Genomic DNA, 57,671 nt, shown 5'->3' on the forward strand with positions numbered 1-57,671 from the left:
TATAATAGTTGCATTGTTTTTGATTCCTCCGTTTGCCGCTTTTCTATTCAAAAAAAGAAGTCTTAGATCATTTGTAAAGTATAGTATTAATTTGGTGTTTATTGTATTAGGTGTTGTAATTACTTTTTATGGTATCTGGTTAGGTTTTATTCTAATATTATTTGGAGTTATTAAAATACTTAATTTGAGAAATATATTTTCTAAAACGTATTCTAATCGTATAAACATACTTATTTCTGCTATTACTATAATGATCTTATTAGCAGAGTATTGGAGGCCACTTGGTGTTGATAAGAGTATTTTTTGGAATTTGATTTTTGTATCTATTATCTGTTTGGGAGTTCTAGCGATTTTTGTGCTTTTCAGGCGATATTATACCAAAATTCTGGGATGGGCATTACAAAACAAATTGTTATTTATGTCGTTGCCATGTGTTCTTGTCATTGTTGGGTTTCTAATCATGAAAAATACGGGGAAAGAATTTATGCCCTCATTAGATGAAGGTGCTTTCCTATTAATGCCTACCTCTATGCCTCATTCAGGTATTGAAGAAAATAAAAGAGTTTTGCGGCAATTGGATATGGCTGTGGCAATGATTCCAGAGATTAAAACAGTGGTTGGAAAAGCTGGAAAGACCGAATCAGCCCTTGATCCAGCTCCTTTATCAATGTACGAAAATATAATTCTCTATAAACCAGAATTTATACTAAATGAAAACGGAAAAAGGCAACGCTTTAAAGTAAATGAAGAAGGTGTATTTATCTTAAAAGATGGTCGTTTAATTTCTAACCCGAATAACAATGCTGCTGAGGATAATTCTAGTAATACCGCTTTTCAAGTTGAATATAAAGAATTAATACCAGATTCTAAAGGTGAGTTTTATCGTAATTGGAGACCCGAAATTAGAACCCCTGACGATATCTGGAAAGAAATTGTTCGTGCAACAAAACTGCCTGGTGTCACTTCAGCTCCCAAATTACAGCCAATCGAAACCCGTTTAATAATGTTGCAAACCGGCATGCGGGCACCAATGGGAATAAAAGTAAAAGGACAAGACTTAGCACAAATAGAAGCTTTTGGAATAGCGTTAGAAAATGTTCTGAAGCAAGTAGAAGGTGTAAAGAAAGATGCAGTCTTTGCAGAACGTACCGTAGGTAAGCCATATTTGTTAATTGATATAGATCGTGATAAACTTGTGCGTTATGGTGTATCGGTTCAAGATGTTCAGGATGTTTTACAAGTAGCGGTAGGAGGGATGCCACTTACACAAACTGTAGAAGGAAGAGAACGTTATACCGTACGCGTACGATATCCTAGAGAATTACGTTCTACCCCTGCAGATCTGAAGAAGATTTATGTTCCTGTTGGAAATGGAAATTCTATCCCTTTAGGAGAATTAGTTAAAATTAGATATGAAAAAGGCCCCCAAGCTATTAAAAGCGAAGATACTTTTCTTATAGGGTATGTTTTGTTTGATAAATTAGAAGAGTTTGCAGAGATTGATGTAGTGGAAAATGCTCAAAAATTAATCAAACAATATATCAAAAACGGTCAATTGATTATGCCAGAGGGAATGACGTATCAATTTACAGGAACGTATGAAAACCAGCTTAGAGCAGAAAAAACATTAAGCATTATTATTCCATTAGTATTGATTATTATTTTCTTGATATTGTATTTTCAATTTCGCTCAACTGTAATTTCATTGATTATTTTCTTTGGTATTGCCGTGGCTTTTGCAGGCGGTTTTTTGATGATCTGGTTCTATGGACAACATTGGTTCTTAAATATTAATTTCTTTGGTGAAAATTTAAGAGATATTTTTCAACTACACCCAATTAATTTGAGTGTTGCTCTGTGGGTCGGTTTTATAGCATTGTTTGGTATAGCCACAGATGATGGAGTTGTAATTGCTACTTATCTTACCCAGGTTTTTGAGGTAAATAAACCCAAATCTGTTAATGATATAAGAGCTTCGGTGATTGAAGCTGGAGAAAAACGCATACGTGCTTGTTTAATGACTACAGCAACTACTATATTGGCGCTTTTGCCTGTGTTGACATCTACAGGACGGGGTAGTGATATTATGATTCCTATGGCTATACCAAGCTTTGGAGGCATGGGTATTGCATTAATAACTTTATTTGTGGTACCAATATTATTTAGCTGGAAAGAAGAAGTATTATTAAGAAAAAAATTGAATGAAAAATAATAGGATTAAGAATACTATGGGTATGATCAAGCATAAACAGTATAGGTCGAACAATTTTAGTAATAAAAAATTGAATATTTTTCTTTTGTGCTCTGTATTTTGTTTTCTACAAAGTTATGGTCAAACGCTTCGGGACTATGTTAATGAGGCTGCACAAAATAACCCTAAATTAAAAGCAATTCAATATAACTATGAGGCAAATTTGGAGAAAGTTAATGAAGTCGGAAGTTTGCCCAATACCAAAATTGGTGCAGGGTATTTTGTTAGTGAACCAGAAACTAGAACCGGAGCTCAAAAAATAAAGCTTAGTGCCTCACAATCACTTCCGTGGTTTGGTACCTTAAAAGCAAAAAAAGATAAAGAAGTATTAAGCAGTCAGGTGCTTAAGAATGATATGGAAATTCTTCGCGCTAAACTATCTTTGGATGTGAAAAAACGGTATTATGAGTTATATGCACTAAAATCGAAAAGAAAGATTCTCGAAAAACAAAAGCAGTTATTAGAGAATTATAAAGAGATTTCTATTTCCAAAGTTTCGAATAATAAAGCTTCTGCTGTTGATGTGTTGAAAATTAACATTGCTCAAAACCAATTAGACAATCACATCGAAATACTTAAAGGCGATATTTTAAATACTGAAACTAGCTTTAATAAAATTCTGGATCGTGATGGATTTGATGACCTTGTTATTCCTCATAATTTATTCATTCCAGATGAAGAACCTACATTATCTGTAGATGATGTAACCTACCATCCTGAATTATTGAAATATGATGTACTAAGCGAAATACTCCAAGCACAACAAAAAATAAATGATAAAGAAAGATTACCGGGATTAAGTTTAGGGCTGGATTATGTAGTAGTAGAAGAACGACCTAATCTGGATTTTAGTGATAATGGTAAAGATATTGTAATGCCAATGGTTTCTTTTTCGATACCACTGCTCTCTAAGAAATTTAAATCTAGAAATAGACAATTCGAACTACAACAAGAAAACTATACACAGCAAAGAGATGCTGAACAAAATAAACTAGAGGAGATATTAGAGAAGGCTATTAACAATAGGATTACATCAAGAATTAATTATACAACTCAAATTAAAAATATTGAACAGTCGAAGCAGGCAGAGGATGTTGCACTGTCTGTATATCAAACAGGAAGATTAGATTTTAATGAATTGTTAGAAATTCAAGATATGATACTTGAATTTGAAATTAAAAAGATAGAATCTATCAAAGACTATTTCATACAAACGGCTATTATCAATTATTTAAGCAATTAAAATGCTACAAAGAATGAGACATATATATAAAATTACCGGAATGACTTGTAATGGTTGTCGTAATAGTGTTGAAAAAACACTAAGTACGGTGCAAGGGATCACCAGTGTATCGGTTGATTTAGAAGCAGAAGAAGCCATAATAGACATGAATACTTATATATCAACAGAACAATTACAAATTGTTTTACCAAATAAATACTCTATTTCAGAAAAGGGCAATACTATTATTTTAGGGACATCTAATTATGGTAAAACATCTACCAATAAAGAGAAAACAAAACTAAAAGAGCTTCAGCCACTATTCATTATACTAGGGTATATATCGATTGCTAGTGTTCTATTACATTATAAAAATTGGGATGGTAACGATATTATGCTGGATTTCATGGGTCTCTTTTACATTGTATTTAGTTTTTTTAAAATGCTAGACCTAAAAGGGTTTCCTGATTCTTTTAAAATGTATGATCCGCTGGCAAAAGCAATCCCCATATATGGTTGGATATACCCCTTTATTGAAACAATTTTAGGCTTAATGTTTTTAATGAGATTTCAAATACCTATCGCATTAGTAGTTACACTAATTGTTTTAGGAATAACCACTATTGGAGTGACGAGAACCTTACTTGATAAAAAATCAATTCAATGTGCTTGTTTAGGTACAGCACTGAAACTACCAATGACAGAGGCCACATTTATTGAAAATGCAATTATGATTATCATGGCTATAATCATGCTAACAAAAATATTTTAGAGATGAAAAAAAACATATTATATATAAGTATCGCCGCAATAATAGGTTTGTTTGTGGGATACTTGATCTTTGCCAATAAAACTAATAGTATAGAGACGCATAATCATTTAGAGGAAGATTCTGATCAAAAATGGACCTGCTCCATGCATCCACAGATTATGCAATCAGAACCTGGTGATTGTCCTATCTGCGGAATGGATTTAATACCAGCCGAAATTGAAGATGATCATATTGTATCCGATCAATTCAAAATGACAAAAAATGCAATTACTTTGGCAAATATTCAAACTATGATTGTAGGTCAAGACGAATTTGAAAATGATGTACTTACCATATCAGGAAAAATTAAAGAAAACGAAACAACAAGTGCTGTACAATCAGGCTATTTTTCTGGTCGTATAGAAAGACTTTATATTAATGCTGTAGGGGAAACCGTTAATCAAGGTCAACTTTTAGGAACTATATACTCACCAGAATTAGTAGCTGCTCAACAAGAACTATTAACAGCAGTTTCTTTAAAAGCATCGCAACCCGAATTATATGAAGCTGTGCGTACTAAATTGAAGTTATGGAAACTTTCAGAAAAACAGATCAATCAAATAGAAGTTTCAGGAAAAATTAAAGAGAATTTTCCAATTTATGCTTCAGTATCTGGTATCGTTTCTAAAAAAATTGTAGAACAAGGTGATTATGTTAAACAAGGGCAACCCTTATTTAATGTTACAAACTTAAATACGGTATGGGCAGTATTTGATATATACGAAAACCAAGTGGCTTCTATTAAAAAAGGTCAGAAAATAAATGTTGTAATTAAGGCTTATCCAAATAAAAAATATGAGTCTAGCATCTCATTTATAAACCCTGTTTTAGATGTTAATACAAGAACGGTTGAAGCTAGGGTAGAGTTAAATAACAAAGAAAAATTGTTAAAACCCGGAATGTTTGTTTCAGGAACTGTCATCAACCCAAATAGTCAAAAGAATCAAGAAAGTATAGTTATCCCGGCAAGTGCTGTACTCTGGACAGGTAAGCGTTCTTTAGTATATGTGAAAACTCATGCTAATGAACCAATTTTTGAAATGCGCGAAGTAGTTATTGGCGATCAAAATGAAAAAATGTATACTATATATAGTGGCCTTCAAAAAGGGGAACAAATAGTTACTCAAGGTACCTTTACCGTTGATGCAGCAGCGCAACTACAAGGTAAAAAATCTATGATGAATAGATAATCTCTGCTGTAAAAATTGATTATTATGTATACTGTTTGAGCTTTTTATGCGTTTTTTATGATTAATAATTAAGCGTAAACCGTTTTAGAACAGTATCTTTGCGGATCTTAAGTAATTGGAATTGTGATACAAGACATTATTATTGCTATTTTATGGAGTATTTCTCCTTTTGGAGAGGCTAAAGTAGGAATTCCCTATGGCATGCTCAGTGGACTAAATATTTATTTAGTGTTTGTAGCGTGTTTTTTGGCTAACGTACTAGTTTTTCCGATAATGATCTTTTTCTTAGAAAAAGTAAATGATTATTTATTAAGATGGAATCTGTATAAAAAAGCTGCCATTTTTGTTGCGCGTAGAGCAAAAGTTGGATCAGGTGACAAAATTCAAAAATATGGATTTTGGGGACTGTTATTTTTTGTAATGATCCCACTTCCAGGTACAGGTGTATATGCAGGGAGTATAGCTACATATCTTTTTAAAATAAAAAAGAGAAAGGCCTTTGTTGCCAATACAGTTGGTATTTTCTTATCATCGGTTATTGTTTGGGCAACAACACTACTCACAATGCAAGGAATTGCATAAATTACAGAATATAAATATCTTTTTCTGATATTACTTTGACCACCAATGTTCTTGTTTAGGGTTATGGTCAGTTGTAAAAATTTCGCCTAGTTTGGGGAGAATATATTTTTTCTTTTGTTTTTTCGCTTCAGAGATAAATCGTTCTATGGGATCTGTCCAGTGATGTTGAGCCAAAGCAAATCCGGCCCAATGCACGGCAGTTATTAAATGCGCATGAATATCTATAGCGGCTTGTACACTTTCTTCAGGATACATATGTATTTGATGCCAGTTTTCATTGTATTGACCACATTCCATAATGGCAAAATCAAAAGGGCCTAATGTTTTTCCTATAGTTTTAAAATGATTTCCATAACCACTATCTCCACTAAAAAGTATGTTTTCCGAAGATGTTTTTAATGCCCAACCACCCCAAAGAGATTTTGCCCTATCGGTAAGCCCTCTGCCAGAAAAATGCCGGGTAGGAGTAAACGTTATTTTAATATCGTTGTAATCTACGTTATCCCACCAATCAAATTCTTGAATTTTACTAGGTGCCACACCCCATTTTTCAAGATGTCTTGCAGTTCCTAATGCTACATAATATTGACTTACCTTAGATTCTAACCGTTTGATACTTTCGTAATCCAAATGATCATAATGATCATGACTAAGTAGTAATAGGTCAATATTTGGTAGGTTATCAATTATCTCAATTGTGTTTTCTGAAAAACGTTTTACTGGCATAGGCGATATTGGTGCTGCATTAGGACCAAGCATCGGATCTATAAGAATCGTTTTGTTATTCATACGTATTAAAACTACAGAATGGCCATACCATATAAATTTGGTTTTCTCTGATGTAGCTAAGAATTTTTCTTTGTCAAATGGAAGTATATCTAATGGTTTATCCGGCTCTCTACCTTTTCGTTCACAAAATTGTTTGTATAACAATTTCGGAATAGTTTGAAAACTGATATCCATTTTAGTCTCTTCAAGGTTTTCAAATTTTTTACCATCCCAGTGGGTAGATTTTGCATAACGATTTTCATGCTCAGCAGTAACCTTACTTCCAAATTGTTTTCTTAAACTCATAAGGTAAATATAGTTATCTCATTTAATATGGATTCAGAATTACTTTAATACATGTTTTATCAGTATTAATGATTTCATAAAATGAGATATTACGATACAAATTTCTTCATTGATCTTTGATAGAATATTCTGTATTATATTATTTTCTAAAAAAATATCCGAAACCTATTAGGTTTCGGATATTAAAAATCAAGTGGTATGTAAATAATACTTTGCTAAATTATTCCTTAACAAAATGTATTGATCTATCAATGCCATTTCCATTAATTTTTAAAATATAGTTGCCTGTTTCCAATCCTCTTACTGGCAATAGATATACGTTTTGACCTTTTATTTCTTTATTTAAAACTCTACGTCCAATCAGATTGAATATTTGTATTGATACGTTTTGGTTTTTCAGCCCTCCAATTGACAAAACATCACTTTTAACTGGGTTGGGATGCAGCAAAATATTTTGAGAATTCTTTATTGAAATAGAGACTTTACTTAATCGATTAGAACATGATGGCACTTGGTTGGTATTACTGAAATACAATGTAAATCCGCGACCTTTAGAAACCATCACGAAGTTATCCCCATCTTTTGTTATCCAGTATGAGCCGTCTAACCCATTAAAGCCAGTATTCGATAATGTCACTTCAGGTTGAGCATTTTTTAGTTGATAACTCATCGTTTCAGAGAAATCAACATACCAACTTGGGGTTCCGTTATTGGTATTAAAAGCAAATTTGTATAGTCCATTATATGTAGGATCCCAATTGATTGAAAACTCTCTAAAATTACTAAGGTTTGGACCGCCCTGACCTAAAATATGAACATTGGTATATGACACATTATCCATTGTGGTTAGACCATTTGCAATCGGCGTTCCAAAAGAACAATTTTGATTGTTACCCCCTCCATCTGAATTTTGTACTGTTAATACAAACGTATCTTCGCCTGTATTACCATCATTATCTGTTGCCACCACTTTAAAAGTATGAGTACCCACAGTAAGTCCGTTTATCTCGTCGGGATTTGGCGATGTGGCGTGTCCCCATGTGTATGGAACTTTATTTTCTTGTCGTACTAGCGCATTATTAATATATAGTTTTACATTATTGATTGCTCCGTCTTCATCGGTTGCATTGGCTTCAATTTCAATATCGTATCCTTCTTGTACCGTTAAGTTTCCTGAAGGCTTTATAAAAGAAACTATTGGGTTTATAGTAGAAACTTCGCCTTCAACTTTTAGTATAAATGTTGCTTCGGCTTTTGCTCCATCATTATCAGTAGCTTCAGCTTTTATGGTATGATTTCCTATCGACAACCCTAATAATTCATTAGTGTTATTACCATTACCCCAAGTATAAGGAGCGTTAACCTCCTGGCGTACAAAATTTCCGTCTACATACAATTTTACATTACTAACAGATCCATCGCTATCGGAAGCATTTACAGTCACTTTAAAACTAGAGTATCCTTCTTGAACAGTCATATTACCTGATGGGGATGCAAATGATATTGATGGTTTTTGGTTCTGAGGAGGGTTAGTTGTATTTCCTAATCGATCTTTTAATTGTTTTTCATATAAACTTCTGGGATTTAATTGGATTCCTTTTGATTCTACATATGCCAGAGGTTCCGTGGCAAAAGATCCCTTGTTAGTGATACTACCTTTACAGCCAATAGCCCAATTTCTATGATCTCCAGGTGGATCGTGCATTACGAATCTTGTCGTAGTGGTACAGTTCCAAAACATAGTCTGCGCACCTGCCCAACCATGCCCTGATCCCGAATTTCTACGATTTTCGGCTGCAAAAGCTTTAGTCCCTTTAACTTGATCAAATAAAATTCCTGTTGCCCATCGATGATGGGGTCCTGTGGTGCTTTTTTGGTTCTGAGAAGTACAATTAACAAATACGTTGGGTCCGGCAACTCTTGCCCCTGTTACAAAATCATGGCGACCGCCTCTCGCCAAACAATTCTTAAAAAGCACCTGTTGACCATCACAATTAAAAGAATATTTTCTTCCACCACTAGTTTTGGATTTTGGATCCAACATTTTACTATCTAAAACAGAAATTTTACTGCTTGAACGATCCACATTAACACAAGAATAACCAAAATAGTATGAATTGATGTTTCTTGCCCATGCATTTTCGGTATTTCTGAATGTAATAGCATCCCATGCATGTTTTTCATCCTCATTGGAAGAAAAAACTGACTCTAGACGCATTTTTTCAATACCCACATTTTCAATTCTTCCATTCCAAGAATATTTATAAAGAAAACCCTCAGCATGTCTAGGATCGATAGGATCAACAACCGGTGCATCAAATGTAATTTTGTTACCATTTACAGCAGTTACCTCGCGTTTATAACGAATGGTGTAATCTCGTGGTGTCCAGTTGGTGTCATTTCCGCTATTACTTAAGGTATGCATTTTAAGAAGTTCGATCCAATTTTGATTGGGTTTTCGTTCCAGAAAAATGCGATCTCCTTTTTTAAAGCTATGTCCAGACTGAACAGTAACCGTTTGTGCTCCAATAGGAACATATCCCGATGTGATTTTTTTTCGGGTACTTGATATTGAATTTGCACTACCAGATCCTTGAAAAACAATAAAATCTGCTTTCTCTTTTCTTGTAGTCGCTATCAATTTGGTTCTATCACCTTCTCCACGAATAACCACCCCACTTTTGGTTATTTTTAATTCTTTACTGATTCTATATGTCCCTGCTTTAAGAAGTAAAGCCCCTCTAAAACCATTTTCTAGTTTTTTTGACTCTACTTCTTTAATAGCGTTCTGAATATGACTCCAATTATCTCCACTTCCTTTTGGAGAAATTGTTTTAACAACTCTTATATTAGGAATTTGTTTCTCACCATGGTGATATCCCACATAGCTAAAATCAGGAATCCGGTTTCCTTTATTATCTTTTTTGTACGTCAGTTTTCCCGAAGAGTCGTATCCAAGAAGGGTAGACGTTTGCGCTACTGCAACCGATGAACCTAAAATTAAAAGGCAGAGCAAACAATTTGTTAGTATTAGCTTAATATTTTTCATAAGTAATGGTTATTTTTTGAAATTCTAATGTTGCTTGTAATTGTTTCTATAGTTTAGATACGATTGTTACAAACAGAAACATGTAGGATGTTAAATCCAGCCTCTCGTATAAAAAGTGAGAGGCTAGATTTTCATCTTTTGATTAAGCTTGAGGATTATTCTTTTATAAAATGCAAGGATGTATTCACATCTTTACCTCGTATATTTAAAATATAACTCCCGGCCTCTAATCCTCTTACGGGTAGTTGGAAAGTGTCAACTCCTGTAGACCTTTTGTACAAAACTCTACGGCCAATCAAACTAAAAACCTGTATGATTACTTCCTGACTTTCAAGCCCGCCAATAGATAGTATATCACTTTTTACAGGGTTAGGGTGTAGTACTATTTTCTGGGTGTTTTCTTGAGAAAAAGAAATCTTACTTTGTCTATTAGCACACAAAGGAGCTTGAGAAGAGTTACTAAAGTACAATGTAAACCCTCTATCCTTAGATACTAGCACAAAATTATCATCGTCTTTAGTCACCCAATAACTCCCATCTAATCCATTAAACCCAGTATTTGATAGCGTTACTTCGGGTTGAGAATTATTTAATTGAAAGCTCATAGTATCAGAAAAATCAACATACCAGTTTGGAACTCCATTATTAGTATTAATTGCGAATTTGTACAGACCGTTGTACGTAGGGTCCCAATTGATTGAAAATTTTCTGAAATTACTAAGACTTGGACCTCCTTGTCCTAAAACATGAACATCTGTATACGAAATATTATCCATAGCCGGTATACCATTCGCGATCGGTGTTCCGAAAGAACAATTACCACTATTACCACCTCCATCATTACTTTGTACGGTTAGTGTAAATGTTTTCTCGCCCGTATTACCTTCATTATCTGTTGCTACAGCCTTGAAGACATATGTTCCCGAAGAAAGTCCATTCACTTCTTCTGGGTTAGGAGAACCAGTATGTCCCCAAGTATATGGAACTATACTTTCTTGTCGTACCAGCGTATTATCGATATACAATTTGATATCGTTTATCGTTCCGTCTGCATCGGTTGCATTGGCTTCAATCTCTATATCATAACCTTCTTGTACCGTTAAGTTTCCTGATGGATTCACAAAAGAAACCTGTGGAGGTTGACTAGCCGTCACATCTTTTATAATTACTGTTCTTGATACTTCTGTAGAAAGCCCTTGTTGTCCTTCTTCGAAAGCTCTGGCTCCAATTGTATACGTTCCCGCTACTGTTGGTGTCCAGGATACACTATAAGGAGAGGTTCTATCTTGTTTAAAATATGAGCCATTGATTTTGAAGTTTACTTTTTCTATGCTTCCTTCAGAATCTGATGCATTAGCACTTAAAGAAATAGTTTCTCCAAGCGTATATTCCTGATTATTTTGAGAAGGATTAGTTAATGAAACAGAAGGAGGTGTGTTTTCATCTGGATTTGAATCTTCTTTTGTAATTAGTATTATCCAGTCCTTACCGCCATTGTTAGGGGCATTTCCTATGGATCTATTACCTCCGCCATTAATACTTGTTACCGAGCCATTCCTTAGGTTTCCTCCATTACGCGGATCATACCATTTGATAGTAAATCTTCCGTTCTGTCCGTTTAAGTTAAGATTTGAAGTACCTCCATTTTTTAGATATACTACATATGCTTCACCTTGTTTTGCATAGCAATAATCATTATTATTAGAAGATAGTGAATTATTATTTCGCATTTGTGTCAAAGGAAGATCTGTTATATCAAAGAATCGAATAGCATAACGAGCATAATCCCACCATTTATCACGACTTCTAAAATCTTGTAGCGAAAGATCTGAATGTGCTTGTTCGTATCCAAAATACCATTCATTACCCCATCCACCGGCGAGTAAAGTACCCCAAAGGGCATTTTTTCTTCCGTCAGTGTGCGAATTTCCTGGATTATTATCAGGGCGAAGTGCCTGGCGAGCATCACCAGGTTCATCACAAGCGATTGCCCATTTCTTTCCTTCATTTCTGGATTTATCAATACCCTCTTTTACCTTACCAAAAACACTACTAAAATTGGCTTGATTAGTTTGTAAAGAAAAACCGGTAAGCTTAGACTGATTTCCTAGCAAATATTCAGGAAAGTCATTTGGATGTTTATGAATAACTACATGATGACGGTAAGGGTCATTTTTATAAAAATATTCTGCCATAGCTCTTTCTTGTGTAGGCGATTGATCTACTGATTGTGGTCCACCACCATTCTCTTCTCCTAGGTTCCAATTCAGTGCTAAGTTGTGTCCAAAACGTGCAATCAACTCACGATAGTAGAGTTTACGTTGTGTACCTGTATTTCCATTATCCAGTAATGTTTCATTTTCGGTTTCCTGGAGTTTGAAATGAGAAAAAATTCCATTATTCTGCATGTGTTCGATGACAATAGCCCATTGTGCCATTTTTGAAACATCCATTCGAGTACGTTGATTCGAAGCGATATATGGATATACGTTTTCATCATCACCGTTAATATTCATGGTCAAGAAAGACATAGAGTTAAGTCCTTCGCTAGCTATATAATTAACGGCACCGATTAATCCTTTTCCTTTACCACTTTTCCAGGTAGGATCTCCACTGTTCCAATCACCTTTGTGAGGATTAAAGTTTTTTCTTCTATTGCCAGAATTAGGGGTATTGTCAAAATCATCATATGCAAATAAGTTCTCTGGAGAGTCCGGTCCTTGTTTGATCATATACTCACCTGTTTCTGCAAAGCGGAGATAATGTTCGCCCACATATTGCAAACGGCCTTTAGCTCTAAAATCTCTACCGGTTTTATTTGAAGCATTAATTGTAAAAGATCCTGTGTCTCCATTCATAAACCCTGCAACATTTCCGGCATTAACTCCATCATTTACAGCAACATTATTCCCTTTTCTAAATGAGACTTTATAGTTCCATGTTCCTGTTTTGTCTGGCGCAAAATGAACACGCCATTTATTACCACTCTTAGCAGAGGTTTGTGCGGCATTTCCATCAGCGGCATAGTATCCAGGAACTATATACGATGGAGAACCACTTTGATGTGTAAATGTTACATTAAGTCGGTAGTTCAAAAAAGGGTTGTCGTTAGCCGTTTCTGAAGTATTTGGACCGTTAAAGGTCAAGGTCACCTTGTGCCATTTTCTTAGTTCTCCTGTGATAGAAGCACTACTATTGCCGCTACCACCATCAGTATCACATTTGGTTTCTTCAAGAGATAAATTCGTAGCATTTATGTTAGATTTATTTAATGTTACCCTATCTAATACATGATGTTTTGAACGACCGGAAATTAACATAGTATATGTTCCTGGGGTATCAAACTCTACATATATATCATGAGGGTCATTATCGCTGGTTTTTGTGGTCCAAGTCCAATTAGTAGTTCCTGTAGAGTATACCTTAAAATATCCTTCACCTCCAGCACCTTCGGGATTTGGTGTTTGTCCAGATCCTTTAGGGTAAACCCTTTCATTACCTTTTTGAGCATAAAATTCACTGGCATCAGGAAATTTTAACCAAGTGTCATTCGCTTCTGTTGCACTATCTCCTTCGCCAACTTTTGATCTCCATTGAAATCTGTATCTTCCTGGAGAATTGATTTTTATTTTAGTATTTATTAGTCCGTTTCCTGGGTCATTAAAATGATCAGGTCCGGTCCATTCGAGATACCCTCCTCCGGTAAATCCGGATATATTACTTTTTTTCTTCCAATTTCCTGAAGCGGAGAGATTTTCCGCTTCGATTATAACAAGTCCATCTTTTTCTTCATAAACGTCGCAATTGTCATTGTTACCGCCTCCATTATTACCGCCTCCATCAGAGTTACCAACTGTAAAGCTTTTGGTAGCTTCGCCTTTGGCTCCATCATTATCAGTAACTACAACTTTAACTGTATAATTTCCTTCTTGAAGATTTTCTATAGGATGTGGTGTATAGTTAGCTCCGTCGGTATCTACAATGTTGCCATTTACAAAAACCTCATGTTTGGTGATATTACCATCTGGATCGTTAGCATTAATGTTTACTGAGACATTACTACCTGTGTTATAATTGGATTGATTAGGGCTGGTAATCGATACAGTTGGAGATTGGTTACCACCTCCGCCACTGTTTCCAGTACAGTTGGTCCAAACCTTTACATCATCAAAAAATGCATAATCTGTATTTGGTGACCACCAAACAGGATCTGTACGATTCCCTCCTCTATACGTATGCATTATTAAAGAGTTAATTTTTACATTTCCTTTTCCGGGTAATCGGTATTCTACGTCATTTTTCTCAAGCTTAAGTTCTCCATCGACATACATTTTTAAAACTCCATTTTTACGACCCGGAGTATTTAGCTTGATGTATTGTTTTATGGTATACCATTTATCTTTTTTAATATTTCTAATAAAAGTGATATTGCCTCCACATCGGGTATCTCTATTAGGCAAATATGGATATACTATTATGTATGGGGGTTGCGTATGATCTCTATTCCTTCTCCACATCAATCTACACGAAAAAGCATTTTTATTTACAGATTCGTTGGTAGTACATCCCGCGGGTATACCACCTGAATTTGTTGAGGCACCACCAAGACCAGGAAGTTTACCTCCTGTAGCCCATGTAAAGTTTTTGTCAAATTTTACCCGGTATTCGAGTGTCGCCTCTTCAGCACCATCAAAAGAACTATCAAAAATAAAACCTCCATTTCTACCGCTTGCTGAGTTTTTGATATACTGTGCTCTTAAGGCCCCATTTATTACTCGTGTTTCTTGTGGCCAATTTCCGCCAATTCCTCGGATTTCTCCAGAAGTTCTAGCCGAAACTCTTTTAAAATCATCTCTGAGCATATTCAATGTATACTCTTTATTTTGGTTGTTGTACTGACTAAAATTTTGATTAATCACCAAACTACCGTTACTGCAGTTTTGTGCTTGGGCTCCAGAAATTATGAATAGTATGAGAACCATCATAATTTGCCAACTATTGATAACTAAATCTTTTGTTTTCATAGTGAGTTTGTGTTAGTTTTATAAGTGTTTCTTGTGTTATTTAAAATCTTGTTTTGTATTAAAGGATGTTCTATTGTCGAGTTGACAAGTAGACAGTCCTATCGATTATGTAAGTGTTTATTTCTTGAAGGAATTACTTGCTTTTTATGAATTTAGCCTTAATTGTATCATTTTGATTCGAAAGAACCTCTAAGAAATACAGTCCACTTGGAAGCGCATTGATATTTACTTCAAAATCAGACTTTTTTGACGAAATAGATTCTGAAAACACCCTGTTTCCATTTATGGTGTATATATTTAGTAGATATGCGGATTTAGGTAGTTCTTTTATGGAAAGAATGTCTTTTACAGGATTTTGATTTAGAAAAAGTTTTTGGGAGTTATGTACTGTGATGACTTTCTGGTTTTTTCCTGACATACAAGCAGGAGGTAGTGCCGAATTACTAAAACATATTAGCTTTTGGCTGGTCTTTGACTTCAGAACCAATTCATTATTAGCCATGGTCACCCAGTAACTTCCATCTAGTTCATTAAAACCACTATTATTAAAGGTAATCTCTGGATTTTTATCTTTAAGTTGAAAGGTTACCGAATTACTAAAATCTACATACCAACCTGGTGTACCGTTGTTGGTTTGAAAAGCTAATTTGTATAATGCATCATATTTGGGATTCCACTTGGCCGAAAGACTTACAAAATTTCTTAAAAACTCAGGGCTCCTGGATCCTGTTGTATGTACATAGTTATAATTTACATTATCCAAAGGTTCAAGTCCTTTTGTATCAGGTAGCACAAATGAACAAGCATTGTTGGTTTTTACTGTGAGTGTAAAAGTTGTTTCTTTTTTCTTGCCTTTGTTATTAGTAGCCACAGCTTTGATAGTATACACTCCTGATGAAAGACCATTTAACTCATTAGGATTTGGTGACCCTTGATGTCCCCATGTATAAGGAAATCTACGTTCTCTTCTTACAAATGTGTCATCGATGAATAAACGTACTTCTTTTATAGATCCATCGTCATCTTTTGCATTGACTTCTATTTCAAGATCGTATCCTTCTTGCACAGCAAGATCTTCTGCCGGATTTTTAAAAGAAACATTGAATGATTGATCAGTATCCTCTCCTGTATTATCTCCGATTCTGGTTTTTGATATTTTAAAATCATCAAAATATGCGTATACATCTTTGGTAGGCTTGTAGGCATTGCTACTTCCGCCAAAAAACGTGGACAGGTAAATCGTATTTAGACGTATATCATCTTGACCGTGTTGACGATAATCACCATTATTTGTTATATCTATAGCCAATTGCCCATTAAGCCAACCTCTCATGATTCCATTACGTTCTCCTGGAGTATTAAGCTTGTGATAGACTTCTATATGATTCCAGGCTCCTTTTTTTAATTTTACCTGATCTGGTTGCGGTCCCCCAGATTCGTCATAAGGATCTATTAAACTCCAATTGACAGAAGCTGTCCAACCCTCCCAAGTAGGACGTGTTTCGAAGTGGTTATAAAATTCTAAAAGCCCATCATGCCTCCACATTAATCGAAGGGACATATTTCTTTCTCTGGTCTGGTATCCTAATCCGGGTAGTTTACCTCCTGCACGAAACTCAAAATCTTCAGGGATATACACGCGATAACTAAAATACAATTCGTAATCAGACGCATAATTATTCCAATACACCTTGGTATGCATTCCGCTATCATTGGTCTTGACTTTGCCTTTAGGATATTTAACTTTTAATACATTTCCATGATCTCGAAATTCAGAAATAAATACCCTGCCTTCATCGGCGCCTTTACAAAAGGAAACACCAAAGGTTTCTTCAAATTTTTCTTCATTGTATTCGCCCAATGTTAATTGATCAAAATTGTTTTGGTATATAAGATCCTGGGCAAAAAAAGTAGTTGTTACGAATAGCGAAACCATTGAAATCAGGTTTCTGTTTGTGAAAAGAGTCATATTTTGGGAATTTAGTTATAACTAACCGGGTAAATTCGTTTTACCCGGTTTTAAAAAAGTTAGTTGAGTTATGTTATTTCTTTAAAAGTCTTGATACTTCTTTGTATTTATGTCCTCTAACAATAATGACATAAATACCAGCCTCTAATTCAGAAATATCCAGGGTAATACTAGTATCAAGAATTGATCTGCTTAATACAACTTTTCCTTGAATATCTCTAATTTCCAATTTTGTATTTGATTGTGGGATATTTGAGATTGTGAGTACATTACCCTCAGAAGGATTAGGGTATATTTTTGCACTAGACGTTTTCATATCTAATGTTGCAACAGACAGTCTATTGTTACAATTTGGTGCTGTACTAGAATTACTGAAGTATATTGCAAATCCTTTATCCTTTGACACCATTACAAAATTATCTCCATCTTTGGCAACCCAATACTCACCATCTAGTCTAGTAAATCCTGAATTTGAGATCGAAACATCAGGATTACTACTATTGAATCTAAAGGCCATAAAGCTTCTTAAATCCACGTAATAATTTGGAATGCCATTGTTGGTGTTAATTGCGAATTGATACAACCCGTTTTGACTTGGATTCCAGTTAATTCTAAATCTTCTGAAGTTTGAAAAATCGGGTCCATTGTTTCCAAGAACATGTACTTCATTAAAAGAGGCTTTGTCAAAAGCAGGTAAAGCATTTTGTAATGGGGTTCCAAAACTACAACCATCAGGATTTGGATTACCGGGTCCGTCAACTTTTGTAAGTGTAAACCAATTGATATTCCATCTAGGACCAGAGGCATATAATTGTAATGTTTGGTTACCACTGGAAAGATTTACTTTGGTGGTTATGGTTTCCCAATTTTGCCATGCCCCAGTATTCGGAATAGCCGTTTTACCTAATGATGAATTATTTACTCTAAGATCAACTTCACCACTGCTAAATTTACTGGCTATTCTATATGCAATTTCATATTCTGAAGTTTCTGGTACGTTAATCCTATATTCCATATAATCTCCGAGATCAATCCATCCCACATTAAGTCCGCCACCGCTATCAGAAGTTTGTTGTGTCCTAATTCCGTTCATATTACAATAGTCTTCGGCCTGAATGCGTGATGTGATGGGACGCCCGCTACCAGTACACCCCTCGACTGGTTCTTCTGTTACGGTAATATTTATTTCTGAAGAATAGGTATCTGCCCCATCATCATCTATGGCCCTTGCTTTTAATGTGTAACTTCCTACAGGAGTATCATTCATTGTATATTGGTAAGGGGAGGAGGTGTCTTCACCAATTTTATTATTATTTCTGAAAAATTCAACTTTAACTACGTTACCGTCATTATCAGAGGCGTTTGCTTTGATTACAATGTTTGTACCGGCGATATAACTTTCTCCATTTACAGGAGATGTTATAGAAACATTTGGATCTTGATTTCCTCCCTGGCAAGGAATGATATTCCAGCCAGGGCAAGAGAGTGTTACAAATCCTAAGGTACCATCACTAACAGGAAAGTCTGGTGTATTCGGGTTTCGTGTGTTATTCCAAACATGAATTTCTTGAGGATTTCCTTGTTTCTTTCTTGCGGTTTGAATTTCAGATCCTCGTCCCTGAAGATTAAAAGTGTTACTAAAAATAGCGTTTCGATAGCCTGTATTATATCCTGTACCTCTATCTAAAAAATCTACACCGGCCTTTATGATAGTTGATCCGTCAAGATTAAAGGTGTTATTGTAAACAAATGCGTAAGCACCTTTGAGATCAATAAAAGCATCGGCACTATTTTCTCCAGAAATACCTTTTGCTGAAAAGGTACAATTTCTAATAATTGTGTTCTTTGTACCTTCTTTTACATCTACACCTTCAGCGGTCACATTAGGTCCAACAATACAACCCTCAATTGTATTGTTATTACAATCCCTGTCGTATTCATCGTGTTGACCTTTGTCTGATCCTACATATAGCCCTTCTCCGATTCCGGGTTTTTTAATTCCGGTATTGTATACTTTACAGTTTTTAACCAGATTATTACTAGAACCATCTCTTAGGTGTATGCCTTCTTCGCCTAATTCGCGAATGACAACATTTTGAATGATTCCATGATTTGCATTATCAAATACAAGCCCTTTTGACCCTTCTTCTAAAATTAAATCTTCTATTTTCCAATAGTCACCCATAATTCTCATAACATATCCATCATATCGGTTATCGGGCCCTTTAAGGATGGGTGGGTTGGATGGATTTTTTCCTCGAATGATAATTGGTTCAGAAGAAGTACCATCCTTTTGAGATAGAAAACGAGCAGCTCTTCCACCGATTGATACCTTTTCTGGTGCCACGTACGTTCCTGAAGCAATAACAATTTCATCCCCTGGCTTTGCATTTCTCATTGCGTTTAAGATACAATCAACGGTATTACAATTAACAATTCCACCTGGGTTAGGAGGGTTTGTATCTCCATCAGACCAATTTTTAATGATGTCTTTAATGAAAATTCCGTAATCAGTTAATTCATTATTCTTTAATCCATCCACACCTTTGCGAAGTTGAACAATAGAAGACCCTTCAGTTCTATTTGGATCGTTGTTACTAGGTTTATCGCTAACCGACCAATTTACGTGACTAATATCTTCATCTTTGAAAAATTGCATCCATTTTTCTGTTTCGGCTGTATCAATATCTCCATCTCCACTAGCATCTACGGCTCCCCATTCGGTAGCAAATAGAGCGATACCATTATTCATTGCTCTTTTTGCTTTATCCCTTAATCCTTGACGATGTGTACCAGCATAGAAATGTAAAGTATATGCTGTGTTAGAGTCACTTATAGGATCGTTAGAAGCGATATCTACATCTTGAGACCAGGTAGGAGAGCCAACAATAATTAGATTATCAGGATCTTTTGATCTAATTCCTGAAATCACTGCATTAGCATATGATTTAATTTCGGGCCATGATTGTCGAATGGGCTCGTTATAAATTTCATAAATAATATTGTCTTTATCTCCATATAAAGTTGCCATTTCTGTAAAAAAAGAAACAGCTTCATCTTGATACTTTTCGGCTTCATGGGTATGCCAATCAATGATGACATAAATACCTTTGTCTATTGCTGCATCGATTACCTTTCTGATTTTTATTTTTTGAGCTTCAGGACTGTCAATATATCCATTGCCACCATCCCAGTTTTCTTTTACACCCATAGCCACTCTGATGATGGCACTATTCCAGTCGTTTGCTAAATGGGTAGCGGTTTCTGCATTATAAAAATCTGAAGTATCGCCTGCATTACTCCAGAATAAACTGTTTCCTGCTAGGCTTGTTGGAATACCGTCGTTATTAACAATTTTATTACCATCAACTCTTAATCTTCCGTGTTTTTGTACTACGGATTGGGCGGACATTGTAAAAGAAGATAATAGAAAAATAAACAGTAGTTGTTTGACAAAAGGTTTTAAGCTATAAAAGTATTTTACTTTCATTTTCATGATGTTGTGAGTTTGTGATTTGTTATAAATTATAATTATCGTATCAACTAATAGTTTTTAACAAATAGGAAACTATCGTTTGATTCTAAATATTAGTTACCAGAAGTAAGCAATGTCAAAACCAGACATGCTATTCCTAATTACTTAAAAAAATAAAGCAATCACCTTATAGATCATGAAAGAGGAAACGGGATCTTCTAGGCGTGCAGCAAATGAATTTGTGCTATAAATAAATTTTTACAGACTTTAGGGTTATCATAGTTTTCATAAGATTTGTGTTTTTAACGTTATTACTTATTTCTCCCAACTGTTCTGTATTCTTAATTCTTATATAAATCTAAAAATTTATGCAAGGGGTAGTTGCACTTAATTTTCGAAACAATGTTAATGATTAAAGAGATTATAAAAGTCCGATTTATGGTGTGTTTTTGTTCAAGTAGTTGGTTTTCAATGTGTTTAAGTGTTATTTTTTAACAAAATTGTTTATTGTATTGGTTAGAATTTTAAACAAAAAAAAGCATTATTCTAGGTTAGAATGTTATAATAATCTGTCAAATTAGCGTTATATTTATAACTAATTAGCTATATCCAGACCCCATAATATGAAAAGAGCAATTACACTATTTGTATGTTTGATACATTTTTTTGCCTTTTCTCAAGAATCTCACTTCAATAATTTTATTCATTTTTCTGTTTCTGAAGGATTATCACAAAGTACCGTGGTGGCTATAGAGCAAGATCAATTTGGTCAAATGTGGATTGGTACTCGAGATGGACTAAATAAGTATGATGGTGAAGAGATTACTATTTTTAGGAATACCCCAAATGATTCAACCTCTTTAAGTAATAATGATATTTTATCTCTAAAAGAAGATAAGGAAGGATTTATTTGGATAGGAACACATAACGGACTTAATAAGCTTAATCCCAGAACAGGAGCTTTTACCCGTTTTTTATATTCATCAGAAAAAAATACTATTTCTCATTGTTCTATCAGAGCCATCAGAGAAATGAAAGATGGTACACTTTGGTTTGCCACATCAGTTGGATTATTCATTTATGATAGAAAAAAAGAAGATTTAATTCGTTATGGTAAAAATATACAAGATCCAACAAGTCTATTTAGTGATGTGGTTATAGAAATTTTTCAGGATGAAGATCAAAATGTTTGGATAGGTACTTCTTTAGGACTTCATAAAGTAACCAACTATGATATTCATAATTTGAAGTTTGAGAGGTTTGACTTGAGGAGTACTAACCATTCCAAAATGTTTATTCAAACCATTAACGAAGATGAGAAAGGTAATTTATTAATAGGTACAAAAGCAAATGGATTATTTGTTTTTAATAAGGAAAGCAGGCTCTTTATAAATAATAAAGCTTTTGGCTATGATGCATTATTGAATTTGGATATCAGAAGATTAGTCTATGATGATAATAATAATTTATGGATTGGTACATATGCAGGCCTTTTTATAAAAAAAGAAGATAATGAATTAATTAAAATTATTAATCAACCGGGAAACCCAAAAAGTCTTAGTAAAAATAGTATAAAAGAAATTTTTATAGACCAAAATGGAGCTGTTTGGATAGGAGCATATTATGGAGGCGTCAATTTATGGGATGTACACAACAATAATTTTCATACGCTTTATAGAACCAAGGGGGACCAAGCATACCAATTAGGAGTAGTGAGTTCTATAGAAGAGAGTGCTAAGGGAACTCTGTATATAGGAACCGAAGGAAATGGTGTAACAGTTATCCATAACGACGGTAAAACGTGCTATGAAACTACAGAAGTACTTCATAAAGAATTAGCAAATACAAATATTAAATCGTTACTCTTAGAGGATCAAAAATTATGGATAGGAACATTAAAAAGTGGAATCAAATGTTTTAATATAAGTACTAAACGTTTTGAGAAATCGGGCTTTGAAGAATTAAATGTTCTATTAAAAAACTATGGAGTTTATAATATTAAAAAAAATGATAACTATCTTGTTTTTGGAACATTTGGAGGTGGATTAGTATTGTATGATTTAGAAACAAAAGAAATAAATTCGATAAAGCACGATATATCAAATGATAACTCATTAACAAATAATAGAATACGATGCATGGCCTTTGATTTGCATAATAATCTATGGATAGGAACAGACAAAGGTGTGAACAAACTTTCTTTCAAATCGCTAAAATCAGGTGATCAGAGTTTAGAAAGGTTTTTGTTTGAAAACAAGAAGTTTTATGGCTATAACATCTTATGTATTTATGAAGATTCTCAAGGGCAAATATTAGTAGGGACCAAAGAACGAGGAGTGCTCAAGTTTAATAATGGAAATTTTAAACCGATTGATTTAAAATTATTAAACACTACTGTGACTACTGCATATAGTATAGTAGAGGATGACTATAATAATCTATGGATAAGCTGTAATCTTGGATTGGTAAAGTATCAAGCTGATATAAAAAAGACAACAGTTTATAATCAATCTGAAGGCTTTTTAGGAAACGAGTTTATCAATAATTCTTATCTAAAAGGAAGTAATGACAACATATATTTTGGAGGTATAAAAGGGGTGTCTTTTTTTAATCCTAAAGATCTTAGAAGAAACAACCATGCAGCAAAAGTAGTGCTTACTGGGCTGAAGATTAATGGAAAAGAACTTGATGAAAGTATCTCATTTGTAGATCAAATTACCCTAGAACATGATGAAGCTTCATTTTTGCTCAACTTTTCAATACCTAATTATGCCAGTACTTCTGATAATCGATATGCATATCGATTGTTGGGGTTAAATGATGAATGGAAATTTACCAATAATCATGAAGCAAGTTATACGATTCAAAAACCTGGAGACTATATTTTTGAGGTTAAAGAAGCAAATAACCAGGAAACATGGAATGACGAACCAACAACTCTAAGAATAACGATAAAAGCGGCACTCTGGAAAACGCCACTAGCATATATAATCTACTTTGCGATTATAGTTTTTGTACTATACCAAATCTATAAAAACATGAGAACGAAGATCGAACTTGTGCACAAACTAAAATCTGAACGTTTAGAGAATATAAGACAAGAAGAAATCAATACCTCAAAATTGGAATTCTTTACTAATATATCGCATGATTTTAGAACACCCTTAACTTTGATCTTAGCTCCAATTCAGCAACTTATCGAAAATTACAAAGGAGATAAGGAAATGTACAAGAAATTGTTGACCATAGAGCGTAATGCGGATCAGCTTTTAAAACTTACGAATCAAGTACTTGATTTTAGAGCATACGAAAATAAACATTCTAAACTTCAAGCGAAACAAGGAGATTTAGTTTCATTTATTGAAGGGATTTATAGATCATTTCTGGAGTATGCTTCAATTGGAAATTACCACTATTCTTTTGAGCATGATTTATCGGAGTTACCAATGTTTTATGATCATAACAAGTTAGAAAAAGTGTTTTATAACATACTTTCTAACGCATTTAAATACACGCCAAAAGGAGGGGAGGTCAAGATTAAATTGTATCAAAATAGCCATAATGCTGTTATTGAAATTTCGGATAATGGTCGAGGTATTAATATAGAATTTTTGAATAAAATTTTTGATAGGTATTACGAAGTTGCTAGTGATATAGAGTACCAAAAACAGTTTAATCAGGGTAGCGGTATTGGGTTGCATATCGCAAAAAAAGCAATAGAATTGCACAAAGGAGAGATTGATGTAGAAAGTAAAGTTGGAATTGGTACAACATTTAAGATTTTTCTAAAATCTGGATGTGCACATTTAGATGATTCTGAACTTCAAAATGAAAGCTGTTCAAATACAGAACCGTATGAGTCTAATAAACAGGAGTATCTAATCGAAACTTTAAAAACAATAGGGCTAGAGCATCTTGGTCAAGACATTGATACGAATAAGCCAAAAATTTTAATTGTAGAGGATAATGATGAGTTTAGAAGATTTATTGTAGATGTTCTAAAAGAATATTATATAATAGAACAAGCAGAAAATGGAGAAGAAGGTTTTAAAAAAGCATTAAGAGTATTTCCTGATTTAATTGTAAGTGACGTTATTATGCCCAAAATGGAAGGTACAGAATTATGCTCAAAAATTAAGAATGATCAACGCACAAATCATATTCCAGTGGTGTTACTAACGTCTCGCTCATCAATTACATATAAATTCGAAGGTTTAGAATCAGGAGCAGATGCCTATATTGACAAACCTTTTGATATAAAAGAGTTGTTTTTAGTGATTAAAAATTTGCTTGGTGCAACTGAAAGAGTTAAGAATAAGTTTACTGAAAACAATGTCAATCATGAGTCTGACATTATAAATTCGATTGACGAAAACCTGCAAAGAAAAGCTATAAAGATTGTTGAAGATAATATTGATAACCGATCTTTTGATATCCCGTATTTTAGTTCAGAATTGGGGTTGAGTAGGACCATGTTATTTGTGAAAATAAAAACCTGGACTAATCTTACACCTAAAGAATTTATTAATTCTATTCGAATGAAAAAGGCAACAGAACTCTTAGAATTAGGAGAGTTGAGCATCTCAGAAGTTGCTTATAGAGTTGGTTTTAAAGATCCAAAGTACTTTTCAAAAGCTTTCAAAAAATATTATAAAAAAACTCCATCAGAATACTCCGAAAAATTCTATTCTTAGTGTCGTAACTTATTATTGTTTGAACAAATAATAGTATATAATAATTGCCTTCATTATACAATACAATATACTTTTACTAATAAAGGATATAATTACTACGTATATGTAATTACTTCTGGCAGGGTTTTTGTTTTATTTAAAGTACTCATATGTTATGTTTTTCTTATCATGGGTTTTAGAAAGATTAGTGTATAGAATATTGGTTCTATTTGATTAATTTTTAAAACAATGGTAAATGAGTGCCATTAGTGCTTTGAAAATAACTTATGAAGTTTTAATTTTAATCCCAAAATAACCTACAATTATGGAAAGAGTAAATACTATTACTAATAAAAAACCATTTCTTCTGCTATTAATTTTTTGCTTTTTCGCACAAATTAATGCTCAAAACGAACAGATTTCTATTCAATCTATTAGTGATCAAGAGTTTGCTGTTAATAGTATCAATGGAATCCCTTTTACGGTGGTGTTAGAAGAAAGCAATAATGATGGGCAATATCATTTGCCAAGTGGAGGTACCATTACTTTTAAAATTGCCGATATGATCGGTAAAAGAAGTACGTTACGTATTGTTTTTGAAGAAGAAATGTATCACTCTTTAGAAGATAAACTTATCGAGCAATATGATTCTGAATCAAAATGGATCAAATCTAGATTAGATATAAGCGAAAATGCATTTAAAATGTTTCCAACACGTCCTGTTTTTACTGATCAGGGATTAGAGAAACTAAAATCTAAAGTATTTGATTATGCTAATACTGATGAAAAGGAAGAATATTTTAATCAATGGATAGAAAAGATAAACTATTCTGTAGGCGCAGTAAACTTTTTCAGAGAGTTATATGCAGCATCGAATGGTGAAGATAATGCACAACGTCATAATTTTCTACCCATCAACATTTATCAAGAACTTCATAAATAAGAATACTTAATAGGGATAGAGGTCAAAGAAAGTAGCGTATTAATTTTGTTACTTTTTTTGATCTCTACTTTTAGTAGTATAATATTGTTTTTTGAATTGTGTGATTTAATCTAAATATTGACGCGTCATACAGTTTTCTTCTAATTCGGTATTGCTTAGTTTTAAGAGATCCAAGTAGTAATCTGCATCATTAATACTTTCAGATAATCTGTTGCATGCTATTTTTTTGTTGGGTAGTCTATCCAGTTGGTCAAACGGATTTTTACTAGGCCAATTGCCTTCCTCTGTTTCTAATTCTTTATACTCTTTAGTTAAACATAAAAATGGGGTGCCTTTAGAAAGGTATACTCTTTTTTCATAAACTTGTATGTTTTTTTTCGTATCCCCAAGTGTGTGTAGATAACGGTCTTCACCTGATTGAAAACAAAAAAATAATTTATCATCCCAAAAATAATACTCAGTTTGTATATCGGCGTTAACGTAGGGTTCAAAATGGTGTACTACGTAACGTAGTTTTTTTTGATGATAATAGTATTGAATCTTACTCATCGATACATCTTCATGACCTTCATCATCCGGGCATTGTTCATAAATCTCAATATTTGGAAGTCTTGAATCTTTTTCTAACCATTGTTGAACAAGCGTATATTTTTTTCGTATATCCTTAAGTGTATCTTCTTCAGTTTGAGCCGAACCAACATAAATGTGAGACAGAAAAAATAAAAATGGTAATAGTCGTACCGAAATTGTCATAGATTAAATTTTTATCGAAGAATTTGCTTTCCTTTTTTGAGATATTCTAGTAGTTTTTCTTCATCAAGTTCAGCGCTATTTTTTTTGTAATTAATGTTTTCTAAGATTTCTTCAACTACATCTTTCAATCCATAAGTATATAAGGGGTGTGTAGGTGAAAAATCAGATACATCGATTCGTTGGTCACTATACAATTTTTGGGCTTCTATTTGTTGACCATTACTAATAATCTTAGGCGCATAAAGTTGTCCCAGGCATTGTATATATCCAAAAAAACTATCACCATACAAATAATCAGAGATAAACAGATCACCATCTATATGAATAAGTGTATCAAAGTTTACAATATATGATACTGTTAGATTATTAGTAACATATAAAAATTGCTCCATATGTTCTGTGTTTTTTATGCCTTTTGTAACTTGTAAATTGCCATCAACTATAATACCAATGTAGTTATCAGGACCTTTTTCATCCCAATGTAATTTGTGCAGTGTTGTATCTCCTTTGTACAAAATGAGCATGTCATCATTGTCATATTCTCGATCTATATCGTCTATAGTATTGTTTTTGATAAGTTGTGCAATATCATATAACGCATCAGCTTCTTTGAAAGAGATATACTGCAAACCATTTTTTTGTTCTTTACTCTTTTTAGGTTGTATTGATCTCTTAGGGGCATTTTTTTCTTTGGTAGAGCGATACCATTGTAATAACATATAAGAAACACCGATAGAACCTGCTATACCCCAAGATTGTAGCAGGGGTTGTTTTATATCTTTATACGTTATAAAACATAATATACCAATTAAGATACTTTCTAAAACGATAAAGAAAACGGCAAACTCTTTAAATTCTTGCAATCGATTTTTGTAGTTTTTAGAATCTTGATTAGATAGAGAGTTATTGTCTGCCAGTACGTCAGCAACAAACTCAATACAGAGATAAATAATTAATGCAACTAAACCATTTGTAATAATTCTACTGTACTCATTATCCCAATTTTGTTGTACAAGAAATTGGCGTACATAGGGATCAATAAAATTATGGGCCGTCATAGCGATGAGCACAGCCATATGTCTAAATCCTCCAGGGATACCAAAAGATGAGAAGTTTGATGTTTGAAGCATGATGAATGTATTTATTAATAATCAAGATAGTTAGAGATGTCAATAAATTCATCGATTTTATGGATATCAGTAGTATCGTAGAATTTATTCAAATTTTTAAATAACGAAACTAAATTAGAACAGATAATATTTCGGTCACTTTCGTCATGCCAAAACTCTAATAATTGACCTTTTTGACCGGTAAACGTACCTTCTGTATCATAACAAATGTGATCTCCACCTCCATTATGAAATATGGGAAACCAATGTTTATTCCACCAATTTTTAGCTTCAAAATCTTTAACTATCATAGATGTGAATTCTTGTTGAGTAGCGAGCATTTCTTCTAACGGGATAAACATACTATTATTCACAAATGTTTTAGAACAAGTACGGCTTTGACCATTTTTCCATAGATATACTAGTTTTAAATCCTCTGGTATTGTTACACCATATTTTTCTTCTAAAACTTGAATTGTCTCGATTTCTAGAGGAGGATTAAACTGTTCATAATACTCAGGGCGTTTTTTCTGCAGGAATTTATCTAAAGTTTGAAGAGTGTTTTTTAATGCTATGGCATCAAACTCTGTTGTACCAGAGCTTGTACTTAATTTTTTTGGTTTATTTTTCTTTGGTTTTGTTGCAGTTACATAACCTTTTTTCTCGTAACGTTGTATCATTAAAGACACTCTTTCCTCACCATGTTCGGGACTGTCATATTTGGTGATTTTGGATTGTGTTTCAGACCGGTCATAATAATCTTCTACAAGCCCCCATTTCATTTTAAAGTTTTTACCCTTTAATTCATACTCCCAAAACTTGTGTTCTGTATCCGTTTTTAGTTCATAATAGTTTTTCATTTCACTTAATTTTTAATACTGCTATCCATTCTTTTCCGTTGAATTCTACTACATCTTTTTCTCCAAACGAGCAAAGTATCCCATCCCTGGCACTCAATTGATGAAAAGTATTAGGTCTATTCTTTTTAAAATCTACTTCTTTAAGGTTTTTTCCATCATAGTAGTATACATTATGCATCGTGCTACAATAGAGTTTTCCTTGAAACCACGCCATCCCATAGAAAGTATCTTCAGTAAGGTTTTGATCTATAATGCTACACTTCTTATTTTCAATTTTAATTAAGGTTCCCATTTGCCCACAGGCGTATACAGTACCATCATCCGCACATCGTATTCGGGTAAGATCTAAATCTGTTGGGCTTTCTAGTAGTTGCCATTTTTTACCATTATAGTGCCAGATTTCACCTAACCAACCCGCTACATAAATATCATCTTCGTCAAATCCATCTATAGATTCCCAACAGGTATCGATAGGATCTATTTCTTTAGAAAATTGCTGTGCAGTATGATCTATTCTAATCCAATGATCAGCATCATCTCTACAATAGGCTTGTCTACCACTTCCCACTGCAAAAGCTTTTCCTTGTGCAATACCTCTAACTTCTTTTAAAAGTCCTTTTGAGATGGGAATAGGAGACTCTTCACCAGCTTCCCCGCCACCAATGCAAATGACTTCACCTGTTGTCCCCAAAGCGATAAATTTTTCATTAGGTTGGTAACAAACTGAGGCAGAGATAAAATTAAACGAAATATCATCAAAACCGAGTTCTTCTCTATCAAGGGTAAACAATCTAACTTCCTGATTGTTATCATTTGTGGTTAGAAAGTAGTATAGGTCGTTATAACGTACTATACCTTTATAAATACTATGCCCTTTGAAATCTTCTAAATCTTCTTTTTGTATTTTCATGACTTTACTTTAAACAATTTCATTCACGGCAGCCAAACCATCTGAAAACATAGATGCCTGTCTATATTTAAAATCGATAATAGTTTCTCCTTTACTATTTGCATAGCCATACGCATCTTTTTTCTGACAGCAATCAAACCCTTACTCATTAGGCCAATTTCTTTGAATTTTGGTTCTATCACCCAATTAAAATCAGTATCTATTAAACCCCATTTACCTTTTATACATAATTGACAATATCCGTTGTAGAAACCTAGGTACTTACTATGTGATTTATGAAAATTTGTTATATCATAGGAGATATCGGTTTCAACACTTTTTTGATTTGTTACATCCCAAAAACATAATTGATTTTTTTTGTTTCTAAGGATATACGGAATAAAACCTTGATGATCTATATGATATAGTGGCACAAAATCTGGTAAATCATAAAGTAGTTCACCTTTGTTATTTATAATAGAGGTAATAGGGTTTTTACTTTTATAGTTTTCTACTATGGCATAATCCCCAAAAAAATCTGTCGCTTTACCATGCTGAGGTTCGATTACGATTTCTCCGGATTGGTTAATAAAACCATTGACTCCGTTTTTACCTGATGTTGCCACTCGTTTTAATCCATTAAAAAACCTCCAGGAAAGATCGATGTATGTGGTATCATTTAATTTATATTTGGTATAATTAGCTTTCCAGGTAATAGGAAGAACAATATCTCCTTTTTCATTGCGATAACCTTCTTCACAACAAATTAAACCATCACTAAAAGGTGCTAATACCCTTGGTGTTTCAAAAAGGATATTACCTTTAATGTCGATAATTACATCTTCCCGAATTGTCTTTCTGCCTTCTTTTTGTACTCTATGGTAGCTTGCTTTCCCTTCAGAAAAACGATCATTAGAAGACATATGCTCATCTAGTATTACTTTTTCTCCTTGGGTGTTGATATAATAATATAGATCTGTTTTCATCTGGATTAATATTCATAAGGTTTATATATTTTTTCTACTAACAATTCACCTTTTACGGTTGTCAAAGAATCGTTGTCACGAAATGTTTTAGCTTTTAAATTGCCCCCGAGATATACTTCTGTTTCAAAAGTTTCATAGTTTTCACAGTTTATATTTCCTGTAATTACTAAGCAAAATACTCTGTCTGAGATCTGTAAATTACCCTTAATGGTTAGGTTACCTTCTATGGCAATGGTACCTATTTCTGCCTCTGGGAATTGATCGGCGATCTCATAAAAGCTATCATCAAATAACCAATGATTGTCAATTTCTAGGTCGCCTTTATAATAGAGACAATCCAGCCCATAATCTCCTTCTGAAGGGAGTAGGCTTTTAGTGTTTATACGTTGGTTTAGTTCTTCTTCAGTTACTAGTGTAAAGTCTTTCATTTTGAAATTATTTAAAAATTTTATTAGATTTTATCCATTTCATTATTTGTGGATGTATTTTATTGCGATCTATTTGTCTAAGCGGTTTTGTTTTTGCCTTATGTTGTAAAAGTAATTTTACCATATCCAAATGATTATTTTCTGCTGCATAACATATGGCAGTTCGATCAAATACTTTTTGCTCTGTATCTGCTCCGTTAGATAGCAGAAGCTGTACAATTTTTAGTGCATTTTTTTCTGCAGAAGTCATTAAAGCAGACTTTTGGTTATATCCTCTTAATTCGATGTCGGCTTTATGTTGTATTAATACCTTGGCCACATCAAAAGCATTATGAGTTGCCGCTTCAATTAATGGTGTTTTGCCTCCAATAAGCTCTTTAGTACTCATATAGTTAACATCAGCTCCGGCATCGATTAAAATTTCAGTCAATTCGATATTATTCTTCATGGCGGCTATCATTAAGGAGGTATATTCTGTGACATGCTGTACAGCATTTACATCAGCACCTTGTTGAATATATGCTGCTGCCATTTCTACATCTTCGGTAATACAAAGTGCAAGAAGAGGTGTTCTTCCCCATTGATCTCGTACTTCTAGGTCTATAGGAAGTGGTGGTACATGATCAAAAGGGTTTCTTTTAAACAGATTTCTTATTTTTTCTAGAATACTCATTTGTTTCAAAATTGTCTTTGTACTATAAATCACTATTACATCTTAACCACATCACTTCTTGCTACTAGAGGTTTAAACCAAAGACTCTAAAAACAAATCAAAAGAATTTTTGTAGAGATAAAACTTGCATTCTGAGGCTTCTAATTGAAATACCTCGAGTTTAGGAGTTAAGATATCTACAAATAGAAATTTATATTCTTCTCCTAATTGGGTTAATGGAATTTTTCCTTCAATATTCGTAACATATTGTGTATCTCCGTATAGTTCGATATAGGCTTCTTCAAATGCTCTCTTATCGTCAAATTTTACTTCAAACTTCAAATCTGATTGGTAATACATTAAAGAATGCGCGCATAGTCCATGGTATTGCTTATATTCTTTATTATCATAAAAGTTTTTAAGTCTTTCTGGCAGAATCACTTTAAAGTTTTTTTCAATATGTTTTCTTACGTCTTTCATGTATTATTTTATTGAAATTATTATAAGATGATCTATTAATTAACCCACACCCATATAACCTTTTGCATCTGGAAAGTAAAGTCCAGAAAATCCCGTTTGTTCAATTTCTGTTACCAGATCTGACCTTACAATAATTGTAGACGAATGTTTTTTTAGCCTGAATAATTTCAAGTTTTCTGGGATCTTTGATTCTTGAAGTTCTAAACCTTTTTCATAATGCATTATCTCGGATGGTTCTAAAGGATTCCAAACCACTCCGGATGCCTCGATATCTATGCAGTCTACTACACGCAATGCATTTATAAGATAATACTCCCCAGGAATATTTCTCTTTTGCTGATCAATTAGTGTTACAGGTAAGAACTCTATGTGTTTACTATCAATTTTTTTCTCCAAAAAAGATTTTAACTTATCAGATACTACTGGATAGCCGGTGCCATAAAGATTATCAGCTAGTTGGTTTAATTTATCATAGTCTCTTGCCTCACATAGTATCTCCTCAGATAAAGAATCAAGTACAGAGATGCCATTGTCTATTTCATCTTGTTCTTCAACATACATGTACTTAAAGGCGCAAAACTTGTTTTCAAAATCACTTTTCCATCGCTGAAATTTTATCTTATCGTTTGTTTTCATAAATTTTTACTTTTTATTCGTTTTTCATTTTTTTCTTTTACTCGAATTAACTTTGGTTTTAAATAATTTGTCCAGGTCTTTCAATCGTTCCCATTTTTCTTCCTCTTTTTGTTGTACTAATTTTTCATTTCGTTTATTACTGCCATTTAATTCTAAGATTCCTATAATAATCAAACCTAAACCTAAGAAGAAGATTATGGGGGCATAAACAAATGTATCGGCTGGTATAGATGTATTTGCTGTAGCCAAATACACATCAATACTAAAACGATATCCAGCCCAAATACTTAGTGTAGCACCCAACAGAATGCAAAGTATTCCCAGTTTTGTTTTTAATTTATTTTTCTGAACTTTTGTCATTTGTTTCTTCTTACAGATATTTATATGCTTATTTTAGAAGGGGGTGAGAAAAAGTATAAAAGCTTTTATCTCCAATGATAATACCCTTACCGGTCCGATATTTTGCAAAAAGAAAGCGTTCTGTTAATCCATCGTCAAAAGTAAAAGTGATAGTATAGCCCGAAATGATATAGCTACCCGATATTTTTTTATCGCTTTTATGAGGTTGGTACACTTTTTTTGTTCGATAAAAATAGCGCCAGGTAAAGCGACCGTTCTTCTCCAAAATTAAAGTATTGAATCTATGTGCTTTGGATTTTGAAAATCCTCCAGCGGTCTGAAAAATACCTTCAATTTTTTGAGTATTGGCTGCTGGTAATGTGCCGTAAACGTTTTTCCATGCTTTTTGACTTTTAAAGTGTACAGACAGCAATTCTCCTTTTTTTACCCAGGTACCCCAACGATGCTTTTCTATAGTTTTGGAGTTATCAACATCAAAATCTAATGGACTTAAATATGGTCTGCTATAGATAGTTCCGTCTTTTAGCAATAGATACGTAACTACTTTTGTGATTGCTCCGTAGGCAGATCCTGTAATGGTGGGACGTGCTATAATAGCTTCAATATTGGATAGAGGCAAACTTTTGTTCGCTTTGGTGCTTTTTTGCGCAATAATGGGAACAAAATTGCCAAGCAAAAAAAGAAGTAGGAAAATTAATTTTACTGCTTTCATCTGTTGATATTTAATTTTTAAAAACGTTTAGATACGGTAGTTGAATACATATTTTGATTTTCGTTGACTTCGTGGTTCTGATTTATTTTAATACAGAGATACCTTTGGATTGCGCTTCTAACACTTTATCTTTTTCTATATATTCGCCATCAAGAAATTCTTCTAAAAATACATCTATCGGATCTGCATTATATCGTTCAACAAAATGAGCCATATCCACTCCTTGCCGAATGCTATTTTGGAAGGAGTATGCTTTATCAACTTCAATTTCATTTCTTATCCATGTTCTCATACCTTCTTCCATAAGTACTTTAGATTCAAGAGAACCAAAGACATGGAACGTATAATTATTAAAAGAATTTAGATATATAAATTCCTCAACAATGATGTTACCGCCAACAACCATTTTGCCACAGATGTGCATATGCTTTGCTATCACATCTCCCAAAACAATAAGAGAGGTAACATCAGCTAAGTTACAATCGCTTATCAGTCCGTCTACCTTAAGTGATCCGTTAACCAGTATAGTTTCTGATCTGACTGCAAAGTTTTGATCAAAAGACACATCACCTTCATACAATTGAATTTTAGGTTCTTCAGTTGAAATAGAAGCTTCATCTAATTCAAAAGGATTGGTAGTCAATATTTCGGGGTGTTTTTCCAAAATTATTGCCTTTGCTTCTTCAATCGAGATCTTATGGGCATTATCTTTAGTATTCATAATGGTTTACACTTTATGTTTTTATTGTTGATCTAGTAGTAGTGAAGTCTTTTTGTAATTCGAAAATTCTGTTTTGGCATACTCCTTAAATGCTTTTCTAAACGTATTGGTGCTTTTAAATCCCAATTCCTGACCAATTGCTTTTACTGTATAATATTTCAATTTATGGTCATCATGATATATCTTTAATAAATACTGAATCCTTAATTTGTTTATATATTCTCTAAATGACATATGTAAATACTCATTAACTATTCGTGAAAGATAGGCTTGATTTGTATTTAGTCTTTTGGCGGTATTATACAGGTTACAATTTATATCCTTATAAAAATATGCTTTCTCTAGCTCAAAAAAACTACTAAGAATGCTTTTAGCTTTATCATCGGTCATCTTGAGTTTGGTTTTAAGTTTTACACTACGGCATATTGCTGGTTTTATAGCGGAGGCATTATATGCTTCCTTATATGCTAGAGCTTTATTTTAGATTTAATTGACCTTAACTCATCAGGGATAGTGCTTATCGGATTGTAATTAAGGATCAACGTTTTTAAGTGCTTCAACTCTAGAATAGATTGTGGAATGTCTTCTATATTGTTATATTCTAAGTCTAGTATTTCAAGGTTTTTAAGTTTTGAAATCTCTTCAGGAATACCTGTAATGTGGCAGTTCTTTAATGATAGGTGCTTTACATTTGTTAGATTAAAAATTTCTGAAGGAATTTCTGCATTTAACGTAAAAAATCTAACTTCTATTTTCTCGAACTTTTCAACATGTCTTGCGCGGATTTTAAAATATCGTTGAGCAACGTCATATAAGTAGTTTTTACTTGAACCTAATTCTGGCAATGGAATATTTTCATATCCTTCATGAAAGATAGATTCTCGCTCATATAAATCTTTTACACAGCTGTGAATACTTTGTACTAATTCATTCTTAGAATACTTTTTGGTTAGATTTTGAACTTCTTCTAAACATGATTTTAGATGGTGATAACTGTCTGATAGACTTTTTGTCCTATTTTCAAAGTATTTAGAAAGTTCTTCTTCAAAATTTGATTGGATTTCATCATAAGTATCAAAGAAATGAGCAGCCATTTCAATGGCGAAAGTAAGTTTTTTGGCATAAAATTCTGCGGATAATTCTTTGTCTTTTGTCTCAGAAAACTTGCTCAATTCTTTTATTTTATCGGTAATACGCTTTACAGATGATTCTGTATCTATTTTAACAAAGGGATGTTTTACAGAAGAGTTCTTAATAAGTGTTCCTTTAATCGATATTTCTTGAAGATTTTGACTAACAAAAGGGCTATCTGGTAATTCAATGATAGGATTCCAATCTACATCAAAGTACTTTAAGTTCGGTAAGGTTGCAAGTATTTCAAGAAAATTTGATGGGGTAAAGGCATCATATTTTGGAATATCCCATATCCCCGTTTCCTGTTGTCTTAAATTAATTCTCTCTAACGAAGAACAACTAGATAAGATCTTTGGAAGGTGGAGTAAAGCATTACGATATAGATTTAAACTCCTAAGATTAGTTAGGTTTCCTATTTCCTCTGGGATATGCTTAAAATGATTTCCTTCGGCTTCTATACTTTCTAAAGTTTCAATCTCTGTGATTACCATTGGAAACACTTCAAACTTATTATCACTAAAAAAGAGTCTCTTAAGTTTTGAAAAGCCTTTTATTTCAGCAGGTAAACTAGAAATGATATTTTGATTAATGTTTAGTTCTTCTAAATTTTTAAATTGAAATATTTCTTTTGGGATTTCTTTTAATCCTTTGTTTTCCAGCGATAGTCTTTTTACACTATCTGGTTTTTCTAATTTTTTTTGAAGTAGTTTGGTGATTTTCTCTTGGATAGTTAAGGCATTTTCTTTTAGCAAAGGTTTGTCTTGATACATTGCTGAAATGAAATTCATAATATTCCCTCCTGCTTTTAACAAATCGGAAGATGAGTAGGTTTCATCATCAATCTGTTTGTTATTTGAATAGGTTTCTACTTCATCATATCCAGCAGTAAAGGCATACCCTGTGTAATTTGCGAATTTTAGGCCTTCCCAAAATTCGCAAACTGCCAATTGTGCCTTTGTTGTTCTTTTTACTTCAATATAGCCATGATTGTATTTATGAGCTATGTATTTTGCCTCTAAATTTCCTTTGATAATCATTTCTGAACCACCACATAAAAGACTATTTACTTTTAAATCACCATTAACAATTAAAAAAGGTCCAAAATCCATTTCGGCATTATAAATAGATCCTTCTACGATAAGGTCACCTTCGGCATATATCCCGGCAATCGAGCGTTCTTCATTGTATAGAAGTTTTTCATTATAATCTAATAAGAGGCTATGCGGTATCACAGCATTATTTTTAAAAACAATACATTGCTCATCTGGATCAATACTGCTTTGTAAATTATCCTGAATTCCCAACTCACCGAAAGCCTTAATTTCGTATTGTAGGTCTTTGGATAGATATCCTGTATCTACTTTTTTGAATAGTTGTTTTTGGTAATAGGTGCCTGCTTTTTCTTCTGTATCAAAGCTTTTGCTTTGTGTTTTACCTTCGGTTCCTATTTTTCCAAAAGTGATGATTATAGAAAGTTTCTCTTTGGTTATTTGCCAAAATTTTCGGCTTTTACTGTCTTTATATTCTAAGTGATGTTTCATTTTTTTATTTGAATATGGGTTGATTTTGTTCTACTCTTTTGATGATGTCGTTTATTTCTAAAAAATCTAATAATTCTTCAACATCTTGTACTTCCTCTTCATTTTTCAATTCGAAAAAATCGGGATCTATTAGTTGAATAACTTCTTCATGAAATAGGGTTAATACATCATCTAGTTCCATTTGATTGATTTTAAAAATCTCTGGATTTTGATTGTCATTTAGGCCATAAGAATCTCCCAATGCGTAGTCAAAATTAATCGCCCCATGAATAGAAAAAAAGTGTTGTTCAGGATAAAAGAAGTGGGTTTTGGCCGCTCCATGCACAGATACAAAACCATGGTTGTAATCTCCTATGATAGCCCGATTAGAAGTCAGGTTTCTTCCAACTTCCAACATGCCGCTATTTTTAAGAAAATCGACGGTGAGCTCTCCAGTTACCAATAAAAATGTTTCAGGATAACTATAGGTTTGTAGGGTGCCATTAATAGTTAAGTTTCCTTCTATGATTAGGCCATCTATTTTAGCTTTGAACAGAGATAAGTCTTCATTAATCTCTAGATCTCCATTGTAATAAAGTATAGTTTCTCTTTCGTGTATAAGTTTAGAAATTTTGTAAGGAAACTTCCAAGTATTCTCTGAAATCAAATTATCCATCATTTGAGCTATATCTGTATCCTTTTCTTTAGAAAGATTGATACATTGATTTTGAAGTTCTTGATTCATCAGTAAATTTGTTTATGAGTTAATTGTTTGATACAAAGTTGCCATATAAATGCGATAAAAACACCCCTAGCATTGATGTAAATTGCACCCCCATTAGTAGGGGTAATGCAATCTTATTTTTATTGTAATTTTGTTGGATTGTTATAAAATCAGGATACAAAGAAGAGTATGCACAAGAGAATATTTTTGATATTACTTTTTATGATAACGGCTATAGGGTATTGTCAGATTGATGATCATAAAAGGTTGAGTGAATTGTATAAATTGATATATAAAACCAACCCAGATAGCATTGCAGATGTGGTACATTCCATCATAAAAAAGAATAAAGGAGTTAATATAACTACTAAAGGATATGGTATTCTAAGTCATTATTATGATAATAAAGGGGTATTAGATTCTGCCTCTTTTTATTGTGAAAAAGTGATAGAAAAATTAAAGGATTCTAAGGATTCGTTGTATCTGAGTAGAGTTACTAGTGCGTATAGAGTTTTGGGTAGCATTAATGAAAACCAAGGTGTTAGAACTGAAGCTCTAAATTATTATCTGCAGGGTTTAAGTATTGCAGAGGAAATTAATGATCAGGAGGCTGTTATCACTCATAAAAATGGAATTGCCAATATCTATCTTGAAAACGAAGAGTATGATAAAGCACAAAAAATCTATGAAGAAAATCTGGCCAATTATAAGGGAGATAATGTTGCAGTAACCTATAATACGTATATAAACCTGGGGATTATTGCTTATGAAAAGGAAAAAACGAATGAAAGTATTTCACATTATCAAAAGGCACTTGCGATATGTAATGATATAAAGAATTATAGGTGTATTTCAAAGTTGTACTTAAATATTGGTGCGGCCTATAATGTAGAAACACACTTTGATAAAAAAGTAGAAAACTATAGAAAGGCAATCAAAATAGCAGAAGAGAACTCTATAGAGGATTTAGCTTTATTGGTAACTTATAATTTAGGGGTACTGTATAGCGATAAAGAAAAGTACAACTTTGCAATTGACTACTTTGACAAGGCTTTAAAAAAGGCGAAACAACAATCCAATTATCATGTGGAACAATATATCTATGAGGAGTTAGATATGTTGTATTATGATAAAAAGGACTATAAAAAAGCCTATGAATATCAGGAAAAAACACGGAAGGTAATAGAAAAAGTGGATAGCATACAAAAAGATGCTGTTTATGAAGATTTAAAGGTAAAATATGAAACTTCAGAAAAAGAAAATGAGATTTTAGCATTGCGACAAGAACAACTGATTAAGGATAATCAGATTGCGAGTCAAAATATAATTAAATGGTCAATTTTAATTGGGTTTGCTATTTTTTTGATACCCATTGGCTTTTTATTAAATACATATTATCAGCGTATGATAACGCAACGTAAATTAAATAATAAATTAATCGAAGTAAATCAACAAAAAATCTCAGGATTGATTAAAGATCAAGAACTAAAATTAGTAAGGGCTTCTATTGAAGGGCAGGATAAAGAGCGTAAGCGTATTGCTCAGCAATTGCATGATAGTGTAGGAGGGAATCTCTCTAGTATCAAACTTCAACTAGATAATATGCAAAAAGGAAAAACCTCGTATGAGAAAGTAATCTATCAAATTGATGATACTTATGATTTAGTTAGAGAAATTTCTCATAACCTGATTCCTCAAAAATTTTCACAAAATCCTTTTACTGCCTTGGTAAAAGAGTATTTAAAGAATGTCCAATCCTCCAGTGATCTAACAATTATTTTTAATCCTTATCCAGAAGATAAACTCAACCAGATTCAACAAGAGGTGCAGGTCGAATTATTCAATATGATACAAGAACTATTAACCAACGTTCTAAAGCATGCTAAGGCCGCAGATGTCGCAATTCAATTGGATCATCTTAGCGATGAAGTAAAGCTTATTTTTGAAGACAATGGTATTGGGTTTAATATGAACAAGAATACTTTTGGCATTGGTTTGAAAAATATAAAGAATAGACTTAAGGATTTTAAGGGGAAACTTTATATAGATTCAAAAGTGGGCAGAGGCACAGTCATTAATATAGATATCCCATTAGGTAACCCCTCAGTGTATGAATAAAATAGTACTTATCTTAATCTTATCCCTATGTATATCTACAGTATCTAAAGCTCAGGTTTTTGATACAAAGTCAGATTCCTTGAGATTGATAACTCTGTATACTGAAATTTCTAAATCGAATTCGGATAGTATTACCAGTGCTTGTCATACAATTATAGGGAATTCAAAAAGCTTGATTAGAAAATCTTTAGCCTATAGAGTGCTGGCTCACCATTATGAAGTAAAAGTAAGTAATGATTCTACCATCCATTATGCTGAAAAGGTAATTGAAATATTAAAAAATGAAAAGGATACCTTATATCAAAGCCGTATGTCTAGTGCTTATCGACAATTGGGTTCTGTTTATGATAATAAAGGGATGTATGAAAAAGCTTTGGAAAATTATCTCGAAGGCTTAGAAATAGGCAAGAAAATAGGTAGTGAAGAGTCGGTTGTAGTTCATAAAAATGGAATAGCTCTAATTTATCAGAAAATGGGAGAGCTTGATAAGGCGGCAGCTATCTACAAAGAAAACATTTCAACATATAAAGGAAATAACAATAAAGTTTTTTATGGATCTTATATTAATCTTGGAAACATAGAAAAGTCAAGAAATAACGTAGAGAAAAGTTTTGAATATTATAACAAGGCTTTAGAGTCTTGTAAAAAGTTTAAAAATTATAGATGTGTTGCGATAATTACTATAAACCTTGGTAATGCCTACACCGAATTTGATAAAAGAGTAGCGAGTTACAATGAATGTATTGCCATAAGTGAACAATACGGTTTTAATGGGACATTGTTACAGGCAACTTATAATCTGGGAGTTATATATAGTGATGATGCTGAATATGAAAAAGCAATGTTATACTTTAATAAAGCATTGGATATGATACAAGAAGAAGAAAACTATTTTATAGAGAAAAAGATTTATGAAGAATTAGAAATGTTATATACAGAAAATAACAATTATAAGAAAGCCTATGAAAGTCAAGAAAGAATAAGAGAAATAATTAGAATTACAGATAGTATTCAAAGCAAGATCGAATTAAAAGACCTTCAATTAAAGTATGAAACCTCAGAAAAAGAAAATGAAATTCTGGAATTGCAACAGGAACAGTTAATCAAGGATAATCAAATTGCAAATGAGAATATAATTAAATGGTCAATTTTAATAGGGTTTGGTGTCCTTTTAATACCTATTGGATTTTTGCTGAATACGTATTATCAGCGTATGACAACGCAACGTAAATTAAATAATAAATTGATTGAGGTAAATCAACAAAAAATCGCAGGTTTGATTAAGGATCAGGAGCTGAAATTGGTAAGAGCTTCTGTAGAAGGGCAAGAAAAAGAGCGAAAACGTATTGCTCAACAATTGCATGATAGTGTAGGGGGAAACCTCTCTAGTATCAAACTTCAATTAGATAACATACAAAAAGGAAAAACTTCGTTTCAGAAAGTAATTCATCAAATTGATGATACATATGATTTGGTAAGAGAAATTTCACATAATCTGATCCCTCAAAAGTTTTCACAAAACCCATTTACTACACTTGTAAAAGAATATTTAAAAAATGTTCAATCCTCCAGTGATTTAACGATTATCTTTAATTCCTATCCAGAAGATAAACTCAATCAGATTCAACAAGAAGTACAGGTTGAATTATTCAACATCATACAAGAATTACTAACCAACGTTTTAAAGCATGCTCAAGCTACTGATGTTGCTATCCAATTGGATCATCTTGATAATGAAATCAAACTTATTTTTGAAGACGACGGTATGGGGTTTGATATCCATAAGAATACGTTTGGCATAGGTCTGAAAAATATAAAAAGCAGACTCAAGGACTTTAATGGGAAACTATATATAGATTCAAAACCAGACAGAGGTACGGTAATCAATATAGATATTCCGATATAAAAAAATAGATGATATGAGTTATAACATTATTATAGTAGATGATCATAGCATGTTTCTGGATGGATTACTTAGTATTTTTGATGATTTGCCAGAATATAATGTTTTATTTACTGCCAAAGATGGAGAAAATGTAATTAAGTATCTTCAGATTAATTCATCAGAACAAGTAGATTTGATTATTACCGATTTGAGTATGCCAAACATGGATGGGATTACGTTAAATCAACTGGTTAAAGAAAGTTATCCAACGATCAAAACACTAATTGTTAGTATGCATAAAGATCCAGGGATGATTGAAAATTTGATTAAAAATAATGTGGATGGGTACGTTCCTAAAAACTCACAAAAAAGTGAACTACTCAAAGCAATAGGAGATATCTTAGGTGGAAAAACCTATTTTTCTGAAAGTATAAAAAAGTCATATACAAGTTTTTTGTTTGACAAGAACCGCGATAGTATATCACCATTAACCCCTAGAGAAAAAGAAGTGCTTAAACTAATTGCGCAAGAATATACTACTCAGGAAATTGCTGAAGAATTAAATCTAAGTAAGCATACCATTGAAGGGTACCGAAAGACTCTATTAGGAAAACTAAATGTAAAAAATCTGGCAGGATTAACCCGATATGCAATCAAGTTAGGATTGGTAGAATAGTTTTCTCATTGAAAATAAGTATGGTTTTTATATTTTAAATTAGTATGGTCTTTGCACTTCCAGTATTTGGTTTAATGAAGCTTTTGGCTATACATATTATAATATTATATTGCAGAAGAATTAGAAATCGATGATGATTTCGTTAGAATTCATCTTTTAACACATAAAGTATAGAATGAGCAAAGCATCCTTTATCAAAGAATTAACCTTGCCTGCAGTTGCGGCGCCAATGTTTTTAATATCTGGACCTCAATTGGTTATTGAATGTTGTAAGAACGGAATTGTTGGAACTTTTCCGGCATTAAATCAACGAACTTCTGAAGGGTTTGAAGAATGGCTTATTGAGATAAAAAAAGCACTTTCAGATTTTGAAAAAGAAACGGGTAAAAAAGCCGCACCATTTGGTGTTAATCTAATTGTGCATCATTCTAATCCAAGATTACAAGCCGATCTTGCCTTGTGTGTTAAACACGAAGTCCCACTGATTATTACATCTTTGGGAGCTGTTTCAGAATTAGTAGATACAATTCATGGTTATGGCGGATTGGTGTTTCATGATGTTATTAAAAAACGTCATGCAGAAAAAGCAAATGAAGCAGGAGTTGATGGGTTAATTCTTGTTGCAGCTGGCGCTGGTGGGCATGCAGGTACTATAAATCCTATGCCATTAGTTTCAGAAATTAAAAAATTCTTTAAGAAAACAATATTACTTTCAGGTTGTATTTCCTCTGGTAGGGATATTGCTTCAGCGATGCAAATGGGAGCAGATTTGGCCTATATGGGAACTCGTTTTATTAATACCGAAGAAAGCAAGGCACCAAAAGCATATAGAGATATGATTATAGATTGTGGTGCAAGCGATATTGTATACACAGCGGCCATATCTGGAGTTCATGCAAATTTTTTAGGCCCAAGTTTGAAAGCCATGGGGATTACAGAAGAAATGTTAGCCAGGAAGAAAAAAGTTGATTTTGGAGATGAATTAACTGTTGATGAAAATGAAGCAAAAGCCTGGTCTACAATTTGGTCGGCAGGTCAAGGAGTTGCAACAATAAGCAATTCGCCCAGTGTAAGTGATTTGATCTCTGAGCTAAAAACTGAATTTAAAATGGCAATTCAGCAACAGAATGAACTATTGGATGTTTACAAATAATTAGAGTGCAAATAGGTAATAGATAATAAAACATAATTTTTAGAGATCTATTATTGTGATAAAGTAATTCTATTTTGGGATACTATATGTGACAAACTCCTTATGGCATTGGGGTTAGAGGTTATGTGGTGTATTCATGATTGAAGTTTTTGTTTCCTTTTAGAAGTAGAATGTTCTACATTTTACTATTGGTTTAATGTTTTCAACACTCTGTATAACCAGTCTCTTATTGCAAATCCATTCAAAAAAAGATTAATCATTGTTTTTTTCAATAATTCTTAAGAACTCGTTCCGAAAAGAGGTCTTAGTAAAACTTCCTCCGTATTCGATTGTAGTGGTGAAACTACTTTTATCTTTAATTCCTCGAGAAGAAACACATAAATGTTTCGCATTTACTACTACAATTACATCTTCAGTGCCTAAAGTCTGTTGTAAGTCTTTTAATATTTGCAAGCAAAGTCTTTCTTGTACTTGAGGGCGATGTGCATAATAATCTACCAACCTATTAATTTTTGACAAACCTACTACTTTGTCCTTTGGGATGTACCCCACATGTGCAGTACCTGTAATAGGCAAAAAATGATGCTCACAGGCAGAATCAATATTAATATTTTGCTCGATCAACATTTTTTGATACCCATATTTATTTTCGAAGGTCGAAATTTTAGGGCGGTTTAGAGGATTTAAACCATAAAATAGCTCTTTGACATACATTTTAGCTACCCTGTAAGGTGTTCCAGAAAGACTGTCATCTGTTAAATCGAGCCCTAGCTCTTTCATGATCTCCGAAAAATGATATTGTATATTTTCGATTTTATCATCATCCGGTTTTTCGAAAGCATCACTTCGTAAAGGAGTCTCTGTAGTATTAGAAATATGTGCATCTCCTATGGATTCTATTTCTTCTTTGGTTACTTTCATAGTTTCATTTTAGTGTTTGCAACAGCCTTGTTCGCATTGGCAATATTTTAGATTGTAGACATGTAAAATCACTAATAATGAAGATGCCAGGTAAATTGTTTCTTCGGCTAAAGGAAACATGGATAGCTTTTCATTCATCACAATAACGAATAATAGCATCCAACTTATCCAAAAAGCATATTTCATTTTTGGTTTTGTGGTGGTTTTAGAAGATCTTCGAATTGCCATAAAAGAAATTCCTAAAAAAATAATGTCCAAAGATTTCCACCAAAAAGGATGTTCATCTTGAAAGAGTACTGATCCCGTATGAGCCATAAAAAGAATAGGAGTAAGTAAGCAATGTGCTAAACATAAGCTACTTGCCATAATTCCCAAAGTATCCGAGTTGCTACGTATTTGCGATATGTTCACAAGAAAATGTATTTGTTTAAGTCTGCAAAGATACTATTATTTTATAAATGCAACTTTGTTGCGTTAATAATATTTATTTATTTTTGACAAAATGGTTTTATGATCCGAACGACATCATTGAGGTTTACATATCAGAATACAAAAAATCATACCTTTTGCTTTCCTGATATTGATTTACCTCCAGAAAAAGATATATTAATTTTAGGGCCTTCGGGTGTGGGCAAAACGACACTACTACATCTTTTAGCGGGGCTTTTGCCACCCAAAACAGGAGACATTTTTATTGCAAATAGTTGTTTGAACAAACTTACAAGAAGTCAACTTGATTATTTTAGAGGACAACATATAGGGTTGATTTTTCAAAAAGCGTATTTCATCAAATCTTTAACCTTGCTCGAGAATCTGACTTTACGTGAACGATGTTCTAAAAAGAAAAGTGATCGTTATCGAAAAGAAGAATTGATCATGCATCTAGGGCTCTCTGATCTTCAAAACAAAAAGGTGTATCAGCTAAGCGAGGGACAACAACAGCGACTCTCTATCGCTTTAGGAGTTATACATAAACCTAAAGTCATTCTAGCAGATGAACCTACATCAAACTTAGATGATAGTAATTGTATAAAGGTGATTTCTTTATTGAAAAGAGAGGCTCAGATCTGCAAAAGTAATTTAGTGATCATAACCCATGATCAACGAGTAAAATCACATTTTAATAATCATATAATTTTATAGAACTTGTTATACCTGGCATACAAAAATCTGATTTCTAAACCTTTGAATACTATGTTGAGCATTTTGTTATTGATGCTTAGTATTTCGTTAGCGACTTTTGTCTTGCAGATAAGAAATCAGCTTGACCAGCATTTAGAAAGTAACATCAAACCATTTGATATGGTTATTGGTGCAAAGGGAAGCTCATTACAACTTATACTATCCTCGGTTTTACATATCGATAACCCTACTGGTAATATATCATTAGAAGAGGCTATGCGTATTGCCAAAAATCCTATGGTTAAAGAAATGATACCAGTTTCATATGGAGATAATTATAAAGGAATTAGGATTTTGGGTACGACCAATAAGTATTTGAATACCTATGAAGCAAGTTTACAAGAAGGAAGTTTATTTGAAAAACCATTCGAAGTAGTTATTGGAAGTGGTGTAGCAAAAAAACTTGATCTACAAATAGGAGATACCTTTATAAGTTCTCATGGTTTAGCTGAAAATGTATTAGAAACTCATAATGAAAACCCATTTATCATTACCGGGATATTAAAACCAACAAATACAATTATTGATCATCTCATTATTACGAATCTTGAAAGTGTTTGGGAAGTACATGAACATGATAATGAGCACCACCATCATGAAGAAGAGCATGTTGATGAGCATAGTGATCATAAAGATGAGTATGAAAAAGAACGCGAAATAACCTCTTTATTAGTAAAATTTAGAAACCCTTTAGGAGCTCTGCAAATGTCCAGATTTATTAATGACGAGACTACCATGCAAGCAGCACTCCCTAAATTTGAAATTGAACGATTAATGGGGTTTTTAGGAGTTGGTTTTCAAACAATTAATGGTATTTCCGTTGCAATATTGTTAGTGGCAGGGTTAAGTATATTTATAAACTTAATAAAAACTGTAAGAGAAAGAAAACAGGAGTTGGCTTTGTTGCTTACCTATGGTGTCAATACTTTTCAGTTGATAAAATTGGTTTTTCTAGAGGCGCTTTTCTTATCCTTATTAGGATCTATAGCAGGATGGTTTCTAGGAAGAATAAGTATATGGTTTTTTTCAATTTTTACTGAAGATTTATATGGTTATCATTTTGTATTTAGCTTGCCTACAAATAAGGAGTTACTCATATTAATATTAGTGATTCTAACAACCTTATTGGCAGCAATTTTGGTCTCATTGTCTTTATTTAAGTTAAACGTTTCTAAAACAATATCCCATGCATAAAATAGTTTTCTTTATCCTTTTTTTAATATTTACCAAATTCAGTCTATGTTCTCAAGACAAATTGACATGGAATGATTTTGCAGATGTAAAATTTTATAATGTTTATAGTCCTAAATATGATGATATCTTTTTAAAACCTAGATTTGGGCCTATTATAAAATCATATCAAGGCGATCGGATTCGTGTTAAAGGTTATTTTTTAGATTTTTCTATTGATGAGGATGAGTTTTTTTTACTGTCTAAAAACCCAAGATCTTCCTGCTTTTTTTGTGGAGGAGCGGGACCAGAAAGTGTTGTCGAAGTTGTCTTTAGGCAAAAACCAAAGTTTAAAATGGATCAGATTGTTGAGGTTACAGGTGTTCTGGAGCTTAACGCAGATGATGTAGATCATTGTAATTATATTATAAAAGATGCCATAGGTAAATTAGTACAATAAAATGCATTAATATTGTTCTCTAATGCATAGAGTGGAAATAATTTTTTTACTTTGAAGCAAGACATTCGATCAAACTATTTTTGTATCCGGCACATATCTAACAAATTATAATGGCTTTATGAAAAACACAATTTATATAAGTTTCTTTTTACCTATTTTTCTAATACTTTCTTCATCCTGCAAGAGAAATAAGCATCTTGTAAAGGTTGAGAGTTCAAGAATCGAAATAAATGACAGTATTTCTTATGATCCAGATATAGAGAGTTTTATAAAGCCGTATAGAGAAAATGTACAGAAGAATCTTGATAGTGTATTAGCATATTCGCCAGAAACATATTCCAAAGGAGACGGAAGATTAAATACGGCTATCGGTAATTTAATGGCTGATATTGTTTTAGAACAAGCCAATCCAGTTTTTAAATCAAGAATAGGAAATGCAATTAGTATGGTGCTATTGAACTATGGAGGCATTCGTGCACCCATTCCGAAAGGTAATATTACCACACGTACCGCTTATCAGGTTATGCCATTTGAAAATAGTATTGTTGTAGTAGAAATGAAAGGTATACATATCAAAAAACTAATAGAGTATTTACAGAAATCTCAAAAAGCACATCCTATTTCAGGGCTTAAACTAACTGTTGATACCAATTTTGATGTAGTCAAAGCCTTGATCAATGATAAAGAAATTAAGGATGAGGAGATCTATTTTGTAGGGACTAATGATTATTTGTACCATGGTGGTAACGAGATGTATTTTTTTGAACATGGAGAAAAATCCTATATATTAAATTACAAAATTCGAAATGCTATGGTTGATTATTTTAAAAAAGTTGATACAATTAGGCCAGTAATAGATGATCGATTTGTGCAAATTAACTAAACAAACTTTGAAATGAAACGAAGAGAATTTGTAAGGCAAACAGTAGCGACAGGGGCTTTGGTTACTTTAGGAGGAGTAGGTTTATCTTCCTTTTCCGAAAGTAATGCAAAAAAAATAACAATTTTACATACCAACGATGTCCATAGCCATATAGATCCTTTTGGCCCGGAAGATGGTAGAAATTCAAACAAGGGAGGTGTGGCAAGAAGAGCTGCAGTCATTGAAAAAATAAGACAAGAAAACCCAAATACATTATTACTTGATGCAGGAGATATTTTTCAAGGAACTCCCTATTTTAATTTTTATGGAGGCGAATTGGAATTCAAGCTTATGAGTATGCTCAAATACGATGTTGCAACTATTGGCAATCATGATTTTGATAATGGTATTGAAGGGCTAGTGGCGCAACTTCCTCATGCCAAATTTAAATTTGTTTCTGCCAATTATGATTTTACTAATACGGTTATGGATACCTTCACAAAACCTTATGAAGTATTGATTAGAGATGGTATTAGGATTGGTGTATTTGGTTTGGGGATAGAATTGGAAGGACTTGTAATGAAAGATTTATATAAGGAAACCAAATATCTTAATCCAATAGAGATTGCTCAAGATATGAGCAGAATATTAAAAACAGAAGAAAAGTGTGATTTGGTTATATGCTTGTCACATTTAGGATATAACTACAAAAAGGAACCTAATAAAGTTAGTGATCTTAGTCTTGCCAAAGCTACCGAAAACATAGATCTAATCATTGGTGGGCATACACATACTTTTCTTGAAAAACCAACTATTGTAAAAAATAGCAAAGGCAAAAATGTACTCGTGAATCAGGTTGGATGTTATGGTTTGTATTTAGGAAGAATAGATTTTTATTTTGATAGCCAAAAAGCTACAACTGTTTATGGGAGTTCTATTGTAATTTAAATTTCTCAAAATAGTATTCTATTGAATACTAGAATCAAATAAATGGTCGATTATTTTTGTGTTTAGGATAAATAGACTACAACTAAACCTTGCCAAATACAGTCGCAAATCCTTTGTTTGGAAAAAAGAAGTTCCACTTTGAAGATATTTTTAGTTAATTTTAAGTTAATGTAAGTTAAAGTTTGTTAATTTTAAAAAAGCTGATTATGGTTAATTTCCTACAAATATGGTCTGAAGGATTTTTCCTATTAAATACTTTTCCAACCATTATTTTTACTAAAGCAACAATGTTGCAATAATTATTTTTTTAACTCCGGGTTTTCATCTTAATTTTTGTAAATCAATAACTTAAGGTGCGGTTTTACCATAATGCGTTTTTGCCTTGAATTTATACTTTTGGGGACTAACACAAACTTTTACTCAAATGAAAAATTTTAGCAAACTTGCTCTGGGTACTTTACTCACAGCACTAGTAATTACTTCTTGTCAGAATGAAACTGTTTCTGATGGAGTAGTAGAATCAGTTGTTGAACCAACCAACGCCGAAGGAAAAATCATTCCTGGCCAGTACATTGTAGTCTTTAAAGATTCAAAGATATTACCCACTTCCAAAATTCTTTCTAAATCTTCGTTTACCAGTAGGGATGCAAAGGCAAAATCGGTTAGAGAGATTTCTGAAGTTTCTATCCAAAAGATGAATAGAATTTTATTGGATTATGATGTAGATCAATCTAAAGTCTTGAGCTACTATACAACAGCTATTTCTGGAATGGCTTTAAAATTGGGTAATGACGAACTTCAAGAATTATCAAAAGATCCTAATGTTACTTCTATAGAGTATGACAGAGTAATAAAATTGCCGAAGTTTCAGGTAGAAGAAGTAATTCAAGCCGATGCTTCTTTAAGAATGGCACAACAAACACCTTGTGGTATTTCCAGAGCTGGAGGAGCAGCCGATGGTTCCGGAAGAAACCAATGGATATGGGTCATTGATAGCGGGATTGATTTAGATCATCCAGACCTTAATGTAGTTACAGACTCTAGATATGCAAGATCTTTTGTAGGAGGGTCTGCAAATGACTGTAATGGACATGGGACTCATGTTGCCGGGACAGCCGGAGCTGTCAATAATAGCGTTGGTGTTGTAGGTGTTTCTGCAGGAGCTAATGTTGTACCTGTAAGAGTTTTTGGTTGTAGTGGCGGAAGTAGTACTTCTACTATACTCAATGGGATTAATCATGTAGCTGCTAATGATATTGCAGGTGATGTAGCTAATTTGAGTTTAGGAGGATTCTTCGGGTCAGGTTGCTCTAATAATTCATCGTATCGTACAGCATTATTAAACCTAGCAAATGGAGGAACACGTATAGCGATTGCTGCTGGTAATAGCAGCGCTAATGCGGCTAGTTATCAACCTGCTTGTGTTAATGGTAATAACATATATACAGTAGCATCTATGACTTGTAATCAAGGATTTTCATCTTTTTCAAACTATAATATGAATCCGATTGACGTTATTGCTACAGGTAGTAGTGTTAGAAGTACATATTTAAATGGAGGGTATGCAACATTAAGTGGTACTTCTATGGCTTCGCCACATGTGGCTGGGATTATGCATGCAAGACAAAGTAGTCCTAGAACTTCAGGTTCTGTAAGCAACAGAGGAGAAAATTATCCTATCGCAGTAAGATAAAAAGATATAGATCATTTTAACTTACATTTTGGGATTGTGTAGTTACGAAACCACTTGTTGGAGAACAGGTGGTTTCTCTTATTTTTTGCACTTATTACAGATACCTATGACTAAAAATTGAGTTTCTTGTATAGTAAAACCCTCTAAATTGGGGATATGTAAGGTATTGGGTTGGCAAGTCACTTCTTTGCATATCTGGCACTCAAAATGGATATGGTTATGAATTTTATGCGATACACCACAATTATCACAAAGCGCATAATAAGCCTTCCCATTTTTGCCTGTTACAAAATGAACCTCTCCTTTTTCTGCAAAGCGATCCAGTATCCGGTAAATGGTAGTTTTATTAACTTTTACTGGCATAGCAGCCATAATATCTTCTGCAGATAAGGTATGTTCTGATTTAGATAAGATTTCTTTGACAAGATTTTGTTTTTCTGTATTTCTCGTTTTTTTAATTTCCATGATGCAGCATTCGAACTCTTTAACATTATCTAAAGTAGTAATTTTTTTACCATTGCAAGTATTTTAAACAAAATTGAAAGAATTGATGTTTTTTAGAAAAACAGTCATACTCTAATCGATAGATTACTTAGAGATTTTATGATTTTGTTAATATTAGGAGAGAATAATTCTTTAAAATATTAGTTTTATATAAAATTGAATCATAAACACATTAACCAAAAATCATGAAAACACTAAGTAAATTAACATTGATTGCAGGAGTTTTTTTCTTTGTTTCTTGTAAACAAAATCCTGCTGAATCGCCAGAGCATAAAGCAATGGTAGAAAAGCATAAAGAAATGGAAACTTCTCATGAAGCAATGGCCAAAGAGCATAATGATATGAAAGATGATCATCAGCAAATGGTAGATGCTCATAAAGCTATTGAAAACGATTCTATTCATGAAGTAACTGAAAAGAATCATACTGTTCTATTGGCTAAACATGGTGAACTTATTGAAGCTCACAAAGCATTAATAGAAAAGCATGCAGCACTAGAAACAAAACATGCTTCTGGCGAGATCACATTAGAAGAAATGACCTCAGAACATGAATCTATGAAAAGTGAGCATGAAAATATGGAAAAGGAACATCAGCAAATAGCAGAAGAGCATAAGCATATTACTGAAGAAGATCAAAAGATGATGAAAGAGGATAAAGAGAAAGCGAAAGCGAAAGAAGCTGAAGGAGCGTCAGATCAAAAGTAAATAGTAATAGAAGTCATTATATAAAAATCAGTAAATAAAAATTAATTTTTATTTACTGATTTTTTATTTTATTAATTAAAAACTGATAAAAATATCATATTGATTTACTTTAAAAATAAGTTTATGAAAATCTAAATTAACTCCAGAAACAACCTTTTAAATAAATTTGAATTAAGGAAAATTTACTTCCCGATACAGAAATTTGCAAAAATGTTTCCTAATAAATCATCACTAGATATTTCTCCTGTGATCTCTCCAAAATGATATAATGCTTGTCTAATATCTATCGCCATTAAATCGCCTGAAAGGCCAGAATCTAATCCATATTGTACTTTTTGGATTTCTTCCAATGCTTTTAGTAAAGCATCATAATGACGTGTATTGGTTACTATAGTTTCGTTATTACGTAGAGCACCTGTATTTACAAATTCAAGAAGTTTGTTTTGTAATTCTTCGACCCCAGTGTTTTGTTTTGCAGAAAGTAAATGAATGTTCTCAATTTCAGAGGTTAAATTTGTTATTTGATGTGTATTGAGTTTATCCACTTTATTAGCTACAATGATCAAAGGTTTTTGTGGATACTTGTTTTTAATTTTACCTATTTCAGTTTTTAGCTCTTGTAAACTATCAACCGTTAATAGCGAACTATCAACCAAATAGATTACTACTTGTGCTTGTTCAATTTTTTCAAAAGTTTTTTGAATACCAATACTTTCAACCACATCTTTTGTATCGCGTATTCCTGCAGTATCAATAAACCGAAACCCTATGCCACCAATGTTGATCTCGTCTTCAATAGTGTCTCTGGTAGTACCTGCAATATCAGATACAATGGCTCTTTCTTCATTAAGTAATGCATTAAGTAAAGTGGATTTTCCAACATTAGGCTCGCCAACAATAGCTACAGGGATTCCATTTTTAATTACATTTCCAACAGCAAAAGAATCAATAAGACGTTTTAAAACATTTGTAATTCTAGAAATCAAATCTTTGAATTGAGAGCGATCTGCAAACTCAACATCTTCTTCAGCAAAATCAAGTTCCAGTTCAATAAGAGATGCAAAATTCAGTAATTCATCCCTTAATTTCTTAATTTCATTAGAAAAACCACCACGCATTTGTTGCATGGCGATCTGATGAGAAGCCTCAGAATCTGAAGCAATCAAATCTGCAACCGCTTCAGCTTGCGAAAGGTCTAGCTTTCCGTTAATAAATGCACGCAAAGTAAACTCGCCTGCATTGGCCATTCTACATCCTTTCCGAAGTAATAATTGAATAATTTCTTGTTGAATATATGTTGAACCATGACAAGAAATTTCGATAGTAGGTTCGCCTGTGTACGAGTTGGTTCCTTTAAAAATGGATATTAATACTTCATCTAATACCCGATCTCCATCAATAATATGTCCGAGATGTATTGTATGGCTTTTTTGTTTGCTTAATTCTTTGCCACTAACAGATCTAAAAAGAGGTGAACAAACTGCGATAGCATCTTTTCCTGAAACACGAATAACAGCGATTGCCCCAGCACCTGATGGTGTTGCTAGAGCTACTATAGTATCTTGTGAAATCATATTTTCCTTACTAAATCGCAAAAATAGAGATTAATCTATTCACTTTAAGTACGCACTCTTAAACTTTTTTTGAGCAGTTGTTTTTCTTTTGCTATCTTGTGCATGGAATGAAGTAAAAAATACTTCTTTAGTATCTACCCTTTCCCCATTTTTGGGAAATAGAATTAAGAGAAAAATTAAGGTTCTGTGATTAAGCAAACTACTTAATAACAGATGAATTGGGAAACAGTTTTGTTGTAGTGATGATTACAACATTTTTTTATGTGCATTAAATTTAATGTCTAACCAATAATAATTAATTCTTATTCTTATGAATTTTTACAACACAAACTCATCTAATTTTAAACAGCGGTATTCCTTGCAGAAGTTTGGAGTACTTGCTTGTATGGTTTTGATGCTATTACCAGCCATTAGTTTGGCACAAATAGCACCGCTTAAAAGTACTTATAAAGCTTTTAATCAGGCGATAAAATCAAATGATAATCTGGCTAAAAGTACTTCAGAAGTTATAACCGAAACGATTTCAGAAAAAGGAGCAACCTGGTTGCGCTTGTTTTTTGAAGATGTTAATCTCGGTAAAAATAGTAGCTTAACTATTACATCAGATCTGGACGGAGCTTCACAAACATTAACCGCAGCCACGATTAAAGACTGGAAAAATACGAGTGCCTATTTTAATGGTGATAAAGTAACCCTTAAGCTTATTGTAGCACCAGGAGAACGATCGATTGGATTTAATATTAAAGAATTAGGGATTGGGCTTCTTGATCCAACAACTAAATCCCAATGTGGTTCAAGTGATGACCGAGTAGATTCTAACGATGCTGCTATAGGTAGAATTGTACCTATAGGTTGTACAGGTTGGATTATTACAAATGGACGATTAGTAACTGCCGGGCATTGTGTAGGTAGTCGTGCTCAGATCATTGAGTTTAATGTACCTAAATCTAATCCAGATAGAACTATTGTTCATCCAGGTCCAGAGGATCAATATCCAATTGGTAATTTCGTTTCTCCATATCCAGGTAATGCCTCTCAGGCAAATGACTGGGCAGTGTTTACGGCAAGCGCGAATTCGCAAACAGGTCTAACACCAATCCAGGCCCAAGCTAAATCCTTTAATGTGGTACGAACTGACCCAGGAAGTAATATCACGATCACTGGATTTGGTACTGATACCGGAATAGATAATCAAACACAACAAATACATACAGGGCCTTTGTCTTCTGTAAATAATACATTTGTTAGGTATAGAACAGATACTACTGGAGGAAATTCTGGAAGTCCGATTATTGATGCAGCTACAGGTAATGCTGTAGGTGTTCATGCGTATGGTGGTTGTTCTGGTTCTGGAGGGTCAAACTCTGGTGAACGAGCAACAATCCCTGCTTTTTGGGACGCTATGGGACTTGGCGGTGGAGGCCCCGATCCAGGTAACGATGACTGTACCGGAGATGTATCTTCTTTTCCATTTGTTGAAAGTTTTGAATCAAGTTTAGGGCAGTGGAAAAATACATCCGTTGGAGATGATTTAACCTGGACTCGAAATTCCGGAGGAACTCCTTCTAATGGAACCGGACCAAGCAGTGCAGCAGATGGTAATACTTATATTTATGTAGAAGCTTCTGGAAATGGTACTGGATACCCTAATAAAAGAGCACTTTTAAATTCACCATGTTTAGATTTTAGTAGTTTGTCAACCCCTAGACTAGCATTTCAATATCACATGTTAGGTAGTGCGATTAATAGCTTAACTGTTGAGGCTAGAACTAATAATACAGGTAATTGGACAAGTGTTTTTAGCAGAACAGGAGAGCAAGGTAGCAATTGGAATACTGCAGATGTAGATCTTTCTTCATATGCAGGAGACTCAAGTGTGCAGCTACGCTTTAATGTAGTTACCGGTTCTGGAGGAAGTGGTTGGCAAAGTGATATTGCTATTGATGCCGTATCTATTCAAAATGGAAGTGGAGGACCTGATCCTGGTCCAACATGTGAAGCTTTAAACTTTAATGACTTTACAGTTAATCCGTTCTCTAACCAAGATAGAGGAGGTACTGCTTCGATCACAAATGGTGGGGCAGCATTATCCATGCAAAGTAATACTTGGAAAGAAATAGCTCTAAGTTATACTGTAACAGCTAGTACTGTTATCGAATTCGAATTTAGTAGTACATCTCAAGGAGAAATCCATGCTGTTGGTTTTGAAGATGATGATGCATTAACGCCTACAAGATATTTTAAAGTTCACGGGACTCAAAATTACGGAGTAACAAACTATGATAACTATTCTGGAGGAACAACTAAATATACAATCCCAGTTGGTAATTTCTACACGGGTGCTATGAATAGATTAGTTTTTATTAATGACAATGATGCCGGTTCAGGAAACAATTCAATATTTTCTAATGTGAAAATTTATGAAGGATCATGTGGTCAAGCTTTAGCTGAAAGTGTAGCTAATCAGGAATCTGTGGATCCAATATTTGGTACAGAAGGTGAGAGTAATGATGCATTTAATGTAAGAATGACTCCAAACCCAACTAAAGGAAGTTTTTCTATTTATGTTAATTCGGGTACAAAAGGAAATGTTAATGCTGTTTTCTACAGTATTTTAGGAAGAAAAGTTGGGCAAAAACAACTGAGACCTGGAGTAAATACATTATCTCCAGCGAGTTTGTCAATGAACCCAGGGATTTATCTCGTGACATTTGATGACAATAGGGGAGGATCAACCACTCAGAAGTTAATTGTTCAGTAAAAAAAACAATAGTAAAGACATTAAATTTATAATGAAGCATCTCCAGAAATGGAGGTGCTTTTTTAATTGATCATTGTAACAAAATACTATTTCTCGCGTCATATAAATATATTGCTAATATTTTTAGCAATTCATCAATCATCAATCATCAAACTAAAAAAATAACATCATGAAACAGGATAGATCAGTATTAGTTATTACGCATTTATCGCAATTATTAGACCTTATCACAGGATTCGGAGGTTTTATCGTTCCCTTGATACTGTGGTTAACTCAGAGAGAAAGAGTATTAGCAATGGATGAGCATGGAAAGTCAATCATGAATTTTCAAATAAGTATGTTTATCTATGCCATTATCTGTGTTCCGTTAACATTATTGTTTGGTTTAGGAGCATTAGGATTAGCTGTTATAGCAATACTTTGTTTTGTTTTTCCTATCATTAATGCCATAAGAGCAAATAAAGGAGAAAGACCTTCATATCCCTTATCAATGGATATCATTAAGTAATAAAAAAAGCGGATGATTAAAAAATCATCCGCTTTTATGGTAAAACACTATTTAAGTCCTAGTGTTGGTTAAGTCTAAAATCAGGATAGGCATCCATACCATGTTCGTGCCCGTCTAGTCCATCGATCTCTTCTTTTTCAGAAACTCTAATTCCGACAGTTTTCTTAAGGACAAATATGATTATAAAAGCTGTTATCAGGCAAAACCCTCCTACTGCTAATACACCCACTCCTTGTACAAGAAATTGATCAAAACCTGCTTTAGCACCAAAAATACCTACTGCCAAAGTTCCCCAGATACCACATATTAAATGTACTGCAAT

The 57,671-nt window shown here is 33.2% G+C and carries 45 protein-coding genes and 1 pseudogene (2 of these 46 running past the window's edge); 20 read left to right on the forward strand and 26 right to left on the reverse strand.

Annotated elements, in window-relative coordinates; translation table 11 throughout:
* From JJQ60_RS04320 to JJQ60_RS04340, 5 genes are all read left to right on the forward strand, one after another.
* Positions 1 to 2,212 carry the 3' portion of an efflux RND transporter permease subunit gene (locus JJQ60_RS04320; RefSeq protein ID WP_201916970.1) on the forward strand. It extends 1,517 nt beyond the left edge of the window, so only the last 2,212 of its 3,729 coding nucleotides appear in the window; its start codon lies beyond the left edge, outside the window; it ends in the stop codon at positions 2,210 to 2,212.
* A gap of 70 nt (positions 2,213 to 2,282) precedes the next feature.
* Positions 2,283 to 3,494 carry a TolC family protein gene (locus JJQ60_RS04325; RefSeq protein WP_201916972.1) on the forward strand — a complete coding sequence of 404 codons (1,212 nt, stop codon included), beginning with the start codon at positions 2,283 to 2,285 and terminating at the stop codon, positions 3,492 to 3,494.
* A 13-nt stretch (positions 3,495 to 3,507) separates the two neighbouring features.
* Entirely contained in the window at positions 3,508 to 4,245 is a 738-nt protein-coding gene (locus JJQ60_RS04330) for a heavy-metal-associated domain-containing protein (RefSeq protein ID WP_201916974.1), read from the forward strand.
* 2 nt (positions 4,246 to 4,247) lie between these two features.
* Positions 4,248 to 5,474, forward strand: a complete 1,227-nt coding sequence (locus JJQ60_RS04335; RefSeq protein WP_201916976.1) for an efflux RND transporter periplasmic adaptor subunit — start codon at positions 4,248 to 4,250, stop codon at positions 5,472 to 5,474.
* 123 nt (positions 5,475 to 5,597) lie between these two features.
* Positions 5,598 to 6,056 carry a COG2426 family protein gene (locus tag JJQ60_RS04340; RefSeq protein WP_201916978.1) on the forward strand — a complete coding sequence of 153 codons (459 nt, stop codon included), beginning with the start codon at positions 5,598 to 5,600 and terminating at the stop codon, positions 6,054 to 6,056.
* Between the two features lie 30 nt (positions 6,057 to 6,086).
* Here JJQ60_RS04340 and JJQ60_RS04345 read toward each other — a convergent pair whose 3' ends face one another.
* The 5 genes from JJQ60_RS04345 to JJQ60_RS04365 all read right to left on the reverse strand — a co-directional run bounded on the left by JJQ60_RS04345 (position 6,087) and on the right by JJQ60_RS04365 (position 20,584).
* A complete protein-coding gene (locus tag JJQ60_RS04345; protein WP_201916979.1) occupies positions 6,087 to 7,130 on the reverse strand; it encodes an MBL fold metallo-hydrolase in 1,044 nt (347 codons plus the stop codon).
* Positions 7,131 to 7,350: 220 nt separating this feature from the next.
* Positions 7,351 to 10,179, reverse strand: coding sequence for an Ig-like domain-containing protein (locus tag JJQ60_RS04350; protein ID WP_201916981.1), 2,829 nt, complete (start codon positions 10,177 to 10,179; stop codon positions 7,351 to 7,353).
* 155 nt (positions 10,180 to 10,334) lie between these two features.
* Positions 10,335 to 15,203 (reverse strand): Ig-like domain-containing protein, encoded by a 4,869-nt coding sequence (locus JJQ60_RS04355; RefSeq protein ID WP_201916983.1) that lies wholly within the window; start codon positions 15,201 to 15,203, stop codon positions 10,335 to 10,337.
* Positions 15,204 to 15,336: 133 nt separating this feature from the next.
* A complete protein-coding gene (locus JJQ60_RS04360; protein WP_201916985.1) occupies positions 15,337 to 17,172 on the reverse strand; it encodes a T9SS type A sorting domain-containing protein in 1,836 nt (611 codons plus the stop codon).
* A gap of 73 nt (positions 17,173 to 17,245) precedes the next feature.
* Positions 17,246 to 20,584 carry a cellulase family glycosylhydrolase gene (locus JJQ60_RS04365; protein ID WP_201916987.1) on the reverse strand — a complete coding sequence of 1,113 codons (3,339 nt, stop codon included), beginning with the start codon at positions 20,582 to 20,584 and terminating at the stop codon, positions 17,246 to 17,248.
* A gap of 686 nt (positions 20,585 to 21,270) precedes the next feature.
* Here JJQ60_RS04365 and JJQ60_RS04370 point away from each other — a divergent pair.
* Both JJQ60_RS04370 and JJQ60_RS04375 read left to right on the forward strand, forming a co-directional pair.
* Complete coding sequence (locus JJQ60_RS04370; protein ID WP_201916989.1) at positions 21,271 to 25,341, forward strand: hybrid sensor histidine kinase/response regulator transcription factor; 4,071 nt, start codon at positions 21,271 to 21,273, stop codon at positions 25,339 to 25,341.
* A gap of 304 nt (positions 25,342 to 25,645) precedes the next feature.
* Positions 25,646 to 26,263, forward strand: coding sequence for a hypothetical protein (locus JJQ60_RS04375; protein ID WP_201916991.1), 618 nt, complete (start codon positions 25,646 to 25,648; stop codon positions 26,261 to 26,263).
* Between the two features lie 105 nt (positions 26,264 to 26,368).
* Here the strand turns inward: JJQ60_RS04375 and JJQ60_RS04380 are convergent, their stop codons facing one another.
* The 16 genes and pseudogenes from JJQ60_RS04380 to JJQ60_RS04450 form a co-directional block, all read right to left on the reverse strand.
* On the reverse strand, positions 26,369 to 27,016 hold the full coding sequence (locus tag JJQ60_RS04380; RefSeq protein WP_201916993.1) for a hypothetical protein: 648 nt from the start codon (positions 27,014 to 27,016) through the stop codon (positions 26,369 to 26,371).
* Between the two features lie 11 nt (positions 27,017 to 27,027).
* The gene (locus JJQ60_RS04385) at positions 27,028 to 28,146 is read right to left on the reverse strand and encodes a hypothetical protein (protein WP_201916995.1); all 1,119 of its coding nucleotides are present in this window, start codon (positions 28,144 to 28,146) and stop codon (positions 27,028 to 27,030) included.
* A 14-nt stretch (positions 28,147 to 28,160) separates the two neighbouring features.
* A complete protein-coding gene (locus JJQ60_RS04390) occupies positions 28,161 to 28,985 on the reverse strand; it encodes an SMI1/KNR4 family protein (RefSeq protein ID WP_201917002.1) in 825 nt (274 codons plus the stop codon).
* 1 nt (position 28,986) lies between these two features.
* Positions 28,987 to 29,895: a beta propeller repeat protein gene (locus JJQ60_RS04395; protein ID WP_201917004.1), complete on the reverse strand. Its 909-nt coding sequence runs from the start codon at positions 29,893 to 29,895 to the stop codon at positions 28,987 to 28,989.
* A gap of 9 nt (positions 29,896 to 29,904) precedes the next feature.
* Positions 29,905 to 29,976: a hypothetical protein gene (locus JJQ60_RS21985; RefSeq protein WP_317193993.1), complete on the reverse strand. Its 72-nt coding sequence runs from the start codon at positions 29,974 to 29,976 to the stop codon at positions 29,905 to 29,907.
* A gap of 50 nt (positions 29,977 to 30,026) precedes the next feature.
* Positions 30,027 to 30,860, reverse strand: a pseudogene (locus tag JJQ60_RS04400) (WG repeat-containing protein); the annotation flags it as partial.
* Positions 30,861 to 30,865: 5 nt separating this feature from the next.
* Entirely contained in the window at positions 30,866 to 31,288 is a 423-nt protein-coding gene (locus JJQ60_RS04405) for a hypothetical protein (RefSeq protein ID WP_201917008.1), read from the reverse strand.
* Positions 31,289 to 31,295: 7 nt separating this feature from the next.
* Complete coding sequence (locus JJQ60_RS04410; protein WP_201917010.1) at positions 31,296 to 31,961, reverse strand: ankyrin repeat domain-containing protein; 666 nt, start codon at positions 31,959 to 31,961, stop codon at positions 31,296 to 31,298.
* Between the two features lie 72 nt (positions 31,962 to 32,033).
* On the reverse strand, positions 32,034 to 32,420 hold the full coding sequence (locus JJQ60_RS04415) for a hypothetical protein (RefSeq protein WP_201917012.1): 387 nt from the start codon (positions 32,418 to 32,420) through the stop codon (positions 32,034 to 32,036).
* Between the two features lie 39 nt (positions 32,421 to 32,459).
* Entirely contained in the window at positions 32,460 to 33,056 is a 597-nt protein-coding gene (locus JJQ60_RS04420; protein WP_201917014.1) for an imm11 family protein, read from the reverse strand.
* Positions 33,057 to 33,080: 24 nt separating this feature from the next.
* On the reverse strand, positions 33,081 to 33,416 hold the full coding sequence (locus JJQ60_RS04425) for a hypothetical protein (protein ID WP_201917016.1): 336 nt from the start codon (positions 33,414 to 33,416) through the stop codon (positions 33,081 to 33,083).
* Positions 33,417 to 33,444: 28 nt separating this feature from the next.
* A complete protein-coding gene (locus tag JJQ60_RS04430) occupies positions 33,445 to 34,128 on the reverse strand; it encodes a hypothetical protein (RefSeq protein ID WP_201917018.1) in 684 nt (227 codons plus the stop codon).
* Between the two features lie 82 nt (positions 34,129 to 34,210).
* Positions 34,211 to 34,849 (reverse strand): hypothetical protein, encoded by a 639-nt coding sequence (locus JJQ60_RS04435; protein ID WP_201917020.1) that lies wholly within the window; start codon positions 34,847 to 34,849, stop codon positions 34,211 to 34,213.
* 21 nt (positions 34,850 to 34,870) lie between these two features.
* Positions 34,871 to 35,239: a helix-turn-helix domain-containing protein gene (locus JJQ60_RS04440; protein WP_201917022.1), complete on the reverse strand. Its 369-nt coding sequence runs from the start codon at positions 35,237 to 35,239 to the stop codon at positions 34,871 to 34,873.
* A gap of 77 nt (positions 35,240 to 35,316) precedes the next feature.
* A complete protein-coding gene (locus JJQ60_RS04445) occupies positions 35,317 to 37,524 on the reverse strand; it encodes a leucine-rich repeat domain-containing protein (RefSeq protein ID WP_201917024.1) in 2,208 nt (735 codons plus the stop codon).
* Between the two features lie 4 nt (positions 37,525 to 37,528).
* Positions 37,529 to 38,248: a hypothetical protein gene (locus JJQ60_RS04450; protein ID WP_201917026.1), complete on the reverse strand. Its 720-nt coding sequence runs from the start codon at positions 38,246 to 38,248 to the stop codon at positions 37,529 to 37,531.
* A gap of 168 nt (positions 38,249 to 38,416) precedes the next feature.
* Here JJQ60_RS04450 and JJQ60_RS04455 point away from each other — a divergent pair, with 168 nt between their 5' ends.
* From JJQ60_RS04455 to JJQ60_RS04470, 4 genes are all read left to right on the forward strand, one after another.
* Positions 38,417 to 40,345, forward strand: coding sequence for a tetratricopeptide repeat-containing sensor histidine kinase (locus JJQ60_RS04455; RefSeq protein WP_201917028.1), 1,929 nt, complete (start codon positions 38,417 to 38,419; stop codon positions 40,343 to 40,345).
* A complete protein-coding gene (locus JJQ60_RS04460) occupies positions 40,338 to 42,251 on the forward strand; it encodes a tetratricopeptide repeat-containing sensor histidine kinase (RefSeq protein ID WP_201917029.1) in 1,914 nt (637 codons plus the stop codon). The genes JJQ60_RS04455 and JJQ60_RS04460 overlap by 8 nt, the downstream gene beginning before the upstream one ends.
* A gap of 13 nt (positions 42,252 to 42,264) precedes the next feature.
* Positions 42,265 to 42,906 carry a response regulator gene (locus tag JJQ60_RS04465; protein ID WP_201917031.1) on the forward strand — a complete coding sequence of 214 codons (642 nt, stop codon included), beginning with the start codon at positions 42,265 to 42,267 and terminating at the stop codon, positions 42,904 to 42,906.
* 175 nt (positions 42,907 to 43,081) lie between these two features.
* A complete protein-coding gene (locus JJQ60_RS04470) occupies positions 43,082 to 44,059 on the forward strand; it encodes an NAD(P)H-dependent flavin oxidoreductase (RefSeq protein ID WP_201917033.1) in 978 nt (325 codons plus the stop codon).
* Between the two features lie 252 nt (positions 44,060 to 44,311).
* On the opposite strand, the gene folE is transcribed toward JJQ60_RS04470, so the two are convergent.
* Together folE and JJQ60_RS04480 are read right to left on the reverse strand one after the other, a co-directional pair.
* On the reverse strand, positions 44,312 to 44,980 hold the full coding sequence (folE, locus tag JJQ60_RS04475) for a GTP cyclohydrolase I FolE (RefSeq protein ID WP_201917035.1): 669 nt from the start codon (positions 44,978 to 44,980) through the stop codon (positions 44,312 to 44,314).
* A 9-nt stretch (positions 44,981 to 44,989) separates the two neighbouring features.
* Positions 44,990 to 45,391: a MerC domain-containing protein gene (locus JJQ60_RS04480; protein ID WP_317193989.1), complete on the reverse strand. Its 402-nt coding sequence runs from the start codon at positions 45,389 to 45,391 to the stop codon at positions 44,990 to 44,992.
* 99 nt (positions 45,392 to 45,490) lie between these two features.
* On the opposite strand from JJQ60_RS04480, the gene JJQ60_RS04485 reads away from it, so the two are divergent.
* The 6 genes from JJQ60_RS04485 (at position 45,491) to JJQ60_RS04510 (ending at position 51,295) form a co-directional block, all read left to right on the forward strand.
* A complete protein-coding gene (locus JJQ60_RS04485) occupies positions 45,491 to 46,123 on the forward strand; it encodes an ATP-binding cassette domain-containing protein (protein ID WP_201917037.1) in 633 nt (210 codons plus the stop codon).
* Between the two features lie 51 nt (positions 46,124 to 46,174).
* Entirely contained in the window at positions 46,175 to 47,356 is a 1,182-nt protein-coding gene (locus JJQ60_RS04490) for an ABC transporter permease (RefSeq protein ID WP_201917039.1), read from the forward strand.
* Positions 47,349 to 47,792 carry a hypothetical protein gene (locus tag JJQ60_RS04495; RefSeq protein WP_201917041.1) on the forward strand — a complete coding sequence of 148 codons (444 nt, stop codon included), beginning with the start codon at positions 47,349 to 47,351 and terminating at the stop codon, positions 47,790 to 47,792. Before JJQ60_RS04490 ends, JJQ60_RS04495 begins: the two co-directional genes overlap by 8 nt.
* A 118-nt stretch (positions 47,793 to 47,910) precedes the next feature.
* The gene (locus JJQ60_RS04500; protein ID WP_201917043.1) at positions 47,911 to 48,675 is read left to right on the forward strand and encodes a 5'-nucleotidase C-terminal domain-containing protein; all 765 of its coding nucleotides are present in this window, start codon (positions 47,911 to 47,913) and stop codon (positions 48,673 to 48,675) included.
* A gap of 12 nt (positions 48,676 to 48,687) precedes the next feature.
* Positions 48,688 to 49,602, forward strand: coding sequence for a bifunctional metallophosphatase/5'-nucleotidase (locus tag JJQ60_RS04505; RefSeq protein WP_201917045.1), 915 nt, complete (start codon positions 48,688 to 48,690; stop codon positions 49,600 to 49,602).
* A 424-nt stretch (positions 49,603 to 50,026) separates the two neighbouring features.
* A complete protein-coding gene (locus JJQ60_RS04510; protein WP_201917047.1) occupies positions 50,027 to 51,295 on the forward strand; it encodes a S8 family peptidase in 1,269 nt (422 codons plus the stop codon).
* 78 nt (positions 51,296 to 51,373) lie between these two features.
* Here JJQ60_RS04510 and JJQ60_RS04515 read toward each other — a convergent pair whose 3' ends face one another.
* Complete coding sequence (locus JJQ60_RS04515) at positions 51,374 to 51,760, reverse strand: Fur family transcriptional regulator (RefSeq protein ID WP_201917049.1); 387 nt, start codon at positions 51,758 to 51,760, stop codon at positions 51,374 to 51,376.
* 224 nt (positions 51,761 to 51,984) lie between these two features.
* On the opposite strand from JJQ60_RS04515, the gene JJQ60_RS04520 reads away from it, so the two are divergent.
* Positions 51,985 to 52,506: a hypothetical protein gene (locus JJQ60_RS04520; protein ID WP_201917051.1), complete on the forward strand. Its 522-nt coding sequence runs from the start codon at positions 51,985 to 51,987 to the stop codon at positions 52,504 to 52,506.
* Positions 52,507 to 52,688: 182 nt separating this feature from the next.
* Here JJQ60_RS04520 and mnmE read toward each other — a convergent pair whose 3' ends face one another.
* A complete protein-coding gene (mnmE, locus tag JJQ60_RS04525) occupies positions 52,689 to 54,080 on the reverse strand; it encodes a tRNA uridine-5-carboxymethylaminomethyl(34) synthesis GTPase MnmE (protein WP_201917053.1) in 1,392 nt (463 codons plus the stop codon).
* Between the two features lie 310 nt (positions 54,081 to 54,390).
* Here mnmE and JJQ60_RS04530 point away from each other — a divergent pair, with 310 nt between their 5' ends.
* Together JJQ60_RS04530 and JJQ60_RS04535 are read left to right on the forward strand one after the other, a co-directional pair.
* A complete protein-coding gene (locus JJQ60_RS04530) occupies positions 54,391 to 56,841 on the forward strand; it encodes a trypsin-like peptidase domain-containing protein (RefSeq protein ID WP_201917055.1) in 2,451 nt (816 codons plus the stop codon).
* A gap of 169 nt (positions 56,842 to 57,010) precedes the next feature.
* Complete coding sequence (locus tag JJQ60_RS04535) at positions 57,011 to 57,349, forward strand: DUF4870 domain-containing protein (RefSeq protein ID WP_201917057.1); 339 nt, start codon at positions 57,011 to 57,013, stop codon at positions 57,347 to 57,349.
* A gap of 58 nt (positions 57,350 to 57,407) precedes the next feature.
* Here JJQ60_RS04535 and JJQ60_RS04540 read toward each other — a convergent pair whose 3' ends face one another.
* Positions 57,408 to 57,671, reverse strand: partial view of an ammonium transporter gene (locus JJQ60_RS04540; RefSeq protein ID WP_201917059.1) — the 3' end only. Its footprint extends 993 nt past the window's final position; the window shows 264 of its 1,257 coding nt (coding positions 994-1,257); its start codon lies beyond the right edge, outside the window; the stop codon is at positions 57,408 to 57,410.

Origin of the sequence: Aquimarina mytili (assembly GCF_016735115.1) — a bacterium.
Classification (GTDB): Bacteria; Bacteroidota; Bacteroidia; order Flavobacteriales; family Flavobacteriaceae; genus Aquimarina; species Aquimarina mytili.

What these genes read in the sequence shown, in the direction of transcription:
- JJQ60_RS04460 (WP_201917029.1), top strand. Translation starts at nt 40,338, where the DNA reads ATGAATAAAATAGTACTTATCTTAATCTTATCCCTATGTATATCTACA.
- JJQ60_RS04490 (WP_201917039.1), top strand. Translation starts at nt 46,175, where the DNA reads ATGTTGAGCATTTTGTTATTGATGCTTAGTATTTCGTTAGCGACTTTT.
- JJQ60_RS04345 (WP_201916979.1), bottom strand. Translation starts at nt 7,130, where the DNA reads ATGAGTTTAAGAAAACAATTTGGAAGTAAGGTTACTGCTGAGCATGAA.
- JJQ60_RS04510 (WP_201917047.1), top strand. Translation starts at nt 50,027, where the DNA reads ATGAAAAATTTTAGCAAACTTGCTCTGGGTACTTTACTCACAGCACTA.
- JJQ60_RS04385 (WP_201916995.1), bottom strand. Translation starts at nt 28,146, where the DNA reads ATGCTTCAAACATCAAACTTCTCATCTTTTGGTATCCCTGGAGGATTT.
- JJQ60_RS04505 (WP_201917045.1), top strand. Translation starts at nt 48,688, where the DNA reads ATGAAACGAAGAGAATTTGTAAGGCAAACAGTAGCGACAGGGGCTTTG.
- JJQ60_RS04495 (WP_201917041.1), top strand. Translation starts at nt 47,349, where the DNA reads ATGCATAAAATAGTTTTCTTTATCCTTTTTTTAATATTTACCAAATTC.
- JJQ60_RS04465 (WP_201917031.1), top strand. Translation starts at nt 42,265, where the DNA reads ATGAGTTATAACATTATTATAGTAGATGATCATAGCATGTTTCTGGAT.
- JJQ60_RS04485 (WP_201917037.1), top strand. Translation starts at nt 45,491, where the DNA reads ATGATCCGAACGACATCATTGAGGTTTACATATCAGAATACAAAAAAT.
- JJQ60_RS04520 (WP_201917051.1), top strand. Translation starts at nt 51,985, where the DNA reads ATGAAAACACTAAGTAAATTAACATTGATTGCAGGAGTTTTTTTCTTT.
- JJQ60_RS04350 (WP_201916981.1), bottom strand. Translation starts at nt 10,179, where the DNA reads ATGAAAAATATTAAGCTAATACTAACAAATTGTTTGCTCTGCCTTTTA.
- JJQ60_RS04530 (WP_201917055.1), top strand. Translation starts at nt 54,391, where the DNA reads ATGAATTTTTACAACACAAACTCATCTAATTTTAAACAGCGGTATTCC.
- JJQ60_RS04375 (WP_201916991.1), top strand. Translation starts at nt 25,646, where the DNA reads ATGGAAAGAGTAAATACTATTACTAATAAAAAACCATTTCTTCTGCTA.
- JJQ60_RS04370 (WP_201916989.1), top strand. Translation starts at nt 21,271, where the DNA reads ATGAAAAGAGCAATTACACTATTTGTATGTTTGATACATTTTTTTGCC.
- JJQ60_RS04450 (WP_201917026.1), bottom strand. Translation starts at nt 38,248, where the DNA reads ATGAATCAAGAACTTCAAAATCAATGTATCAATCTTTCTAAAGAAAAG.
- JJQ60_RS04410 (WP_201917010.1), bottom strand. Translation starts at nt 31,961, where the DNA reads ATGAGTATTCTAGAAAAAATAAGAAATCTGTTTAAAAGAAACCCTTTT.
- JJQ60_RS04415 (WP_201917012.1), bottom strand. Translation starts at nt 32,420, where the DNA reads ATGAAAGACGTAAGAAAACATATTGAAAAAAACTTTAAAGTGATTCTG.
- JJQ60_RS04335 (WP_201916976.1), top strand. Translation starts at nt 4,248, where the DNA reads ATGAAAAAAAACATATTATATATAAGTATCGCCGCAATAATAGGTTTG.
- JJQ60_RS04360 (WP_201916985.1), bottom strand. Translation starts at nt 17,172, where the DNA reads ATGACTCTTTTCACAAACAGAAACCTGATTTCAATGGTTTCGCTATTC.
- folE (WP_201917035.1), bottom strand. Translation starts at nt 44,980, where the DNA reads ATGAAAGTAACCAAAGAAGAAATAGAATCCATAGGAGATGCACATATT.
- JJQ60_RS04445 (WP_201917024.1), bottom strand. Translation starts at nt 37,524, where the DNA reads ATGAAACATCACTTAGAATATAAAGACAGTAAAAGCCGAAAATTTTGG.
- JJQ60_RS04535 (WP_201917057.1), top strand. Translation starts at nt 57,011, where the DNA reads ATGAAACAGGATAGATCAGTATTAGTTATTACGCATTTATCGCAATTA.
- JJQ60_RS04500 (WP_201917043.1), top strand. Translation starts at nt 47,911, where the DNA reads ATGAAAAACACAATTTATATAAGTTTCTTTTTACCTATTTTTCTAATA.
- JJQ60_RS04395 (WP_201917004.1), bottom strand. Translation starts at nt 29,895, where the DNA reads ATGAAAATACAAAAAGAAGATTTAGAAGATTTCAAAGGGCATAGTATT.
- JJQ60_RS04435 (WP_201917020.1), bottom strand. Translation starts at nt 34,849, where the DNA reads ATGAATACTAAAGATAATGCCCATAAGATCTCGATTGAAGAAGCAAAG.
- JJQ60_RS04430 (WP_201917018.1), bottom strand. Translation starts at nt 34,128, where the DNA reads ATGAAAGCAGTAAAATTAATTTTCCTACTTCTTTTTTTGCTTGGCAAT.
- JJQ60_RS04425 (WP_201917016.1), bottom strand. Translation starts at nt 33,416, where the DNA reads ATGACAAAAGTTCAGAAAAATAAATTAAAAACAAAACTGGGAATACTT.
- JJQ60_RS04420 (WP_201917014.1), bottom strand. Translation starts at nt 33,056, where the DNA reads ATGAAAACAAACGATAAGATAAAATTTCAGCGATGGAAAAGTGATTTT.
- JJQ60_RS04380 (WP_201916993.1), bottom strand. Translation starts at nt 27,016, where the DNA reads ATGACAATTTCGGTACGACTATTACCATTTTTATTTTTTCTGTCTCAC.
- JJQ60_RS04455 (WP_201917028.1), top strand. Translation starts at nt 38,417, where the DNA reads ATGCACAAGAGAATATTTTTGATATTACTTTTTATGATAACGGCTATA.
- JJQ60_RS04405 (WP_201917008.1), bottom strand. Translation starts at nt 31,288, where the DNA reads ATGAAAGACTTTACACTAGTAACTGAAGAAGAACTAAACCAACGTATA.
- JJQ60_RS04470 (WP_201917033.1), top strand. Translation starts at nt 43,082, where the DNA reads ATGAGCAAAGCATCCTTTATCAAAGAATTAACCTTGCCTGCAGTTGCG.
- JJQ60_RS04390 (WP_201917002.1), bottom strand. Translation starts at nt 28,985, where the DNA reads ATGAAAAACTATTATGAACTAAAAACGGATACAGAACACAAGTTTTGG.
- JJQ60_RS04330 (WP_201916974.1), top strand. Translation starts at nt 3,508, where the DNA reads ATGAGACATATATATAAAATTACCGGAATGACTTGTAATGGTTGTCGT.
- JJQ60_RS04440 (WP_201917022.1), bottom strand. Translation starts at nt 35,239, where the DNA reads ATGACCGATGATAAAGCTAAAAGCATTCTTAGTAGTTTTTTTGAGCTA.
- JJQ60_RS04515 (WP_201917049.1), bottom strand. Translation starts at nt 51,760, where the DNA reads ATGGAAATTAAAAAAACGAGAAATACAGAAAAACAAAATCTTGTCAAA.
- JJQ60_RS04365 (WP_201916987.1), bottom strand. Translation starts at nt 20,584, where the DNA reads ATGTCCGCCCAATCCGTAGTACAAAAACACGGAAGATTAAGAGTTGAT.
- JJQ60_RS04355 (WP_201916983.1), bottom strand. Translation starts at nt 15,203, where the DNA reads ATGAAAACAAAAGATTTAGTTATCAATAGTTGGCAAATTATGATGGTT.
- mnmE (WP_201917053.1), bottom strand. Translation starts at nt 54,080, where the DNA reads ATGATTTCACAAGATACTATAGTAGCTCTAGCAACACCATCAGGTGCT.